The following is a 57,671-nucleotide window of genomic DNA, read 5'->3' on the forward strand; positions in this document are numbered from 1 at the left end:
CCGCCCGTCCTTCCGCCCGTCCTGCTGCGCGTCCTTCGGCGCGGAGCATGTCGCCGGTTGTCATGGTGGCCTCCTGGGCTGCGGGTCCGAGTAGGTCGATGATGGGTTTTATCTGGGTGAACGGGGTGTCGGCAACTTTAATTATGTAGGTCAGGACGGCGTGGAGGTCGTGGTTGCCGTGGGGGCCCTGGAACATTGTGGCCAGGGTGGGCAGCAAGGTCCAGAGTGTGTCGGTGAGGTGGGGGTTGCCGGGGGCGGCTTTCTGGAGGACGAGCATTGTGCGGATCACGGGGGTGAGTGGGCGGTGGAGCAGGGTCGGCAGGTCGACGGCGGTGAGGTCGTCGACCTGGTAGCGGAAATGGGGGAGGGAATCGCCCAGGGCGTCCGGGTCGGGGCCGGTATCCAGCAGGGCCGCGATGTCCAGGGGAGCATCCCAGCGCTCGTTGGTGCGGGACGCGTAGACGACCAGCGGGATCACCACGGGTAGGCGCTTGGACTTGGGATGGGTTCGGAGGTGGTGATTCCAGATGTTGATCGTGTACTCGAGCATTCGCAGGGCCATCAAGTCGTCCACTCCGCTCTGGTGTTCGACCAGGACGTAGATGTAGCCGTCGTGGCCGTCGATGCGGGCGTGGAAGAGGATGTCGCTGCGGCGGTCGCGCAGTTCGACGGAGACGAAACTGTCCTTGCAGACTCGCAGTGTGTTCCAATCCACCACTGCGACAACCTCTTTCGGCAGCACCGCGCGCAGCTCGGACGCGGCTTCGGCGGCGCGGGTGAAGACGTGCCGGAAGAAGGCGTCGTGTGGATTCGACGGAATGGTCCCCATGGGGCGCAAAGGTAGTCGGTGATTCGGCGGATGACGAACTTTGGTAAATATCGAAAAGAGTTGTGTAAGAAGGTATTTGGGGATTTTGAAGTATGACGAAAGCAGTCGCGGTCAGGGTGGTCCGTTTCAGAGTGATCTCGCCGGGAACGGGTGCGTCAGCAGGGGCGGTGGCTCAGGTGTGACGTTGCACATCCAGCAGGGCTGTGCGGGTCCGTGGCTGTTCGACCCGATGTCGCGGTCCGCCTACACTCGCCCGCATGACCGTGCACTTCATCGGGGCGGGACCCGGGGCCGCTGATCTGCTGACGCTGCGTGCGGTGCGGTTGATCCGGGAGTCGCCGGTCTGTCTGTACGCGGGGACGTATCTGGATCCGGAGGTGCTGGCGCAGTGCTCGCCGGAGGCCGAACTGGTGGATACGCAGGGGCTGGACCTGGATCAGATCATCGAGCACTGTGCTCGGGCCGATGCCGCGGGGCGGGATGTGGCGCGGCTGTGCTCGGGGGATCCGTCGTTGTATTCCGCGCTCACCGAGCAGACCCGGCGCTTGGATGCGCTCGGAATCGCCTGGGACGTGACGCCGGGAGTGCCCGCGTACGCCGCGGCGGCCGCGGTGCTGGGGGCCGAGTTGACCGTTCCGGAACTGGTGCAGTCGGTGGTGCTCACCCGGACGCAGGCGCGCTCGACCGCCATGCCCGAATCCGAGGCGCTGGCCGGTTTCGCGCGCACCCGCGCCACACTGGTGCTGCATCTGGCGATCACCCGGATCGGCCCGATCGCAGCGGAGTTGGTCGCCGAATACGGTGCGGACTGTCCGGTGGCGGTGATCTATCGCGCGAGTCAGCCCGAACAGCTGGTTCTGCGCGGCACTTTGGCCGATATCGCCGACCGGGTCGCCGCGGCGGGGCTGCGGCAGGCCGCGGTGATCCTGGTCGGCGGTGCGGTGGGTGTCCCCGCGGAGTGCGCGCGATCGCATCTGTACGACCCCGCCCGGGAGCGGAGTCGATCGTCGCAGGTCGCCTCGCACTCGAATGAGCCGATGGACAGTGCGGTGCGGTGGTGAATCATCGGCTGCGTCACAGACGGCCGAGTCCGGCGGCAGTGCTGCGGAATCGTGAGCGCTACCATCTTCCAACGGGAGTCGGCGTGGGGACGAACACCATGAGCTGATCTGATGTGTTGTTGCTATGAACCTTTTTGGTCCTACACGGGATACGGACGGTAGATTGGTTCGGTGTTCATCAGTGAGGTTCGACGGAGGGCCGTGCCGTGGCCGGCGAGCGTGGTCGGGTCCATGTAACAAGATCGGCCCGAGCGACGGATAACTCCTTTGAACACGTATGTCTGATTGAGATTCGAAGTGAGCCCCGACCGCTGGACGCCATGCTGGGACAGATGTGCGTTCGCGTCGGTGTGCCATTGGGGAGCACTGCAGGGTGTTCCGGAAGTGAGGTTGCGGGTTGGACCGGCGGGAATTCGGCGGGAACGGCGAAGCTGGCAGCGAGATCGCGGCCGCGCCGGACTCCGGGGAGGCGCTCTTCCCGTTGTCGCCGGCGCAGCTGGGTATCTGGTATGCCCAGCATCTGGACCCGCAGGTGCCGATCACCATCGCCCAGTACGTCGACCTGCACGGCGACCTGGACGTCGATGTGCTCGAGCGGGCCAGTATCGATGCCTCCCGCGAGCTCGGGTCGGGCTTCCTGCGCATCGTCGAGCGCGACGGTCAGCCCCTGCAGTGGATCGACCACGCCATCGCGGACACCGACAAGGTCACCTACGTCGACCTGCGCGATGAGGCCGATCCCGAGGCTGCCGCGCAGGCGTGGATGCGCGCGGAGTACAGCGGCCCGCTGAATCCGATCACCGATCGGCTCGTCGCCGTCGCGGCCCTGCGACTGGCCGACGACCATTGGTACTGGTACTCGCGCGCCCACCACATCGTGCTCGACGGCTTCGGCGCGATGACCAATCAGCGTCGCATCGCCGAGCTGTACACCGCGTACATCGCCGGGGCCGAGCCCAAGCCCGCCAAGGCCGCCGATCTGCCTTCGCTGGTCGAATCCGAATTCGCCTACCGGGACAGCACCCGCTTCCAGTCCGACAAGGAACACTGGGCGCAGCGGGTGGCCGGACTCGAGGAGGGTTCGAGCCTGACCGGCCGTTCGGCCCCGCCCGCACCGCTGAACGGCGTGGTGTCCGAGGCGTTGTCGGATGAGCGCAACGAGCTGCTGGACGCGGCGGTGCGCGGCTACGACTCCTCGCCCGCGGCGCTGCTCATCGCGGGATTCGCGGCCTATCTGGCGCAGTGGACCGGAGCCGAGGACGTCATCCTGAGCCTGCCGGTGACCGCCCGCACCACCGCGCTGATGCGCCGCTCGGGCGGTGTCACCTCGAATATCGTGCCGATGCGCCTGCACGTGGGACACGAGACCACGGTCGCGGATCTGCTGCGCGCGGTGACCGTCGAGGTCTCCGGCGCGCTGCGGCATCAGCGCTACCGGCACGAGGACATCCGGCGCGACAGCGCGGGCGAGGGCGCCGCGGTCACCAAGCAGTTCTTCGGGCCGTGGGTCAACATCATGTTGTTCCAGGACGAACTGGCGCTGGGTCCGCTGGTCGGCCAGCTGCATGTGCTCTCGACCGGATCCATCGAGGATCTGGGCGTCAACTTCTATCAGACCGAGGGCGGCGCGCGCTCGCGCATCGACTTCGAGACCAACCCGAACCTGTACTCCGAAGATCAAGCGCAACAGCATCATTCGCGTTTCCTGGAGTTCTTCGACCGGTTCCTCGCGGCCGAGGCCGGGCAACCGGTGTGGGCGCTGCCGATCACCACCGCCGCCGAGCTGGACCGGACCCTGGTCGAATGGAACGAGTCCACGCACGAGGTTCCCGAGACGACGCTCGCGGCGCTGCTGGACGCGCAGATGCGGCGCACCCCTTCGAGCGTCGCGCTCGAGTTCGAGGGTGACACGCTCACCTACGCCGAGTTCTCCGCCCGGGTCAACCGGCTCGCCCGGCATCTGATCGCCGACGGCGTGGGCCCGGAATCGCTTGTGGCCCTTGGCATGCGACGTTCGCTGGAACTGGTGATCGGCATGCACGCGGTACTGCAGGCCGGTGGCGCGTACGTGCCGATCGATCCCGATCACCCGGCCGAGCGCACCGCGTACATCCTGGACTCCGCGGCACCGGTCTGCGTGCTGACCGTCTCGGGTGACGGGGTGGAGCTGCCCGAGTCGGTGCGGCGGCTGCCGATCGACACCCTGGACCTGTCCGAGTACTCCGCCGATCCGATCGCCGACGCGGACCGGCTTGCGCCGCTGCGTGATTCGAATACCGCGTACGTCATCTACACCTCCGGTTCCACCGGTCGCCCCAAGGGCGTCGCGGTTACCCACCGGGCGATCGTCAACCAGCAGCTGTGGATGCTCGAGCAGTACGGTTTCACGGCCGACGACGTCTACCTGCAGAAGACCGCGACCACCTTCGACGTCTCGCTGTGGGGCTATTTCCTGCCGCTGCTGTCCGGCGCGAAACTGATCGTCGCCACACCGGACGGGCATCGGGACCCGGTCTACGTCGCGGAGATGATCCGCCGCCACGGGGTCACGATCACCGACTTCGTGCCCTCGATGCTGACCGTCTTCGTCGCCTCGGCCTCCCGCGACGACTGTGCCACGCTGCGTGCGGTTTTCGTCATCGGCGAGGCCCTGCCGCCGGAGACGGCCGCGGGTTTCCGGGCGATCAGCGACGCCGGTCTGCACAACCTGTACGGCCCCACCGAGGCCGCGGTCTCGGTCACCCACCGGACCGCGACCGAAGCCGACACCACGGTCGTGCCGATCGGCGTGCCCGAGTGGAATGTCGAAGTGTACGTGCTGGATTCGCGGCTGCGCCCGGTCGCGATCGATGCGCCGGGCGAGCTGTACCTGGGCGGCCGGCAGCTGGCGCGCGAGTACCGCGGCCGGGCCGATCTGACCTCGGACCGGTTCGTCGCGAATCCCTACGGCCTGCCCGGTGAGCGCATGTACCGCACCGGTGACCTGGTGCGCTGGGACGACGGCGGTGAGCTGGAGTACATCGGCCGCACCGACTTCCAGGTGAAGTTCCGCGGTCAGCGTATCGAGCTGGGTGAGATCGAGACCGATCTGCTCGCGCATCCGGCGGTGAGCCAGGCCGTGGTGCTGGTCGCCGATACCGCCACCGGTCAGCAGCTGGTGGCCTATGTCGTTGCCGCGCCGGGACTTTCGGTCGATCCGGTGGAACTGAGCCGATTCGCCGCCGAGCAGCTGCCCGCCTACATGGTGCCCGCGGCGATCATGGTGCTGGATGCCTTCCCGCTCAACACCTCCGGCAAGCTGGATCGAAAAGCGTTGCCGGAGCCGGTGTTCAGCGCCGACGCGGCCGGATACCGGGCCCCGCGCACGCAGGCCGAGGAGATCGTCGCGGGGATCTTCGCCGATGTGCTGAGCCAGGATCGGGTCGGCGCCGACGACGACTTCTTCGATCTGGGCGGCAACTCGCTGGTCGCCACCCAGGTGGTCTCGCGCATCTCCGCCGCGTTCGGCATCACCCTGGGCGTGCGCGCGCTGTTCGAGACGCCCACCGTGGCGGCCATCGCCGCGCGTGCCGAATCCGCAACGCCCGCACAGGTTTCCAGGCCGCCGCTGGTCGCCCAGCACACCGGGGAGAACGGCGAGCCGGTGCCGCTGTCGCTGGCCCAGCAGCGGATGTGGTTCATCAACCAGTTCGATCCGACCGTCCCGACCTACAACCTGCCGTTCGTGGTGCGGTTGCGCGGCGCGGTCGACATCGACGCGCTGACCGCGGCCCTGCTGGATGTCATGACGCGTCAGCAGTCGCTGCGCACGCTGTTCCCCGAATCTCCCGACGGCGGCGGCCACCAGCAGGTGCTGCCCGTAGAGGAGATCGATCTCGGTATCGCGGTGCTGCCGATCGCCGAGGCCCGATTGACCGCCGCCCTGGCCGAATTCGCGTCCACCGGTTTCGATGTGACGAGCGAGCTGCCGATCCGGGTGCGGGTCTACAAGGTTTCCGGCGGATCCAGCACGCCCGGTACCGATTACGCGATGGCCTTCGTGGTGCATCACATCGCCGCGGACGGTTTCTCGTTCGGTCCGCTGGCGCGCGATGTGACCGCCGCCTATCTGGCGCGCGCGGCGGGTGAGCCGCCCGCCTGGTCCCCGCTTCCGGTGCAGTACACCGACTTCAGCGTGTGGCAGCGCGAGGTGCTGGGCTCCGAGGACGATCCGGATTCGATGGCCGCCCGCGAGATCGCCTACTGGCAGGGCGCTCTGGCGGGCCTGCCCGATCAGCTGGATCTGCCGACCGATCGCCCGCGCCCGCCCGTGCAGAGCTTCCACGGCAGCCGCGTGACGTTCGACATCGATCGGGACCTGCACATTCTGTTGTCGAGATTGGCTCGGGCACAGGGTGTTTCGCTGTTCATGGTGTTGCACGGCGCGCTGGCGGTGCTGCTGGCGCGGCTGTCGGGCACCGAGGACATCGCGATCGGCACCCCGATCGCGGGTCGCGGCGAGCAGGCGCTGGACGATCTGATCGGCATGTTCGTCAACACCCTGGTGCTGCGCTCGCAGATCGACGCCGGTGAGACGTTCACCGAACTGCTCTCCCGCACAAGGGAAATCGACCTCGCCGGATTCGCGCACGCGGACGTCCCGTTCGAGCGGCTGGTCGAGGTGCTCAACCCGGCCCGCTCGCAGGCGCGGCATCCGCTGTTCCAGGTGATGCTCTCGTTCCAGGAGCTCTCGCACGCCACCATGGAGATGGCCGGGCTCACGGTGAGCGCCGACGAACTCGACGTCGACATAGCCAAATTCGATCTGCAGTGGACCCTGACCGAGCAGCGCGGCGCGGACGGCGCCCCCGCCGGGGTGTCCGCGGTGATCTCCTACGCCACGGATCTGTTCGACGCGAGCACCGTCGCCGCATTCGGTGATCGCTTCCTGCGGACGCTGCACGCGGTCGTCTCCGATCCGGCGCGCCCGATCGGCGATATCGAACTGCTCGACAACGCCGAGCGTGCCCTGGTGCTGCGTGAGTACAACGCCACCGCCAGCCCGGTTCCGGACACGGCCACGCTGGCTTCGCTGTTCATCCGGCAGGCCGAACGCACCCCCGAAGCACCCGCTCTGACCTTCGAGCGGACGACGCTGACCTACGGCGAGTTCGCCGCCCGGGTGTATCGCCTGGCCCGGCATCTGACCGACCTCGGTGTCGGCCCGGATTCCCTTGTGGCACTGGGCATGCGACGTTCGATCGACCTGGTCGTCGGCATGTACGCGGTGACCGTGGCCGGTGGCGCGTACGTCCCGCTGGATCCGGATCATCCGGCCGAGCGCACCCGCTACGTGCTGGACACCGCGCGTCCGGTGTGCGTGCTGAGCACAGCCGACGACGAATTCGAGACCGGAACCGACGTCCCGCTGCTGGAGATCGACCGGCTCGATCTGTCGGACTACTCCGGCACGCCGCTGACCGACGCCGATCGGCTCGCCCCGCTGCGCCCGACGAACACGGCTTACGTGATCTTCACCTCCGGTTCGACGGGTCGTCCGAAGGGTGTGGCGGTGCCGCACGGCGCGATCGTGAACCGCCTGCTGTGGATGCAGCACGAATACCACCTGGACGGCGCCGATGTCGTCGTGCAGAAGACCCCGGCCACCTTCGACGTGTCGGTGTGGGAGTTCTTCTGGCCCTTGCAGGTCGGCGCCAGGCTGGTGGTCGCCAAACCCGACGGGCACCGCGACCCGGCGTACCTGATGCGGTTGATCACCGGCGAGCGGGTCACCACGGCGCATTTCGTGCCGTCCATGCTCGCGACGTTCGTGACCGAGATCGGCGCGGCCTCACCCGACGAACTCGACGGACTGGGCCTGCGGCAGGTGTTCGCCTCGGGCGAAGCGCTGCCCGCGGTGACCGCGCGGCGGCTGATCGAGCTGACCGGCGCGCGCCTGCACAACCTGTACGGCCCGACCGAGGCCGCGGTCGACGTCACCTATCACGAGGTGAACGAGCTCGACACGGTCTCGGTGCCGATCGGCCGCCCGGTGTTCAATACCGCTGTCTACGTTCTGGATTCGCGGCTGCGGCCGGTTCCGGTGGGTGTCGCGGGTGAGCTGTATCTCGCGGGCACGCAGCTGGCGCGCGCGTACGTGGCCCGCCCGGATCTGACCGTGGACCGTTTCGTGGCCGACCCGTTCGCGGGCGCGGCCGGCGAGCGCATGTACCGCACCGGCGACCTGGTCAAGTGGACCGTCGCGGGTGAGCTGGAATATCTGGGCCGCACCGACTTCCAGGTGAAGCTGCGCGGCCTGCGCATCGAGCTCGGCGAGGTCGAATCCGCGCTGACGGCCATCGATTCGGTCGCGCAGGCCGTCGCGGTGGTGCGTTCGGACGGCCATCTGGGCGATCAACTGGTCGGCTATCTCGTCGCCGCGCCCGACCACGAGGTCGACACCGACGTCGTGCGCGCCGAACTGACCGAGGCCCTGCCCGGCTACATGGTTCCCTCGGCACTGGTGGTGCTGGATGCGCTGCCGCTCAACGCCTCCGGCAAACTGGACCGCCGCGCGTTGCCCGCGCCGGTGTTCGAGCTGCGCGAATTCCGCGCTCCCACAACGCCGATCGAGGAGATCGTCGCGCGGACCTTCGGCGAGGTGCTGGGCCTGGCCCGGGTCGGCGTCGACGACGACTTCTTCGATCTGGGCGGCAACTCGCTGATCGCCACGCAGGTCGCCTCCCGGCTGGGCATCGCGCTGGACACCCGGGTGCCGGTGCGCATGCTGTTCGACGCGAGCACCGTCGCCGCGCTGGCGATCCGGATCGAATCCCACGTCGGCGACGGCGGCCGTGAGGCGCTGGTCGCCCGCGAGCGGCCCGATCGGGTGCCGCTGTCGCTGGCGCAGCAGCGGATGTGGTTCCTGAACCGCTACGACACCGCCTCCTCGGTCAACAACATCCCGGTGGCCATCCGGCTGTCCGGTGAACTGGACGTCGCGGCGCTGCAGGTCGCGGTCATCGACGTGATCGACCGGCACGAGTCGCTGCGCACGGTGTTCCCGGAGACCGGCAGCGCGCCGGTTCAGGTGGTGCTGGACGCGGCGCAGATCGTGCCCGACCTGACCCCGATCCCGGTGACCGAGACCAATATCGTCGAGCACCTGATCGAGCTGGCCTCGATGGCATTCGACGTGACCAGCGAAGTGCCTTTGCACGCAAGGCTTTTCGAGATCAGCGAGACCGAGTACGTGCTCGGCATGGTGGTGCACCACATCTCCGCCGACGGCTGGTCGATGGGACCGCTGGCCCGCGACGTGATGGTCGCCTATGCCGCGCGCACCACCTGGGAACCCCCGGCCTGGGCGCACCTGCCGGTGCAGTACGCCGACTACGCGCTGTGGCAGCGCGAGGTGCTCGGCTCGGAGGACGACCAGAACTCGTTGATCTCCAACCAGATTCGCTACTGGACCCGCGAGCTGGCCGATCTGCCCGACGAGCTGACGCTGCCCTCGGATCGGCCGCGTCCGGCCGTGGCCACCTATCGCGGCGGCACACACACCTTCGTCATCTCGCCCGAGATCCAGTCCCGGCTCGTGGAATTGGGCCGGCGGCACAACGCCTCGCTGTTCATGGTGATGCACGGTGCGCTGGCCGTACTGCTGGCCCGGCTGTCCGGGACCACGGACATCGCCATCGGCACGCCGGTGGCCGGTCGTGGCGAGGCGGCGCTGGACGATCTGATCGGCATGTTCGTCAACACGCTGGTGCTGCGGACCGAGGTGCGCGACACCGCGAGCTTCGCCGATCTGCTCGGCCGGTCGCGCAATACCGACCTGCAGGCCTTCGCGCACGCCGACGTCCCGTTCGAGCGGCTGGTCGAGGTGCTCAACCCGGCCCGCTCGCAGGCGCGTCATCCGCTGTTCCAGGTCGCGCTGTCGTTCGAGAATCTGCCCGAGCGCAATTTCGAACTGCCTGGATTGCGGGTCAGCACGGTCGATTTCGATGTGGAGACCGCGAAATTCGACCTCGCGCTGACCCTGCGCGAGACCGGCGCCGACAACGCCGGGATGCTGGGCGAATTCTCCTTCGCCCGGGACCTGTTCGACGAGCCCACCATCGCGGTGTTCGCCGAACGTTTCATGCGCCTGCTCGAGCAGATCACCGAGCGCCCCGAGCTGGCGGTGGGGGATCTGGAGATCCTGGCCGAGGCCGAGCGCGCCGAACTGCTCACCCGCCGTGGGGATGTGGCGATCGAGCCGTCCACGCTGCCGGAGATCATGGCCGCCGCGGTGGCGGCCAATCCGGACGGCCAGGCCGTCGTCTTCCGCGGACGCTCGCTGACCTACGCCGAATTGGACGCGGCCGCCAACCGGCTGGCCCGGGTCCTGATCGAGCGCGGCGCGGGACCCGAAGTGCTTGTGGCCGTGGCAGTTCCGCGATCGGTCGAATCGGTGCTGGCGATCTGGGCGGTGACCCGTACGGGTGCGGCGTACCTGCCGGTCGATCCGGCCTACCCGGCCGACCGCATCGCGCACATGATCTCCGATTCCGGTGCGCGACTGGGCATCACGCTGCTCGACGAGGTCGACGCGCTGCCGCCGATGGCGGGCGCGGGCTGGCTCGCCCTGGACGATCCGGAGCTGACCGCGGCGGCCGAGGCCGTCTCGCCCGCGCCGGTCACCGATGCGGATCGCCGCAGCCCGCTGCGGCCGCGGAACATCGCCTACGTCATCTATACCTCCGGCTCCACCGGTCTGCCCAAGGGCGTCGTGGTCACCCATGCGGGTCTAGCCAACTTCAGTGCGCTGCAGGTGGAACGCTATGGCCTGGACCGTGATTCGCGGGCGCTGGCCTTCGCCTCGCCGTCCTTCGACGCCTCGGTGCTGGAGATGCTGCTGGCCGTGGGTTCTGCCGGCGCCCTGGTGGTCGTGCCGCCGGGCACCTACGGCGGTGAGGAACTCGGCGAGCTGATCGCGCGCGAGCGCGTCACGGTCGGGCTGATCACGCCCTCGGTGCTGGCCTCGCTGGATCCGGCCGCCCTGACCGGGATGGCGGTCATCATCGCGGGCGGTGAGGCCGTCTCGGCCGATCTGGTCGCGAAATGGTCTGCCGCGCCGAGTAATTCGGGCACCGACCGGCGGTTCCACAATGCCTACGGTCCGACCGAGGCGACCGTGGCCACCAACATCAGCGAGCGGCTGCGGCCCGGCGATCCGGTCACCATCGGCGGTCCGGTCCGGGGTATGCGCGCCCTGGTTCTGGACAGTCGCCTGCACCCGGTGCCCGAGGGGGTCGCGGGTGAGCTGTACGTCGGCGGAATCCAGTTGGCCCGAGGCTATTTCGCGCGCAGCGAACTGACCGCGGCGCGATTCGTGGCCGATCCGTACGGCGGTCCGGGCGAGCGGCTGTACCGCACCGGTGACGTGGTGCGCTGGCGGCGCACCGGCCGCGACGCGACTCCGGTCGTGGAATACGTGGGCCGCAACGACTTCCAGGTGAAGATCCGCGGCTTCCGCATCGAACTGGGCGAGATCGATGCCACGCTGACCAGCCACCCGGACGTCGATTTCGCGGTCACCCTCGGCCACACGGTGGACAACGGCTCGACCGTGCTGGTGTCCTATGTGCGCGCGGTGCCGGGGCACGCGGTCGACGTGGCCGCGGTCTCGACCCATGTCGCGGACCGGCTGCCGGGCTATATGGTCCCCACCTCGATCATGGTGCTGGACGAGATCCCGCTGACCCCGGTCGGCAAGCTCGATCGCCGCGCGCTGCCCGCGCCCGAGCTGAGCACCCGCGAATTCCGCGCACCCTCGACGCCGCTCGAGGAGCTGGTCGCGGGCATCTTCGTCGAGTTGCTGGGCACCGAGCAGATCGGCGCGGACGACGATTTCTTCGCCCTGGGCGGCAACTCGCTGATCGCCACCCAGGTCACCGCTCGTCTGAGCGCCGCGCTGGACGCGCAGGTCGGGGTGCGGACGCTGTTCGAGGCGCCGACCGTGGCCGGACTGGCCGCGCGGGTGAGCACCCAGACCGGATCCGGTGAGCGCCAGGCGCTCACAGCACGCCCGCGGCCGGAACGTCCGCCGTTGTCACCGGCGCAGCAGCGGATGTGGTTCCTGAACCGCTTCGACACCGATTCCGCGGCCAACAACATCGCGGTGGCGGTGCAGTTGCGCGGCGAGCTGGATCTGGCCGCGCTGCGCGGCGCGGTGGGCGATATCGTCGCCCGGCACGAATCGCTGCGCACGGTGTACCCCTCGCACGAGGGCGTCGGCTATCAGCAGGTGCTGCCCGCGGCCCAGGCGTTCCCGGGCATCGATCTGATCGACGTGATCGACGCCGGTGAATTGCACGCCGGGCTCGCCGAATTCGCCGGACGCGGCTTCGACGTCACGGCGCAGGCCCCGGTGCGGCTGCGGCTGTTCCGCAGCGGTCCGACCGATCACGTGCTCGCCGTCGTCGCGCATCACATCGCCGCGGACGGTTTCTCGATGCGCCCGCTGGTGCGCGACCTGATGGTCGCCTATGTCGCGCGGGGCGAGGGCCATGCTCCCGAGTGGGCTCCGCTGCCGATCCAGTACGTGGATTACGCACTGTGGCAACGGGATCAGCTCGGTTCCGAGGACGATCCGCGCTCGGTGGTGTCCACCCAGCTCGACTACTGGCGCACCACGCTGTCCGGACTGCCCGAGGAACTGCGGCTGTCCACCCGCCCGCGTCCGCCGATCGCGTCGTACGCGGCCGGGACGCACCGGTTCCAGGTGCCCGGCTACCTCGTCGACGCGCTCAACGATGTGGCTCGCACACACGGCAGCACACTGTTCATGGTGGTGCACAGCGCCTTCGCGGCTCTGCTGGCCCGCCTGAGCGGCACCGACGACATCGCGGTCGGCATCCCGGTCGCCGGTCGCGGCGAGCAGGCCCTGGACGATCTGGTCGGCATGGTCGTCAACACGCTGGTGTTGCGCACGCCGGTGGATTCCGGCGCGGCCTTCACCGAGCTGCTGGCCGATGTGCGCGAACGTGATCTGGGTGCGTTCGCGCATGCGGGCGTGCCGTTCGAGCGGCTGGTCGAGGTGGTCGATCCGGCTCGCTCGCAGGGCCGCCACCCGCTGTTCCAGGTCATGCTGACCTTCCAGAACATGGGCCCGACCATGCTCGAGCTGCCCGGGTTGAGCGTCTCCGAGCTGCGTGCCGACGCGCCGATGGCCAAGTTCGATCTGCAGCTGACCCTGTCCGAGACCGTTGCCGGCGAGGGCCCGGACACCGCGATGGACGCCGAACTCGTCTATGCCGCAGATCTTTTCGACTCCGCGTTCGCCCGGACGTTCGGTGCGCGGTTCGTGCGCGTGCTCGAGGCCGTCGTGGCCGACCCGTCCGCCGCGGTGGGTGATCTGGAACTGCTCGACCCCACCGAGCGGGTCCGGGTGCTGCGCCGCTGGAACGAGACCGACTTCGAGATCGCCGCGGCGCTGCCGAGCAGCTCGGACGACGCCGCGGACACGCTGATCTCCCTGTTCGAGGCGCAGGCTGCGCGGACGCCGGACGCGCCCGCGCTGAGCTTCGAGGGGACAACCCTGTCCTACGGCGAGTTCGCCGACCGCGTCCGGCGGCTCGCGCGCTGGCTCGTCACGCAGGGCGTCGGCCCCGAATCCGTTGTCGCACTGGGCATGCGGCGTTCGATCGAGCTGGTGGTGGGCATCTACGCGGTGAGCGCCGCGGGCGGTGCGTATCTGCCGCTGGACCCGGACCATCCGATCGAGCGCAACGAGTACATCCTCGACACCGCCCGTCCGGCCTGTGTACTGACCAGCGATACCGATTTCGTCGATCTGCCCGGCGGGCGTGCCGGTGCGGACGCGCCGACGGTGGTCGAGGATCTGGATCTGTCGGTGTTCTCCGGCGCTCCGCTCACCGACGCCGATCGTGTCGCGCCACTGGATTCTTCGAATATCGCGTACGTGATCTTCACCTCCGGTTCGACGGGTCGCCCGAAGGGCGTGGCGGTGCCGCACGGTGCGATCGTGAACCGCCTGGTGTGGATGCACGCGCAGTACGGCCTGGCCGCGGATGACGTGGTGTTGCAGAAGACGCCCTCGACGTTCGACGTGTCGGTGTGGGAGTTCTTCTGGCCCTTGCAGATCGGTGCGCGACTGGTCGTCGCCAAGCCGGACGGTCATCGTGATCCGGCCTACCTGGCGGAGTTGATCGCGGCCGAGGGCGTGACGGTGGCGCACTTCGTTCCGTCCATGCTGGCGGTGTTCGTCGCCGCGCTGGCGAACGAGCGTGGGGTCGTGGCGATCGCGGGCGGCGTCCCGGCGGTGCGGCTGCGCAACGTCTTCGCCTCCGGTGAGGCGCTGCCCGGCCCGATCGCGCAGCAGTTGCGCGCGTTGACCGGTGCGCGCCTGCACAACCTGTACGGCCCGACCGAGGCCGCGGTCGACGTCACCTATCACGAGGTGACCGCTGCCGACAGCATCGCCGTGCCGATCGGCGCTCCGGTGTTCAACACCCGTGTGTACGTGCTGGATTCGCGGCTGCGGCCGGTTCCGGTGGGTGTCGCGGGTGAGCTGTATCTGGCGGGCGCGCAGCTCGCGCGCGGCTATGTGGCGCGGGCGGATCTGTCCGCGGATCGGTTCGTGGCCAACCCGTTCGGTGACGGCGAGCGCATGTACCGCACGGGCGACCTGGTCGTCTGGACGCCCAGCGGTGAGCTGGAATACCTGGGCCGCACCGACTTCCAGGTGAAGTTGCGCGGTCTGCGCATCGAACTGGGTGAGATCGAGTCCGCGCTGACCGCCATCGACGCGGTCGCGCAGTCGGTCGTGCTGGTGCGCGCCGACGAGCGCCTGGGCGATCAGCTGGTCGCCTACCTGGTCGCCGCGCCCGGTGCGCAGATCTCCGTCGACGTGGTGAAATCCGAACTGGGACAGCATGTTCCGGGTTACATGGTACCGACTGCCTTCGTGGTGCTGGACGAGTTCCCGCTCAACGCCTCGGGCAAGCTGGACCGCCGGGCGCTGCCCGAGCCGACTTTCGAGGCCCGGGTGTTCCGGGCCCCGGGCACCTCGGTCGAGCAGGCCGTGGCCGATACCCTCGCCGAGGTCCTCGGAGTGGAGCGGGTCGGTCTGGACGACGACTTCTTCGCCCTCGGCGGCAACTCGCTGCTGGCCACGCAGGTCGCCGCGCGCCTGGGCGCGGCGCTGGACACCGAGGTGCCGGTGCGTGTGCTGTTCGAGGCGTCCAGCGTCGCGGCGCTGGCCGCGCGCGTGGAATCGCATGCGGGACAGGGCGGTCGCACGCCGCTGACCCCGCGGCCGCGGCCCGAGCTGGTGCCGCTCTCGCCCGCGCAGCAGCGGATGTGGTTCCTGAACCGCTTCGATCACCGCACCGCGGTCAACAACATCCCGGTCGCCATCCGGTTGACCGGCGAGCTGGACCGGGACGCCTTCGCCGCCGCCGTGCGCGATGTGCAGATCCGGCACGAGGCGCTGCGAACCATCTACCCCGAGACCGAGGGCGTCGGCTATCAGCAGGTCCTGCCCGCGCCGTCGGTGGAGTTCGAACTCACCGCCGAACCGGTGACCGAGGCGGAATTGCCCGCGCGCATCCTGGAACTGGCCAGTGTGCACTTCGACGTCACCGCCGAGATCCCCTTCCGCGCAAGCCTTCTGGAGGTGACCCGCGCGGCGGCTCCGGGCCGTAATGGCGACCGTCGGCAGTTGCCCGACGAACACGTCGTGGTGCTGGTGATGCACCACATCAGCGGTGACGGCTTCTCGCTGCGGCCGCTGCTGCGCGATGTGGTGGCCGCCTACTCCGAGCGCTCGCGCGGTGAGGCCCCCGCCTGGACGCCCCTGCCGGTGCAGTACGCGGACTACGCGCTGTGGCAGCACGAGGTGCTCGGCACGCCGGACGACTCCGCCTCGGCGACCGCGCGGCAGATCGCCTACTGGGCCGAGCAGCTGCGCGACCTGCCCGAGCAGATCGATCTGCCGGCGGATCGGCCGCGTCCGGAGGCCGCCACCAATTCCGGTGGTACGCACAACTTCTCGATCGACGCCGAACTGCACGGCGCGCTGACCGAATTGGCCCGCGCGCACGGTGTCACGCTGTTCATGCTGATGCACGCGGTGCTGGCCACCTGGGCGGCGCGGCTGTCCGGCAGCCGCGACATCGCCATCGGCACGCCGATCGCGGGCCGCGGCGAGCGCGCGCTCGACGACATGGTCGGCATGTTCGTCAACACGCTCGTGCTGCGGACCGAGGTCCGCCCGGACGTTCGGTTCGCCGAACTGCTGGACGAGGTGCGCCGCACCGATCTGGCCGCGTTCGGCCATGCCGACGTGCCGTTCGAAACTCTGGTGGACGTGCTGAGCCCGGTCCGCTCGCAGGCGCACCACCCGCTGTTCCAGGTCGTGCTGACCTTCGAGGCGACCGGTCAGCGTGACGCGGCCTCGGTGAGCCTGCCCGGCCTGGACCTCGAGGTCGTCGAATTCGACTCGGCCACTGCGAAGTTCGACATCCAGCTGACCGTCGGCGAGGCCGTCCCGGAGGATCCGGCCACGGCCGCCGGTGGGCTGTCGCTGTCCTGGAACTACGCCACCGATCTGTTCGATCCCGCGACCGTCGCGGCCTTCTCGGACCGGTTGCTGCGCATCCTGCACGCCGTGGTCGAGGATCCGGCGGCGGTGCTCGGCGATATCGATCTGCTCGGTGAGGCCGAGCGGCTCGATGTCACCAACCGCTGGGTGAGTTCGGGAATCGACACCCTCGACGCGGCGGACACCGCCGCACAGCATCCCGTGACGGCGCGTTTCGCCGATGCCGACCGGACCCTGTCGGATCTGTTCGACGAGATGGTCGTGGCGAATCCGGACCGGATCGCGGTGAAGTTCGGCGATGACCGGCTCACCTACACCTCCCTGGATCAGCGCGCGAACCAGTTGGCGCGCAGGCTGATCGACCAGGGCGCGGGGCCGGGCTCGCTGGTCGCGGTGATCCTGCCGCGCTCGGCGGATCTGGTGGTCGCCCTGCTCGCGGTGGTCAAGTCCGGCGCGGGTTACGTGCCGGTCGATCCGAGCTATCCGGCCGAGCGGATCTCCTATGTGCTGGGCGATTCGGATCCGGCGGTGGCGATCATCGACAGCACCGTCGAGATCGATCTGGGCGTGCGCGCGGACGGGACCGCGCTGCCGGTCGTGCTGATGGACCACTACGGCATCGATGTGCCCGATCTGCTGGACTCCGGGGAGCATCCGGTCACCGACGCCGACCGTCTCGCGCCGCTGCGCGCCCATGACGTCGCGTACGTCATCTACACCTCCGGTTCGACCGGCCGCCCCAAGGGCGTCGCGGTCGAGCACCGCAACGTGGTGCGGCTGTTCGCCAATACCGATCGGGACTTCGGTTTCGGCTCCGAGGACGTGTGGACGCTGTTCCACTCCTTCGCCTTCGACTTCTCGGTGTGGGAGCTGTGGGGTCCGCTGCTGTTCGGCGGCACCCTGATCGTGGTCGACTACTACACCTCGCGCTCGCCCGAACAGTTCCTGGAACTGCTGCGGCGCGAACGGGTCACGGTGCTCAACCAGACGCCGTCGGCGTTCTATCAGCTCGCCGAGGCGGACCGCAACGCCGTCTCCGATCCGCGGACCGCCGCGCGCCCGCTGTCGTTGCGGTACATCGTCTTCGGTGGCGAAGCGCTGGAGCTGCGCCGCCTCGCGGACTGGGTCGCGCGGTACGGTGCGGGCGCCGACGGCAGCACGCCGGGCAATCCGCAACTGGTCAACATGTACGGCATCACCGAGACGACCGTGCACGTGTCGTATCGGCCGATCGATGCCGAAACCGTTTCCGCTGCAACGGGTTCGGTCGTCGGCCGCGCCATCGCCGGACTGCGCGTGCGGGTGCTGGACGACCGCCTGCACCCGGTGCCGGTCGGGGTGGCCGGCGAGATGTACGTCTCGGGGCGTCAGCTCTCGCGCGGCTATCTGGGCCGCCCGGATCTGACCGCGACGCGGTTCGTTCCGGATATCTCGGGAGACAACGGTTCCCGGATGTACCGCACCGGTGACGTGGCGCGCTGGAACCGGCACGGTGAGCTGGAGTACCTGGGCCGCGCCGACGATCAGGTCAAGGTGCGCGGTTTCCGCATCGAACTCGGCGAGATCGAGGCCGCGGTGCTGGCCCAGCCGGGTATCGCCCAGACCGCCGTCATCGTGCGCGAGGACCAGCCCGGCGACCAGCGCATCGTCGCCTACGTGGTGCCCGAACCGGATTCCGCGCCGGCGCTGGACGTCGTGCGCGACGGCGCGGCCGAGCGGCTGCCCTCCTACATGGTGCCCACGGCCTTCGTGGTGCTGGATCGAATCCCGTTGACCGTCAACGGGAAACTGGATCGCCGGGCGCTGCCCGCACCCGCGGTGCAGGCCCGCGCCTACCGCGCGCCGGAGACGCCGGTGCAGGAGGCGGTGGCCGCGGTCTTCGCCGAGGTGCTCGGCATCGAGCGGTCCGCCGGACGCGGCGTCGGCCTGGACGACGACTTCTTCGAACTGGGCGGCAACTCGCTGATCGCGACCCGCGTGGTCGCGCGAATCGGCGCGGCGCTGGGTACCACGGTGGCGGTGCGCGCGCTGTTCGAGGCGCCCACCGTGGAGGCGCTGGCCGCGCGGGTGGAATCGCACACCGGTGACGACGCCGGGCCGCGGCTGGCCCCGCGCCCGCGCAACAGCGCCGATCTGGTGCCGCTGTCGTTCGCGCAGCAGCGGATGTGGTTCCTGAACCAGTACGACAAGTCCTCGGCGGCCTACAACCTGCCGCTGGCGATCCGGCTGTCCGGCGAACTCGACACCGCCGCACTGCAATTGGCGATCTTCGACGTGGTGCGGCGGCACGAGTCGCTGCGCACCCGCTATCCCGAGCACGGCGGCGCGCCGACCCAGCTGGTGGTGGCGGCCGAGCAGATCGCGCTGGACCTGCGCGCCTATCCGATCGGCGCGGACGAGCTGGCCGCCGCGCTCGCGGAGTTCGCGTCCATCGGATTCGATGTGGCCGAACAGGTTCCGTTGCGCGCCCGGCTGTTCCGGGTGCAGCCGGATGAGCACGTGCTGGTCGTGGTGGTGCATCACATCGCCGGTGACGCGATCTCGATGACGCCGCTGGCCCGCGACCTGATGACCGCGTACACCGCGCGCACCCAGGGCAGCGCTCCCGGCTGGACTCCGCTGCCGGTGCAGTACGCCGATTTCGCGATCTGGCAGCGCGAGGCGCTGGGCACCGAGGACGATCCGGACTCGCTGCTGTCGCGCCAGCTCGGCTACTGGCAGCAGGCGCTGGCCGGTATTCCGGACGAGCTGACCCTGCCCGCGGATCGCCCGCGGCCCGCGGTCGCCTCGCATCGCGGCGCCACGCTGTGGCGCACGTTGCCTCCGGAGCTGGTCTCGAAGCTGGAAGAGGTTGCGCGCCAGCGCGGTTCGTCGCTGTTCATGGTGATGCACGGTGCGCTGTCGGTGCTGCTTGCCCGGCTGTCCGGCGGCGACGACATCGCCGTGGGCACCCCGGTCGCCGGACGCGGTGAGGCCGCGCTCGACGATCTGGTCGGCATGTTCGTCAACACCCTGGTGCTGCGCACCGAGATCGATCGGTCCGAATCGTTCGGCGCGCTGCTGGATCGGGTGCGGCATACCGACCTGGACGCGTTCGGCAATGCCGACGTGCCGTTCGAGCGGCTGGTGGAGTTGCTCGCGCCCGAGCGGTCCCAGGCGCGCAATCCGCTGTTCCAGGTGGCGCTGTCGTTCCAGAACATGGAACGCGCCGGACTCGAGCTGCCGGGCCTGACGGTCTCGGCGCTGGATCTGGACGAGAACATCGCCCGCTTCGACCTGCAGTTCACCCTGTCCGAGCGGGACGCGGCCGGGATGTCCCTGGCGCTGACCTACGCGACCGAACTGTTCGACGAGGCCACCGCCGCGGAGTTCGTCACCCGCTGGCAGTGGGTGCTCGAGGCGATCGCCGCCGACCCGGAGGTGGTCGTCGGGACCATCGAGATCCTGGAACCCGCCGAACGTGCCGAGATCGTCTCTCGCACAGGCGGTCCCGCGCTCGCGCCGGGTACGCTGCCCGAGCTGCTGGCCGCGGCCGTCTCGCGCGATCCGGCCGCGCCGGCGGTGGTGTTCCGCGACATCCGGCTCAGCTACGGCGAACTCGACGAACGTTCGAATCGCCTGGCCCGCTTGCTGATCGATCGCGGCCTGGGCACCGAGGACCTGATCGCGATCGCGATTCCGCGTTCGGCGGACTCGTATTTCGCCGAATGGGGCGTGACCAAGTCGGGTGCGGCCTTCGTGCCGATCGACCCGTCCTATCCGGCCGACCGCATCGAGCACATGATCACCGATTCGGGCACCCCGATCGGCCTGACCGTGGCCTCGGTGCGCGCGGACCTGCCGGATTCGGTGCAGTGGCTGGTCCTGGACGAGCTGGACCTCGACGCGTTCGACGCGGCGGCGGTGACCGACGCGGACCGGGTGCGCCCGCTGCGGCCGTACAACCTCGCGTACGTCATCTACACCTCCGGTTCCACCGGTGTGCCCAAGGGCGTGGTGGTGCCGCACGCGGGTCTGGCCAACTTCAGCGCCGAGCAGGTCGCGCGCTACCGGCTCGACTCCGATTCGCGCACACTGCATTTCTCCTCGCCGAGCTTCGACGCCTCGCTGATGGAACTGCTGTTCGCGGTCGGCCCCGGCGGCACGCTGGTGATCGTGCCCACGGGCGTATTCGGCGGTGAGGAGCTGTACGAGCTGATCCGGCGCGAGCAGGTCAGCCATCTGTTCATCACCCCGGCCGCCCTGGCGACGCTGGATCCGGCCGGACTGGACAGCCTGCGGGTGCTGGCGGTCGGCGGTGAGGCGTATTCGCCGGAGCTGCTGGCCAAGTGGGCGATTCCGCTGGGCGGCCCGGACGGCCCGATCCGGTCCTTCCACAACATCTACGGCCCGACCGAGACTCAGATCGTGGTCAACATCGGCGAGCCGCTGCTGCCCGGCGACGCGCTGACCATGGGCGGGCCGAACCGCGGCGTGGGTTCGCTGGTGCTGGACAACCGGTTGCAGCCGGTGCCCGACGGTGTGGCCGGTGAGCTGTACGTCTCGGGTATCCAGGTCACCCGCGGATACCACGCGCGAGCGAGCCTGACCGCGGACAAGTTCGTGGCCAACCCGTTCGCACCGGGTGAGCGGATGTACCGCACCGGTGACGTGGTGCGCTGGACCTCGCGGCAACTGCGGGACGGCGCGCTCGAGCACCGCCTGGAGTATGTCGGCCGCTCGGACTTCCAGGTGAAGGTCCGCGGTTTCCGCATCGAGCTCGGCGAGATCGACACCGCGCTGACCTCGCACGAGGCCGTCGACTTCGCCGCGACGATCGGGCACCGCAGCGCCGCGGGCGCGACCTCGCTGGTGTCGTATGTCGTTGCGGCGCAGGGACATACGATCGACATCGCGGCCCTCACCGAACACATCGGCAAGCGGCTGCCCGCCTATATGGTGCCCGCGTCGGTGATGGTGCTGGACCACATCCCGCTGACCCCGGTCGGCAAGCTGGACCGCCGGGCGCTGCCCGAACCGGTCTTCGCCTCCGAGGCCGCCTTCACCGCGCCGCGCACTCCGCTCGAGCACACTCTCGCCGAGGTCTTCGCCGAGGTGCTGGGCATCGAGCGGGTCGGCATCGAGGATTCGTTCTTCGCGCTGGGCGGCGACAGTATCGTGTCCATCCAGCTGGTCGCGCGGGCCAAAGCGCGCGGCGTGGTGTTCTCCCCGCGCGACGTGTTCGAACAGCGCACCGTGGCCGCCCTCGCCGAGGTCGCCACCACGACCGACGCCCAGGGTGACGCGATGGCGCGGCTGCCCGAACTGCCCGGCGGCGGTGTCGGCACGATGCCGCTGACCCCGGTGGTGCGGTTCATGGTGGAGCGCCCCGGCGGTATCGGTCGCTTCAATCAGACTCTGGCACTGGAACTTCCGATCGGCATCGACCGCGCGGGTATCGCCGCGACGGTGGGCGCGGTCATCGACCGGCACGACATGCTGCGCGCGCGACTGCGTCGGCACGCGGGCGCGGAATGGATCATCGAGACGGCCGAACCGGGCACGGTCGACGCGGACGCGCTGATCGACCGGGTCGAATTCGACGCCTCGGCCGACGAGGACGCGGTCTTCGAAATCGCCAGCGCCGCACTGGATGCCACGCTGGACCGGCTGGATCCCGAAGCGGGCGTGGTGATCCGGTTCGTCTGGCTGCAGCCGGTCTCCGGCACGGGCGCCGAGCGCGCCGGACGACTCGTCGTCGCCGCGCACCACATGATCATCGACGGTGTGTCCTGGCGAATCCTGGTGCCGGACTTCGTGACCGCCTGGGGACAGCTGTCCTCCGGGCAGACACCGGAGCTCGCCGAACCGGGTACCAGCATGCGTACCTGGTCCCACGCGCTCGAGCAGGTCGCGTCCGAGCGCACCGGTGAACTGGAGCGGTGGCGTGCGGCGGTCGAGGGTCCGGACCCGCTGCTGACCGCGCGTCCCATGGATCCGGCCATCGACGTGTCGGGAGTCATCGCCCGCCATCGCGTCGAGGTGTCGGCCGAGGTCACCCGGGCACTGCTGACCACGGTTCCCGCCCTGTTCCACGGCGGCGTCAACGATGCCCTGGTGACCGCGCTGGTCCTGGCGACCGCGGCCTGGCGCGCCGAGCGTCTCGGCGAGGCCGACCAGGAGGGTTCGGATTCGCTGCTCATCCGGCTGGAAGGCCATGGGCGCGAAGAGGATCTGGTTCCGGGCGCGGATCTGTCCCGGACCGTCGGCTGGTTCACCGCGATCTATCCGGTTCGGGTGGATCTGTCCGGGATCGATGTCGCGGACGCGCTGACCGGCGGTCCCGCCATGGGCCGCGCGGTCAAGGCGATCAAGGAACAGTTGCGTGCCGTCCCGGACAAGGGCGTGGGCTACGGCCTGCTGCGTTACCTGAACCCGGACACCGCCGAGCAGCTTCCGGCGCAGTTGCCGGGCCAGGTCAGCTTCAACTACCTGGGCCGGGTCTCCGAGGGCGGCGTGCCCGAGTCGCTGCGCGGCTTCGGCTGGATTCCCGCACCCGAACTGGGTGCGCTCGGCGGCGACTACGACGCCGATATGCCCGCGATGGCCCCGCTGGACATCAACGCCATCGTGGTCGGTGATCAGCTCACCGCCAATATCGGCTACCCGACCACGCTGCTCGGCGACGAGGCGGTCGAGGGATTCGGCCGGTTGTGGATCGAGGCCGTGGAAGCGGTTGCGCGCCACGCGGATTCGGCGCAGGCGGGCGGGCACACCCCGTCGGACTTCGCCCTCGTGCGCAGCACCCAGCAGGATGTGGACGACTGGGAGCGCCGCTTCCCGGCGCTGACCGAGGTGTGGCCGCTGTCGGCCCTGCAGGCCGGTCTGCTGTTCCACGCTCAGCTGGCCGCCACCTCGGTGGACGTGTACACCGCACAGGCCGTGCTCACGCTGACCGGCCGAGTCGACGCGGACCGCCTGCGCGCGGCCGCGCAGGCGCTGGTGGATCGCTACGAGAATCTGCGCACCGCCTTCGTCACCGACGCCCAGGGCAATCCGGTGCAGTTGGTTCTGGACGGTGTGCGGGTGGCCTGGGCCGAACACGACTGCCGCCCGACGGTCGCGCGCGGCGGCGCGCGGGCGAGCGAGATCATCGAAGCCGACCGGACACAGCGGTTCGATCTCACCGAGCCGCCGCTGATCCGGTTCACGCTGATCCGGGTGGGCGAGCGCGAATGGCAGCTCGCGGTGTCCAACCACCACATCCTGCTGGACGGCTGGTCGATGCCGCTGCTCATGCGGGATCTGCTGGTGCTGTACGCGACCCGCGCCGACACCGCCGCGATGCCCCCGGTGCGCTCGTACCGGCACTTCCTGGAATGGGTTGCGCAGCAGGATCATTCGGCCTCGGTCGCGGCCTGGGCCGCGGCGCTGTCCGGTGTCTCCGAGCCGACCCTGCTGACCCGCCCGGATTCGGGCCGCGAGATCACCTCGCTGTCCGATGAATACCTGTTCGGCCTCGACGAGGCCGCCACCGCGCGACTCACCGAACTGGCGACCGGGCTCGGCGTCACGCCGAATACGGTGTTGCAGGTCGCGTGGGGAATTCTGCTGGGCCGCACCACCGGCCGCGACGACGTGCTGTTCGGCACCACGGTCTCGGGACGTCCGGCGCAGCTGCCGGGCGTGGAATCCATGGTCGGCCTGTTCATCAATACCGTTCCGGTGCGGGTGGACATCGATCCGGCCGAATCGGTGCGCGCGCTGCTCACCCGGACCCAGGGCGAACAGGCGGACCTGCTCGATCACCACTACGTCGGCCTGGCCGACATCCAGCAGGCCGCCGGAATGGGCGGACTGTTCGACACCCTGGTCGTGTTCGAGTCCTACCCGGTCGACTCCGAGGGCATCCGGGCGCAGGCCGCCGACATCGACGGTATGGCCGTCACCGGGCTCGAGGCCGCCGACGCCACGCACTATCCGCTGACCCTGATCGCGCAGCTCGACACCCGTCCGGGCGATACCGGGCAGAGCCTGCGGATCCGCGCCGGATATCTGCGAGATCTGTTCTCCGAGAGCTCGATCCGCCGCATCGCGGGCCGGTTGGTCCGGGTGCTGACCGCGATCACGGCCGATCCGGAGGCGCCGGTGGGCGATATCGCCCTGCTGGACGCCGCCGAACGCGATCTGGTGGTCACGCGTTGGAACGACACCGCGCACCCGCTGCCCGACCAGGCCGCGACCCTGGTGTCGATGTTCGAGGCGCAGGCCGCCCGCACGCCGGAAGAACCCGCGCTCACGTTCGAGGGGACAACTCTGGCCCACCCGTCGCCCGACCACCGCCCCTCATCGAGTCCCTCCGGGACGCTGTCGTATTCCGAGTTCGCCGCCCGCGTGCACCGCTTGGCGCGCTGGCTGGTGGATCGCGGTGTGGGCGCGGAATCCTTCGTCGCCCTGGGCATGCGCCGTTCGATCGATCTGGTGGTCGGCATGTACGCCGTCTCCGTGGCCGGTGGCGCGTACGTGCCGCTGGATCCCGATCACCCCGCCGAGCGCACCGAGTACATCCTGCGCACCGCGGACCCGGTCTGCGTGCTCACCTCCGGTGACGACCTGGAGATCGACACCGCGCAGGTGCGGATCGATCTGCTGGACCTGTCCGGATATTCGATCGAGCCGCTCACCGACGACGACCGCCGGTACCCGCTGCGTCCGGCCGACACCGCGTATGTCATCTTCACCTCGGGCTCGACCGGTCGCCCGAAGGGTGTGGCGGTGCCGCATTCGGCGATCGTGAACCGCCTGGTCTGGATGCAGTCCGAGTACGGCCTCACCTCCGACGATGTGGTGTTGCAGAAGACGCCCTCGACGTTCGACGTCTCGGTGTGGGAGTTCTTCTGGCCGTTGCAGATCGGCGCGCGACTGGTCGTCGCGAAGCCGGACGGTCATCGTGATCCGGCCTACCTGGCGGAGTTGATCGCGGCCGAGGGCGTGACGGTGACGCACTTCGTGCCGTCCATGCTGTCCGTCTTCGTCGCCGAATCCGCTGTGGCGCAGTGTCGTTCGCTGCGCATGGTGTTCGCCTCCGGTGAGGCGCTGGCACCCCGGTCGGCGCACCGGCTGCGGGAGCTGACCGGTTCGGCGGTGCACAACCTGTACGGCCCGACCGAGGCCGCGGTCGACGTGACGTACCACCAGGTCACCGCGTCCGATCAGGAAACGGTGCCGATCGGCCGCCCGGTGTTCAACACCCGTGTCTACGTGCTGGATTCGCGATTGCAGCCGACTCCGGTGGGTGTCGCGGGTGAGCTGTATCTGGCGGGCGCGCAGCTCGCGCACGGTTACGTGCGTCGGCCCGATCTGTCCGCGGATCGGTTCGTGGCCAACCCGTTCGGTGACGGTGAGCGCATGTACCGCACCGGCGACCTGGTCTACTGGACCGGCGACGGTGAGCTGGAATACCTGGGCCGCACCGACTTCCAGGTCAAGCTGCGCGGTCTGCGCATCGAACTGGGCGAGATCGAGTCGGCGCTGACCGCCCTGCCCGAGATCGGCCAGGCCGTGGCCGTGGTCCGCCACGACGTGCACACCGGCGATCAGTTGGTGGCGTATGTCGTTGCGGCCGGGTCGATCCTGGACACCGACGAGGTGCGCGAGGAACTCGGCCGCCGCCTGCCCGCCTATATGGTCCCCGCGCTGGTGATGGTGCTGGACGAACTGCCGCTCAACGCCTCGGGCAAGCTGGACCGCAAGGCGCTGCCCGCGCCGGTGTTCGAGGCGGCGGTGTTCCGCGCGCCGACCACGCCGGTGGAGGAGATCGTCGCGGAGATCTTCGCCGAGACACTGGGTGTCGCACGCGTCGGCCTGGACGACGACTTCTTCGCCCTGGGCGGCAACTCGCTGATCGCGACCCAGGTCGCGGCCCGCCTGTCGGCCGCGCTCGACACCGATCTGAGCGTCCGGGAGATCTTCGAGGCGTCCACGGTGTCCGCACTGGCCGCGCGCGCCGAGTCCGGAACCGTCGGCTCGACTCGCAAACCGCTTGTGCCGCAAGCACGTCCGGAGCGGATTCCGCTGTCGCTGGCACAGCAGCGGATGTGGTTCCTGAACCGCTTCGATCCGGAGTCCGCGGTCGACAACATCCCGGTCGTGGTCCGGATGTCCGGTCTGCTGGACCGCCAAGCCCTGCACATCGCGGTCGCCGACGTGCTGGCGCGGCACGAATCGCTGCGCACCCGGTATCCCGAGGCGGCGCTGGACTCCCGCGAGCCCGCGCTGGCGGCATACCAGGAGATCGTGCCGACCAGCCGGGTGATCCCGGATCTGACGCCGATCGACATCACCGAGGCCGAGCTGCCGGGGCAGCTGTCCGAGCTGGTGCTGACCGGCTTCGACGTGACAGCGGAGGTCCCGCTGCGGGCCCGGCTGTTCGAGATCAGCCCCACCGAACACGTGCTGGCCGTGGTGGTGCACCACATCTCCGGCGACGGTTTCTCCATGGGCCCGTTCGCCCGCGACGTGATGACCGCCTACGGCGCCCGCGTCGAGGGCGGCGAGCCCGCCTGGCAGCCGCTGACGGTGCAGTACGCGGACTACGCGCTGTGGCAGCGCGAGGTGCTCGGTTCGGAAAGCGATCCGGAATCGCTGATCTCCCAGCAGATCTCGTACTGGACCGAGACGTTGCGCGGGCTGCCCGAGCAGCTGGATCTGCCGTCCGACCGGCCGCGTCCGGCGGTGGCCTCGGGCCGCGGCACGATCCACACCTTCGAGATCGATGCCGAAACCCAGTCCCGCCTGGCCGAATTGGGCCGTCCGCACGGCGCGACCATGTTCATGGTCGTGCACGCGGCGCTGGCGGTGCTGCTGTCCCGGTTGAGCGGTGAAACCGATATCGCGATCGGAACGCCGGTCGCGGGCCGCGGTGAACGCGCGCTCGACGACATGATCGGCATGTTCGTCAACACGCTGGTGCTGCGCACGGAGGTCGAGGCGCAGTCGAGCTTCGCCGATGTGCTGCGCGCGGTCCGGGGCGGCGACATCGCCGCCTTCGGACATGCGGACCTGCCGTTCGAGCGGCTGGTGGAGATCCTCAATCCGACCCGTTCGCAGGCCCGGCATCCGCTGTTCCAGGTGATGCTGTCGTTGCAGAACACCGGCCGGACCACGCTGGAGCTGCCCGGCCTGACCATCCACGGCGTCGAATTGCCCATCGAGACGGCCAAATTCGATCTCCAGCTCGAACTGACCGAGCGGATGCAGGTCCCCGAGGGCGCCGAGGGCGGCCTGCCCGTGCCCGCGGGGATGAGCGCCAAGTTCATCTACGCCACCGACCTGTTCGACACCGGCACCATCGCGCAGTTCGCGCGGCGGTTCGTGCGGCTGCTCAAGGCCGTCGCGGTGACCCCGGACCGGCCGGTCGGCGATCTGCCGCTGCTGGATGCGCGGGAGGCCGAACTCGAACTGCGCGTGTGGAACGACACGCGATTCGATCTGGACGCCGCGCTCGCGGGCCGTGCCGCCACGCTGCCGTCGATGTTCGCCGCGCAGGCGGCGAGCACGCCGGAGGGGCCCGCGCTCACGTTCGAGGGGACAACTCTGGCCCACCCGTCGCCCGACCACCACCCCTCATCGAGTCCCTCCGGGACGCTGTCGTATTCCGAATTCGCCGCTCGCGTGCGCCGCCTGGCCCGCCGGTTGATCGAGGCGGGTGTCGGTCCCGACGTGCCGGTGGCCCTGGGCCTGCGTCGTTCGCTCGAACTGGTCATCGCCATCCACGCGGTGGTCGAGGCCGGGGGCGCATACGTTCCGCTCGACCTCGAGCAGCCCGCCGAGCGCATCGCCCATGTGCTCGAGACCGCGCGGCCCGCGTGCGTACTCACCACCGCCGCAGACGAATTCGCGCCCGAGGGCGCGCCGGTGCTGCTGCTCGACGAGCTGGATCTGTCCGGCTACTCCGACGCGCCGGTCACCGATGCGGAGCGGGTCGGTCCGCTGCTGCCGCAGCACACCGCGTATGTCATCTTCACCTCGGGCTCGACCGGTCGCCCGAAGGGTGTGGCGGTCTCGCACCGGGCGATCGTGAACCGCCTGGTCTGGATGCAGTCCGAGTACGGGCTGACCTCGGACGATGTGGTGTTGCAGAAGACGCCCTCGACGTTCGACGTGTCGGTGTGGGAGTTCTTCTGGCCGTTGCAGATCGGCGCGCGACTGGTCGTCGCGAAGCCGGATGGTCATCGTGATCCGGTGTATCTGGCGGAGTTGATCGCGGCCGAGGGTGTGTCGGTGGCGCACTTCGTGCCGTCCATGCTGTCGGTGTTCGTCGCGGAATCGGCTGTGGCGCAGTGTCGTTCGCTGCGGATGGTGTTCTCCTCGGGTGAGGCGCTCGGCCCGGAGGCCGCGCATCGGCTGCGCGAGTTGACCGGTTCGGCGGTGCACAACCTGTACGGCCCGACCGAGGCCGCGGTCGACGTCACCTATCACGAGGTGACCGACGCGGACATCGATCTCGTGCCGATCGGCCGCCCGGTTTTCAATACCCGTGCGTACGTGCTGGATTCGCGGTTGCGGCCGGTTCCGGTGGGTGTCGCGGGCGAGCTGTATCTGTCGGGCGAGCAGCTGGCGCGCGGTTATGTGGGCCGCACCGACCTGACCTCGGATCGGTTCGTGGCCGATCCGTTCGGTGAGGGCGGGCGCATGTACCGCACCGGTGACCTGGTCGCCCGTGCCGCCGACGGTGAGCTGATCTACCGCGGCCGCACCGATTTCCAGGTCAAGCTGCGCGGTCTGCGCATCGAACTCGGCGAGATCGAATACGCGCTGCGGGCGCACGAGACCGTCGCGCAGGCGGTGGCCATGGTGCGGTCCGACGATCGCACCGGAGCCCGGCTCGTCGCGTACGTCGTGCGCGCCGAGCAGTCCGAAGCCGAATTCGATTCCGCCGCTTACGATCTGGCGCTGCGGACGCATCTGACCGGCCTGCTGCCGTCCTATATGGTGCCCTCGGCGATCATCGTGCTCGACGCGCTGCCGCTGAGCCCCAACGGCAAACTCGACCGTCGCGCGCTGCCCGCGCCGTCGTTCGAGGTGCGCGAATTCCGCGCGCCCGCGACGCCGATCGAGGAGATCGTCGCGCACACCTACGCCGACGTGCTCGGTCTGGACACGATGGTCGGCGTCGACGACGACTTCTTCGAACTCGGCGGCAACTCGCTGATCGCGACGCAGGTCGCGGCCCGCCTGTCCGCCGCGCTCGACACTCGCGTTCCGGTCCGGCTGCTGTTCGAGGCGTCCACGGTGGGCGTGCTGGCCGCGCGCGTGGAACGTCAGGCCGGATCCGGTCACCGCGCGCTGGTGGCGGGCCCACGGCCCGAACGGATTCCGCTGTCGCTGGCGCAGCAGCGGATGTGGTTCCTGAACCGGTTCGATCAGTCCTCGCCCGCGTACAACGTGCCGATGGCGGTGCGGTTGCGCGGCTCGGTGGACGTCGAGGCGCTGCGGGCGGCCGTCGGTGATCTGGTGGCCCGCCACGAGGTCCTGCGCACGGTGTACCCGGAGGTCACGGCGAGCGAGTCGAAGCCCGGCGGCCCCGTGCAGGTGATCCTGCCCGTCGGGCAGGCCGTGCCGGAGCTGGAGATCATCGCGGTCGCCGCGGACGAGATCGAGGCGGCCATGGCCGGGCTCATCTCGACGAGTTTCGATGTCACGAGCCAGGTTCCGCTGCGCGTCACGCTGTTCGAGATCACCGGCGCGGATCGCGTCGAGTACGTGCTGGCGATGGTGATACACCACATCGCCGGTGACGGTTCCTCGCTCGGCCCGCTGACGCGGGATCTGATGTCGGCGTACGCCGCTCGCGCGATGGGCGAGGCGCCGGGCTGGGCTCCGCTGGCCGTGCAGTACGCGGACTACAGCATCTGGCAGCGCGAGCTGCTCGGCTCGGAGGACGATCCGGAATCGTTGGCGGCCAGGCAGATCGCGTACTGGCGTGCGGCCCTGGCCGAGCTGCCCGATCAGCTGGACCTGCCCTCGGATCGCCCGCGGCCACCGGCGCAGACCTTCGCCGGAAGCCGGGTCGAGGTGCGGATCGACGCCGAAATCCACCGTGCGCTGGCCGATCTGGCGCGCACCGAGGGCGCGACGCTGTTCATGGTCGTGCACACCGCGTTCGCGGTGCTGCTGGCGCGACTGTCCGGCACCGACGACATCGCCATCGGCACGCCGATGGCCGGTCGCGGCGAGGCGGCGCTGGACGACATGATCGGCATGTTCGTCAATACGCTGGTGTTCCGGACGCGGATCGATCTCGGTGAATCGTTCAGCGATCTGCTCGCGCGGCAACGGGAAACCGATATCGCGGCCTTCGCGCACGCCGATGTGCCGTTCGAGCGGCTGGTCGAGGTGCTCAACCCGGTCCGCTCGACCGCGCGGCATCCGCTGTTCCAGGTCGGCCTGTCGTTCCAGAACCTGGCCCAGACCGGACTGGAACTGCCCGGCCTGACCGTGTCGGCGCTCGAACTCGACACCCGGCAGTCGCAGTTCGACCTGAACCTGATCGTCTCGGACGCCTACGGCGAATCCGGCGCCTCCCAGGGCATCAGCGGTTATCTGACCTATTCCACCGATCTGTTCGACCACGCCACGGTGCAGGGCTTCGTCGATCGCTTCGTGCGGATGCTGGCGGAGATCACCGCCGATCCGAGTACGGCGGTCGGCGATCTCGATCTGCTCGACAGTGCCGAGCGCAGCCGGATTCTGGTGCAGCGCAACGCAACCGACCATGCGGTCGATACCTCCGCGACGCTGGCGTCGCTGCTCGCCGCGACCCTGAGCGCCCGCTCGGACGCGGTGGCCCTGATCGGCCCGGACGGCAGCCGGATCACCTTCGACGAGCTGGATCGTCGCGTGAACCGCCTTGCGCGGCACCTGATCTCGCTCGGCGTCGGGCCGGAGTCGCGCGTCGCGCTGGCCTTCGACCGGTCCGTGGATCTGGTCGTGGCCATGTACGCGGTGGTGACCGCCGGTGGCGCCTACGTGCCGCTGGGCCCGGATCAGCCCGCCGAGCGCACCGGCTACATCCTCGAGACCGCGGCGCCGGTGTGTGTGCTGACCAACGCGGAGACCGCGTTCGGCACCGAGGTCGCGCCGGTGGTCCGCATCGATGAACTGGATCTGTCGGACGTCTCGGACGGGCCGGTCGCGGCAGCCGAGCGGCTCGGCGTGCTGCGTCCGGAGAACACCGCGTACGTGATCTTCACCTCCGGTTCGACCGGCCGCCCCAAGGGCGTGGCCGTCTCGCACGGCGCGATCGTGAACCAGATGCTCTGGGAGGTCGCCGAATTCGGCATCGACGACGGCGATGTGATGCTGCTGCAGACCGCGGCCACCTTCGACGTCTCGACCTGGGAGTTCTGGGCCGGCGCGCTGACCGGCGGCCGCCTGGTGATCGCCGCGCCCGACGGGCACCGCGACGCGGCCTACATGAACGACCTGATGGCCCGCGAGGGTGTCACGACCCTGGGCACCGTGCCCTCGATGCTGGACGGTCTGCTGACCGAATCGGCCGACGCGCTGTCGAGTTCGCTGCGGCGGGTGCTGGCGATCGGCGAGGCGCTGCCCGGTTCGGTGGCGCAGCGGTTCCTGCGGGCCAACGCGTCCGGACTGTTCAACGTGTACGGCCCGACCGAGGCCGCGGTCTCGATCACCAACCACGAGGTCACCGCGGCCGAGGCGATATCGGTGTCGATCGGTGTGCCGGAGTGGAATTCCCGCGTCTACGTGCTGGATTCGCGGTTGCGTCCGGTGCCGGACGGGGTGGCCGGTGAACTGTATCTGGCCGGTGTGCAGCTCGCGCGCGGTTATCTGGGCCGCGCCGACCTGACCTCGGACCGGTTCGTGGCCAACCCGTTCGCCGATGGTGAGCGGATGTACCGCACCGGTGACCTCGTGGTGTGGAATGCCGATGGCGAGCTGGATTACCGAGGTCGCACCGACTTCCAGGTGAAGATTCGTGGTTTCCGGATCGAGCTGGGAGAGATCGAGGCGGCGCTACTGGCGCTGCCGCAGGTCGCCCGCGCCGCGGTGGTGGCGCGTGCGGATCAGCGCCTCGGCGACACCCTGGTCGCCTACCTGATCCCGGCGGACGGCGCGCTGGACGTCGCGGAGGTGAAGTCCGCGATCGCGGGGAGCCTGCCCTCGTACATGGTGCCCGCGGCGTTCGTGGTGCTGGCCGAGTTCCCGTTGAACGTCAGCGGCAAGCTGGATCGAAAAGCGTTGCCGGAACCCGAATTCGAGGCCACCGAGTTCCGCGCCCCGACGACGCCGATCGAACAGATCGTGGCGGGCGTGTTCGCCGATGTGCTCGGCGTCGAGCGGATCGGCCTGGACGACGACTTCTTCGGCCTCGGCGGCAACTCGCTGCTGGCCACCCAGGTGGCCGCGCGTCTGGGCAGCGCACTCGACGCCCGGGTGCCGGTGCGCACGGTCTTCGAGAATTCGACGGTCGAGGGACTGGCGACCCGGGTCGAGCAGCACACCGGCGGCCGTCCGGCACTGTGTGCGGCGCAGCGTCCGGAACGGATCCCGCTGTCGCTGGCGCAGCAGCGGATGTGGTTCCTGAACCGGTTCGACCAGCGGTCCGCGGCCTACAACGTGCCGATCGCGGTGCGGCTGACCGGCGAACTCGACGTGTCCGCACTGGGTGCGGCCGTCGCCGACGTGGTGGCGCGGCACGAGGTGCTGCGCACGGTCTACCCCGAGACCGAGACCGGTCCCGTGCAGGTCGTCCTGCCGGTCGGACAGTCGGTGCCCGAGCTGGTGGTCCGCCAGGCCGATGCCGAGGGTATCGAGGCGCTCCTGCTCGAATTCTTCTCCGCCACATTCGATGTGACGGCCGAGGTGCCGTTGCGGGTGACGTTGTTCGAGGTCGGTCCGGACGAGTACGTGCTGGCGATGGTGGTGCACCACATCTCCGGCGACGGCTCCTCGATGGCCCCGATGACGCGCGATCTGATGACCGCCTACGCGGCCCGTTCCACCGGAAACGCCCCGGGCTGGGCCCCGCTGGAGGTCCAGTACGCGGACTTCAGCATCTGGCAGCGGGCGCTGCTGGGCAGCGAGGACGATCCGGAATCGTTGCTGGCCAAGCAGACCGCCTACTGGACGACGGCATTGGCGGATCTACCCGATCAGCTGGATCTGCCGGCGGACCGGCCGCGTCCGGCGGTGCAGTCCTTCGCCGGTCGAAAGGCCGCGCTGCGGATCGACGCCGAATTGCACAGTGCGCTGGTCGATCTCGCTCGGGAGCAGGGCGCGACATTGTTCATGGTCGTGCACACCGCGCTGGCGGTGCTGCTGGCGCGGCTGTCGGGGACCGAGGACATCGCGATCGGCACCCCGATGGCGGGTCGCGGTGAGGCCGCGCTGGACGACATGATCGGCATGTTCGTGAACACGCTGGTGTTCCGCACGCAGGTCGATGCCGCGGCGACGTTCACCGATCTGCTGGAAACCCAGCGTGAGACCGACATTCAGGCGTTCGCCAACGCGGACGTGCCGTTCGAGCGTCTGGTCGAGGTGCTCAACCCGGTCCGCTCGACCGCGCGGCATCCGCTGTTCCAGGTGGGTCTGTCCTTCCAGAACATGGGCGTGACGAATCTGGAGCTGCCTGGTCTGACGCTGTCCGGGATCGAGGTCGACACCGAGATCTCGCAGTTCGATCTGCACCTGTTCCTGGCCGACGGCTACGACGACACCGGCCGGCCGAACGGCATGGACGGCTACTTCACCTACGCGACGGATCTGTTCGACGCCGCGACGGTCGAGGGCTTCGCGGCCCGGTTCCTGCGTCTGCTCGGCGAGATCGCCGCCGCTCCGACCACTGCCGCCGGTGAACTGGCGATCGTCGAGGAGGCCGAGCGCGCGCTGATTCTGCGCGACTGGAACGACACCGGACATCGGGTCGAGGACACCTCCCTGCTGGACGGGTATCGCCGTGCGGTAGCCGCGTATCCGGATCGGGTGGCGGTGTCCTTCGAGGGTGCGGAGTTGACCTATCGGGAGTTCGATGAGCGGGTGAATCTGCTTGCGCGTCGGTTGATCTGGGCGGGTGTGGGTCCGGAGTCGCTTGTGGCGTTGTCGATTCGTCGTTCGATCGATCTGGTCGTGAGTATGTACGCGGTGATCACTGCCGGTGGTGCTTACGTTCCGTTGGATCCGGATCATCCGGCCGAGCGGATCGCGCATGTGCTGGAGACCGCGCAGCCGGTGTGTGTGCTGACTCGCACCGCGGACGCGGTCGAGGTGCCTGCGGGTATCGAGGTGTTGGATCTGGAGACCGTTGATCTGGATGGTTTCGAGGTCACGCCTCTGGAGCCGGACGAGCTGGAAGGGCTTGTGCGCCCGGATAATCCGGCGTACGTGATCTTCACCTCGGGTTCGACGGGCCGCCCGAAGGGCGTCGCGGTGCCCGCATCCGCCGTGCTGAACCAGATCGCCTGGATCACCGGCGAATACGGCATCGGCTCGGACGATGTGGTGCTGTTCAAGACCCCTGCGACGTTCGACGTGTCGGTGTGGGAGTTGTTCGCCCCCTTGGCCGTCGGCGCGCGCATGGTGATCGCGAGCCCGGACGGTCACCGCGATCCGCGGTACCTGGCCGAGCTGATCGAGGCCGAGCGGGTCACCATGACCTCGTTCGTGCCGTCGATGCTGCGGGTGTTCGCGGACAGCGTGTCGGCGCGGGAGCTGGAAGCGCTGCGCATCCTGTTCGTCGCCGGTGAGGCGCTCACGCCCGACACCGTGGCGGCGTTCGGCCGCCTGGGCGTGTCCGCGCGACTGCACAACCTCTACGGACCGACGGAATTCACGGTGCACGCCACCTACGCGCCGGTCGCGCAGGACGTGAGCACCGCGGTGCCGATCGGCTCGCCGGTGTGGAACGCCCAGGCGTACGTGCTGGACTCGCGGCTGCACCCGGTGCCCGTGGGTGTCGCGGGTGAGCTGTATCTGGCGGGCGCGCAGACCGCGCGCGGCTATCTGGGCCGCGCCGACCTCACCGCGGACCGGTTCGTGGCGAATCCGTTCGGGGACGACGGCTCCCGGATGTACCGCACCGGTGACCTGGTCCGGCACACGAGTGACGGCGCGATCGTCTACATGGGCCGCACCGACTTCCAGGTCAAGCTGCGCGGTCAGCGCATCGAACTCGGTGAGATCGAATCCGCCCTCACCGCGGCCGATTCCGTCGCGCAGGCGGTCGCGATCGTGCACTCCGACGAGCGCGCAGGCGATCGGCTGGTCGCCTACGCGGTGCCCGCGGACGGGAGCATCGATATCGAGGCGCTGCGTGCCCACCTGGTCGCGCAACTGCCCTCGTACATGGTGCCCTCGGCGTTCGTCGTCCTGGATGTGCTGCCGCTCAACGCGAACGGCAAACTTGACCGCAGGGCGCTGCCGGAGCCGGAGTTCGAGGCGGCGGCCTTCCGCGCGCCGTCCACGCCGATCGAGGAGATCGTCGCGGGCGTATTCGCCGACGTGCTCGGCGTCGAGCGGATCGGCGTCGACGACGACTTCTTCGCCCTCGGCGGCAACTCGCTGCTGGCGACCCAGGTGACCGCGCGCATCGGCGCGGCACTGGACGTGCAGGTCCCGGTGCGCGCGATCTTCGAGTCCTCGACGGTCGCGGGTCTGGCAGTGAAGGTCGAGCAGGGCTCCGAGGCCGCCGACCGTCCGGCGCTGGTCGCCCGGCCGCGGCCGGAGCTGGTGCCGTTGTCGCTGGCCCAGCAGCGGATGTGGTTCCTGAACCGGTTCGATCAGCAGTCCGCGGCCTATCACGTGCCCGTCGCGGTGCGGTTGACCGGCGAGCTGGACACCTCGGCGCTGCAAGCCGCGGTACGGGACGTCATCGAGCGGCACGAGGTGCTGCGCACGATCTACCCGGAGCGCGACGGCCTGCCGCATCAGGTGATTCTGCCTGTGGCACAGGCGGTTCCGGATCTGGAGCCGATCGCGGTGCGGCCGGATGCGTTGCCGGAGACCGTCACCGGACTGGTCACCGCGGGCTTCGACGCGAGCGCCGAAGTGCCGCTGCGGGTCCGGTTGCTGCGCGTGGAGACCGCGGAGGCGATCGAACACGTGCTGGTCGTCGTGGCGCACCACATCACCGCGGACGGCTGGTCGATGGGCCCGTTGACCCGCGACGTGATGCTCGCCTACGCGGCCCGCCGGACCGGCGAGGCTCCGGCGTGGACGCCGCTGCCGGTGCAGTACGCGGACTTCAGCCTGTGGCAGCGCGAGGCGCTGGGGGCTGAGGACGATCCGAACAGTGTGCTGGCCGCACAGGCCGACTACTGGCGCGGCGCGCTGGCGGGCCTGCCCGACGAGCTGAATCTTCCCGTCGACCGGCCGCGGCCGGGTGTGCCCACCTATCGCGGCGGACGGGTGCCGTTCACCATCGAGGCCGACCTGCACGCCGCACTACAGCGCCTGGCGCGCGAGCGGCACACGACGTTGTTCATGGTCGTGCACGCCGCGCTCGCGACGTTCCTGGCGAAGCTGTCCGGAACCGAGGACATCGCGGTCGGCACACCGGTCGCCGGGCGCGGCCGGGCCGAACTGGACGACGTGGTCGGCATGTTCGTCAACACCCTGGTCCTGCGGACCGAGGTGCGGCCGGAGGCGAGCTTCGACGAGTTGCTCGCACAGGCCAGGGAGACCGATCTGCAGGCGTTCGCGCACGCGGACATCCCGTTCGAGCGTCTGGTGGAGATGCTCTCGCCGGAGCGGTCCACCGTGCGCAATCCGCTGTTCCAGGTCGGGTTGTCGTTCGAGAACATGCCCGAGACCGCATTCGAACTGCCCGGTCTGCGGGTCGGCGCGGTCGAATTCGAGTCCGGTATCGAGAAGTTCGACCTGTCGCTGACCCTGCGCGAGTCGCTCGACGACTCCGGTATGCAGGCCGAATTCTCCTTCGCGCGTGATCTTTTCGACGATGACACGGTCGAGGTGCTGGCCCGCCGGTTCGTGCGCCTGCTGAGCGTGCTGGCCGCCGATCCGCATGCCTCGGTCGGTGACGTGTCGCTGCTGACCGCGCCGGAATTCGAGCTGCTCACACACGTGCACGGCGACGACGTCATGGCGACGGGCGTGCTGCCGGATCTGATGAGCCGCGGCGTGGAGCTGGGCCGCGACCGGATCGCGGTGCGCTACGACGGGCGTTCGATCACCTACGGCGAACTCGACGAACGGTCCTCGCGCCTGGCGCGCGTGCTGATCGAGCGCGGCGTCGGACCGGAAAAGCTTGTGGCCGTGTCCTTCCCGCGTTCCTACGAGATGGTGCTGGCCGTGCTGGCGGTCACCAAGGCCGGTGGCGCGCACGTGCCGGTGGACCCGACCTATCCCGCGGACCGGGTCGCGCACATGCTCACCGATTCCGGTGCGGTACTGGGCATTACGGGTTCGGCGCAGGTGGCGAGCCTGTCCGGCGAGGTGGACTGGCTGGTCCTGGACGATCCGTCGACGGAACGGCTGTGCGCGGCGCAGTCCGCCGAGCCGATCACCGATGCGGACCGGCTCACGCCGCTGCGGATGCGGCATCCGGCGTACGTCATCTACACCTCGGGTTCTACCGGACGGCCCAAGGGCGTCACCGTGACCCATGCGGGTCTGGGTGGCCTGGTCGACGTCGCGGTGGGGCACTACGAACTCGAATCGCGGCATCGCATGCTGCATATTTGTTCGCCGAGTTTCGACCCGTCGGTGCTGGAATGGCTGTGCGCCTTCTACACCGGCGCGACGCTGGTGATCGCGCCCGCGAACATCATCGGCGGCCCGGATCTGGCCGAGCTGATGCACACCGAGCGGGTGACGCACGTCATCATCACCCCGGCCGTGCTGGGCACCGTGGATCCGGCGGAACAGGATCAGCTGCTGGTCGCCTCGGTCGGCGGCGACGTCACCACGCCGGAACTGCTCGCCAAGTGGCAGCCCGGCCGCAAGTACTTCAACGCCTACGGTCCGACCGAGACCACGATCATCTCCTCGTACGCGCGGCTGTTCCCGGGACGGCACGTCACCATCGGCGAGCCGGTGCACGGCATGTCGGCCCTGGTGCTGGACGCGCGGTTGCATCCGGTGCCGCCGGGTGTCGCGGGTGAGCTGTATCTGGCGGGCGCGGGCGTGGCTCGCGGATACCGGAACCGGCCGGATCTGACCGCGGATCGCTTCGTGCCCAACCCGTTCGGCGCGCCGGGCGCGCGGATGTACCGCACCGGCGACGTGGTGCGCTGGTTCGCCGAACCGGGCGAGCGGGCCGGTAACGAGGCGCTGCCGTCGGTGGCCTGGCAGCTGGACTACGTGGGACGCTCGGACTTCCAGGTGAAGATCCGCGGCTTCCGCATCGAACTGGGTGAGATCGACGCCGTCCTCGGCACCCACCCGGACGTCGAGTTCGCCTTCACCATGGGACGCGAAACCGGCGCTGGCGCAACGATTCTGGTGGCGTACGTGTTGGGCGTCGCGGGTCGCGCGGTCGATCCGGCCGACGTGAGCGCCCATGTCGCGCGGACCCTGCCGCCGCATATGGTCCCCTCGGCGATCGTGGTGCTCGACGAGATCCCGCTGACGCCGGTGGGCAAGCTGGATCGCAAGGCGCTGCCCGAACCCGAACTCGCGCCGCGGGAATTCCGCGCACCGGTCGGCGAGGTCGAGACGATCATCGCCGAGGTGTTCGCCGAGGTGCTCGGCGTCGACCAGGTGGGCGTGGACGATTCGTTCTTCTCCTTGGGCGGCGATTCGATCCTGTCCATTCAGCTGGTGTCGCGGACCAAGGCGCGCGGCGTGGTGTTCTCCCCGCGCGACGTGTTCGAACGGCGTACTGTGGCCTCGCTGGCCGAAATCGCCACGCGCGGTGACGCTTCCGAGCGGCAGCGGCTGGCGGAGCTGCCCGGCGCCGGGGTCGGCGAGATCCCGCTGACGCCGATCATGACGCAGTTGCTGTCGAGCGGCTCGTCGTACGAGCGTTTCTCGCAGTCGATGACGGTTCGCCTGCCCGAGGGCATCGACCGGCAGACGCTGGTCGCGACGATCGGCGCGGTCTTCGAGCACCACGACGTGCTGCGTTCGCGGCTGCGCGGCGACGCCGACACCGGCTGGGTCTTCGAGGCACTCGAGCCCGGCGCGGTCGACGTGGACGCCCTGCTGCATCGCGTCGAGGTGCCCGGCGATATCGACGCCGAGGCGTTGAACCGGCTGGCGACCGCGGAACTCGATGCGGCACTGGGACGTCTGGATCCGGCGAACGCGGCGATGATGCAGTTCGTGTGGTTCGCCGCCGAGGCGGGCAGCGCGCGCCGCGACGCGATGCTGATCGTCGGCCATCACTTCGTGGTCGACGGCGTGTCCTGGCGCATCCTGCTGCCGGACTTCGCGATGGCCTGGTCGCAGCTGGCGGCCGGGCAGCCGGTGGCCCTGCCCGCCAACGGCACATCGATGCGGCGGTGGGCGCACGCCCTGGCCGAAGCCGCGTCCGATTCCGAACGTCTGGCGGAACTGCCGTTCTGGCAACGGGTTTCGGCGACCCCGGACCCGCAGCTGGGTTCGCGGCCGTTCGATCCGGCGGTGGACACCAATGCGACCGTGGATCAGGTGCGCGTCAGCGTGCCCGCCGACGTCACCGAAGCCGTGCTCACCACCCTGCCGGGCCTGTACCACGGCGGGGTCAACGACGGACTGCTCTCGGCGCTGGCGCTGGCCGTGGCGCGGTGGCGTCCGCGCACCGGTGACGCCTCGCTGATCCGGGTCGAGGGACACGGCCGCGAAGAGGACGTCGTGCCCGGTGCGGACCTCTCGCGCACCGTCGGCTGGTTCACCACCGCCTATCCGGTGCGGCTGGATCCGGCCGGCGCCGATCTGGCCGACGCGTTCGCCGGTGGACCGGCGCTGGGCACGGTGGTCAAGGCGATCAAGGAGCAGCTGCTTGCCGTGCCCGACAAGGGCCTGGGCTACGGCCTGCTGCGTCGGCTGAACCCCGAAACCGCTTCGCAGCTGGGCGATCCCGGACAGATCAGCTTCAACTACCTGGGCCGGATCTCCGCCGGTGAGGTGCCCGAGGAGCTCGCCGAGCTCGGCTGGGTGCCGGTCGACGACCTGGGTGATCTTTCGGTGGGCCAGGACGCGGATATGCCCGCCAACGGCGCGGTCGACATCAACGCGATCGTCACCGACGGCGAGCAGGGCCTGCGCCTGGGCGCGTCGTTCACCTACCCGACCGGTCTGCTGGACCGCGAGCAGGTGCAGGAGTTCGCCGATCTGTGGGTCGAGGCGCTGACCGCGCTGGCGCGGCACGCCCGCCGCCCGGACGCCGGTGGCCTGACCCCGTCGGATCTGCCGCTGGTGCCCGCCACCCAGGCCGATATCGCGGTGTGGGAGCGGAACTATCCGGCGCTGATCGACGTGTGGCCCTTGTCGACGTTGCAGTCGGGTCTGCTGTTCCACGCGCTGCTCGCGCAGAGCGGCGTCGACGTCTACACCGTGCAGTCCACCGTCGGGCTGCGCGGCGCGGTCGACATCACCCGGCTGCGCACGGCCGCACAGGGCATCCTCGTGCGGTACCCGAACCTGCGCACCGCCTTCGTCACCGATGCCGACGGCCGCTCGGTACAGGTCGTGCTGGACAAGGTCGAAGCGCCGTGGCGCGAGGTGGATCTCACGGATCTGCCCGAGGCACAACGGGATAGCGAGCTGAAGCGGCTGATGGCCGCGGACCGGGCCGAGCACTTCGACATGTCCGCGCCGCCCCTGCTGCGGTTCACGCTCTACCGCACGGCCGCGCACGACTGGCAGATCGTCATCACCACGCACCACATCCTGCTGGACGGCTGGTCGATGCCGCCGCTGCTGCGGGATCTGCTGATGCTGTACGCGGTGCGCGGCGATGCGAGCGTGCTGCCGCGCGTCGCGCCCTACCGGAACTACCTGGCCTGGCTGGCCGGTCGCGACCGGGACGCCTCGCTGCGCGCCTGGCAGACCGCGCTGTCCGGGGTTCAGGAGCCGACGCTGCTCGCACCGCGGATCGCGGTCGAGGAGCAGACCTACGAGATCGGCCGCCAGGTCACCGAGATCGATGCCGAGCGCACCGAGCGGATCAAGCGGTACTGCGCCGAGCTGGGCATCACCGTCAACACGCTGATCCAAGCGGCGTGGGGTGTGCTGCTGAGCCGGATGACCGGCCAGGACGACGTGGTGTTCGGCGCGACGGTGTCGGGTCGTCCGGCGGAACTGCCGGGCGTCGAATCGATGGTCGGCCTGTTCATCAACACCCTGCCGGTGCGGGTGCGTGTGGACGACGCAACGTCGGTGGGGCAGTTGCTGTCCGGTCTGCAGGCGGATCAGGCCGATCTGCTCGATCACCACTATGTGGGCCTGACCGACATCCAGCGGGTGGCCGGTACCGGTGTCGGGTTCGACTCGCTCGTGGTGTTCGAGTCGTATCCGGTGGACAAGGACGCGATCGAGGCGACCAGTTCCATCGACGGCATGTCGGTGACCGGCGCGGGCATGTACGACGACACGCATTACCCGATGACGGTGATGGTGAGCGCCGAGGCGACCGTCGTGCTGGCGATGAAGTACCTGGTCAGCCACTTCACCGACGAGCAGGTCGAGGAACTGTCCGCACGCCTGCTGCGCGTGCTGGACGTCCTGGTGGACCGGCCGGATCGGCGCGTGGGCGAGATCGAACTGCTCGACGACGCCGAACGCGATCGAATCCTGGTGCGCTGGAACGATACTCGGCACGAGGTCGCGCCGGAGCTGCTGCTGGACGGGTATCGCCGTACGGTGGCCGCGCATCCGGATCGGGTTGCGGTGAGCTACGAGGGTGCGGAGCTGACCTATCGCGAGTTCGACGAGCGCGTCAATCTGCTTGCGCGCCGGTTGATCTGGGCGGGTGTGGGTCCGGAGTCGCTTGTCGCGCTGTCGATTCGTCGTTCGATCGATCTGGTCGTGAGCATGTACGCGGTGATCACTGCCGGTGGTGCTTACGTTCCTTTGGATCCGGATCATCCGGCCGAGCGGATCGCGCACGTGCTCGAGACCGCGCAGCCGGTGTGTGTGCTGACTCGTACCGCGGACGCGGTCGAGGTGCCTGCGGGTATCGAGGTGTTGGATCTGGAGACCGTTGATCTGGATGGTTTCGAGGTCACGCCTCTGGAGCCGGACGAGCTGGAAGGTCCGGTGCTGCCGGACAATCCGGCGTACGTGATCTTCACGTCCGGTTCGACCGGCCGCCCGAAGGGCGTCGCGGTCTCGCACGCCGCGATCCACAACCAGATCACCTGGATGCTCGCCGAGTACCCGATGGGCGCGGGCGACGTCTACTTCCAGAAGACCGCGACGACGTTCGACGTCTCGCTCTGGGGCTATTTCATGCCGCTGCGGGCCGGGGCGAAATTGGTCGTCGCCACGCACGACGGGCATCGCGATCCGGAATATCTCGCCGAAACCATTGCCGCGCAGGGTGTTACGGTCACCGACTTCGTGCCGTCGATGCTGACGGTGTTCGCCGCGCACACCCCGGCCGGTGCGGTGCCGACGTTGCGCGACGTATTCGTCATCGGTGAGGCGCTGCCGCCGCAGACCGTGGCGGCGATGCGTTCGATCTCCGCCGCGACGGTGCACAACCTGTACGGTCCGACCGAGGCCGCGGTCTCGATCACCTACTGGCCCGCTACGCAGGACGACCGGCTGAGTGTGCCGATCGGTGCGCCGCAGTGGAATTCCCTTGTTTACGTGTTGGATTCGCGGCTGCGGCCGGTTCCGGCCGGGGTGCCCGGTGAGCTGTATCTCGCCGGTGACCAGCTCGCGCGCGGCTATGTGGCGCGTCCGGATCTGACCTCGGACCGGTTCGTCGCCGATCCCTTCAGCACGACCGGCGCGCGGATGTACCGCACGGGTGACCTGGTGTCCTGGCGTGTCACCGATGGCGAGCCGGTGCTGGATTACATCGGCCGCACCGACTTCCAGGTGAAGTTCCGCGGTCAGCGCATCGAACTGGGCGAGATCGAATCGGCGCTGCTGGCGCATCCGTCGGTCAGTCAGGCCGTGGTGCTGGTGCTGCCCTCGGATCTGGGCGATCAGCTGGTGGCCTACACGGTGCCCGCGCCCGGACAGGCGATCGATCAGCGCGAGTTGCTGGCCGCCGCCGCGGAATCGTTGCCCGCCTACATGATTCCCGCCGCGGTGGTCGAACTGGCCGAATTCCCGCTGAACACCAGCGGCAAGCTGGACCGGAAGGCGTTGCCGGAGCCGGAGTTCGCCCATCGCGAGTTCCGCGCGCCGTCCACGCCGATCGAGGAGATCGTGGCGAGCGTGTTCGCCGAGGTGCTCGGTGTGGACCGGGTCGGCGCGGACGACGACTTCTTCTCCCTCGGCGGCAACTCGCTGATCGCGACGCAGGTGACCGCGCGGCTGGGTACGGCCCTGCGGACGCGGGTGTCGGTGCGGGAGCTGTTCGAACGCTCCAGTGTGGCCGAACTGGCCGCGCGGGTGGCGCAGTACGCCGGTTCCGATGTCGCCCGGCCCGCGCTGGCGGCGACCGTGCGGCCCGAGCAGGTGCCGCTGTCGCTGGCGCAGCAGCGGATGTGGTTCCTGAACCGGTTCGATCCGAACTCCACCGCCTACCACGTGCCCGCCGCGGTGCGGTTGTCCGGGAACGTCGACCTGGACGCTCTGCAGGCCGCGGTGCGCGACCTGGTGGAGCGGCACGAGGTGCTGCGCACCGTCTACCCGGAGCGCGAGGGCTTCGCGCAGCAGGTGATTCTGCCTGTCGCGCAGGCGGTTCCGGATCTGACGCCGGTGCCGGTGCGGCCGGATGCGGTGCAGGACACGGTCCTCGAACTGGTCACCGCCGCATTCGACGTCACCACCGAGATCCCGCTGCGGGCTCGCCTGCTGCGCATCGACGCACCTGGTGGCGCGGCCGGGTCAGGACCGGAGGCGGAGCCTGACCACGTTGGCCCTGCGGTCGTGCCCGATGGACACGGCACCACCGGGGCGGAGTCGGCAGCCGAGCGTGATCATGCGGGCCTCGCGGTTGCGTCCGATGGGCAAAACGCGGAGTACGTCCTGGTGTTCGTCGCGCACCACATCACCGCGGACGGCTGGTCGATGGGCCCGCTGACCCGGGATCTGATGCTGGCCTACGCGGCCCGCGCGGCCGGTGACGCCCCGGCCTGGACTCCGCTGCCGGTGCAGTACGCGGACTTCAGCGTCTGGCAGCGCGAGGTGCTGGGTTCGGAGGACGATCCGGACAGCGTGATCTCCGCACAGGCCGAGTACTGGCGGACCACGCTGGCCGATCTGCCCGACGAGCTGAACCTGCCGGTCGATCGGCTGCGCCCGGCGGTGCCGTCGTATCGCGGCGGGCACGTGCTGTTCCCGATCGACGCCGAGGTGCACGAGGCGCTGCGGGAGATCGCCCGCGAGCGGAACACCACGCTGTTCATGGTCGTGCACGCCGCACTGGCGGTACTGCTGGCCAAGCTCAGCGGCACCGAGGACATCGCCGTCGGCACGCCGATCGCGGGTCGCGGCGAGGCCGAACTCGACGACCTGATCGGCATGTTCGTCAACACCCTGGTGTTGCGGACCGAGGTCGGCGGGCAGCGCAGCTTCCTGGAGTTGCTGGCCGATGCCCGCGAGGTGGATCTGCAGGCGTTCGCGCACGCGGACATCCCGTTCGAGCGCTTGGTGGAGTTGCTCGCGCCGGAGCGGTCCACCGCGCGCAATCCGCTGTTCCAGGTGGCATTGTCGTTCGAGAACATGCCCGAGACGACGTTCGAGCTGCCCGGCCTGCGGGTCGGCGGGGTCGAATTCGATTCCGGCATAGAGAAATTCGACCTGTCGCTGACTTTGCGCGAGTCGGGTGACGGCTCGGGCATCTCGGCCCAGTTCTCCTTCGCCCGTGACCTTTTCGATCAGGCATCGGTCGAGGTGATCGCGGCCCGGTTCGTCCGATTGCTGCGCCAGATCGTGCGGCGCCCGGACGCGGCGGTCGACGATTTCGAGCTGATCGAGGACAGCGAGCGCGCGGACCTGATCTCGCGCACCGGCCTCCCGGCCAGCGCGCCGCGCACGCTGCCGGAGCTGCTGGCCGAGGCCGTGGCTCGCGATCCGCAGGCGACCGCCGCGGTGGAGGGGCACGCGCCCGTGGCGGGTTCGTCGTGGGGCCGGAGTCTGTCCTACGCCGAACTCGACGAGCGGTCGAACCGGTTGGCGCGCTTGCTGATCGAGCGCGGCCTCGGGGCCGAGGACCTGGTGGCCGTCGCGGTGCCGCGGTCGCTGGACTCATATCTGGCGGAGTGGTCGGTGACCAAGTCGGGCGCGGCGTTCGTGCCGATCGATCCGACGTATCCGGCCGACCGCATCGCGCACATGCTCACCGATTCCGGTGCGCGGGTCGGCCTGACCGTCGCGTCGGTGCGCGTTCAGCTGCCCGATTCGCTGGAGTGGCTCGTGCTGGACGAGTTGGACACCGCGGCGTTCGACTCGGCCGCGGTGAGCGACGCCGATCGGGTGCGGCCGCTGGTTCCGGCGCATCCGGCCTACGTCATCTACACCTCCGGTTCCACCGGCGTCCCCAAGGGCGTCATGGTCACGCACGCGGGTGTGGCCAACTTCCGCGACGAGCAGGTGGAGCTCTACGGGCTCGATTCCACAACGCGGGCACTGCATTTCGCCTCGCCGAGCTTCGACGCGTCGATCCTGGAACTGTTGCTCGCCGTCGGTGCGGGCGGGCGGTTGGTCATCGTGCCGCCGGGCGTCTACGGCGGTGCGGAACTGGCCGACCTGATCCGCGCGGAGGGCGTCACCCACGCGTTCATCACCCCGGCCGCGCTGTCCACGGTCGATCCGACCGGGCTGGACAGCCTGCGGGTGCTGACCGCCGGTGGTGAGGCGGTGCCCGCGGACCTGGTCGCCAAGTGGGTCGTTCCGCTGGCCGACGGGACGTTGCGCCGGATGCACAACGTCTACGGGCCCACCGAGACCACGATCGCGACGACCCTCGGTGCGCTCGCGCCGCAGGAGCCGGTCGCCCTCGGCGGTCCGATCCGCGGTATGCGCCTGCTGGTCCTGGACGAGCGGCTGCGGCCGGTGCCGGTGGGCGTCGCGGGCGAGCTGTACCTGTCGGGCATCCAGCTCGCGCGGGGCTACCACGCGCGCAACGGCCTGACCGCGCAGCGGTTCGTGGCCGATCCGTACGTGCCGGGCGGGCGCCTGTACCGCACCGGTGACGTGGTCCGGTGGACCGCGGCCGGTTCGGTGGAGTACGTCGGGCGGTCCGACTTCCAGGTCAAGGTGCGTGGTTTCCGCATCGAGCTGGGTGAGATCGACGCCGCCCTCACCGCGCACGAGACGGTCGGCTTCGCGGTCACCCTCGGCCACCGCGGTGCGGCCGGATCGACCGCGCTGGTGTCGTATGTCGTTCCCGCGCAGGATCATTCGATCGACGTCGGCGCGCTGACCGCACACCTGCAGGAACGCCTGCCCGCCTACATGGTGCCCGCGTCGATCATGGTGCTCGACCGCATCCCGCTGACCCCGGTGGGCAAGCTGGACCGGCGCGCCCTGCCCGAGCCGGTATTCGAGGCCGAGACGCTGTTCCGCGCGCCGCGCACCCCGATCGAGGAGGTCGTGGCGGGCGTGTTCGCCGCGGTGCTCGGCGTGGACCGGGTCGGCGCGGACGACGATTTCTTCGCCCTGGGCGGTAACTCGCTGATCGCGACCCAGGTGACCGCGCGCATCGGCGCGGCACTGGACACTACGGTCACGGTGCGTTCGCTGTTCGAGTCGCCGACGGTGGCCGGGCTCGCGGAGGCGGTGGCGGCGCAGAGCCGCGGTGACCGGGTCGAGATCGGCAGTCTGGAACGGCCGGAACGAATTCCGCTGTCGCTCGCGCAGCAGCGGATGTGGTTCCTGAACCGGTTCGATCCGGAGTCCACCGCGTACAACGTGCCGATGGCGGTGCGGTTGACCGGTGCGCTGGACATCCCCGCGCTGCGGGCCGCGATCGGCGATCTGGTGTCCCGGCACGAGGTGCTGCGGACGGTGTATCCGGAGACCGATCAGGGGCCGGTGCAGGTGATTCTGCCTGCGGTGCAGGCGATTCCGGCGCTGGATGTGCGGGTGACCGAGGCGGATTCGGTCGAATCGGCGGTGCTCGAGTTCTTCTCGGCCTCGTTCGACGTGACCGCCGAGGTGCCGTTGCGGGTGGCCGTGTTCGAGGTGTCGGCGGCGGGAGCCGACGGCACGGGCGAGTACGTGCTGGCGATGGTGGTGCATCACATCTCCGGCGACGGTTCGTCGATGGGTCCGTTGACGCGGGACCTGATGACCGCCTATGCCGCTCGCTCCGCGGGCGCGGCCCCGGAATGGGAGCCGCTGGCGGCGCAGTACGCGGACTACAGCATCTGGCAGCGCGCGGTGCTCGGCTCGGAGGACGATCCGGAATCGCTGGCGGCCAAGCAGATCGGCTACTGGCGCAGGGCGCTGGCCGATCTGCCCGATCAGCTGGACCTGCCCGCGGACCGGCCGCGCCCGGCGGTGCAGTCCTTCGCCGGCGGCACGGTGAGTCTGCGGATCGACGCCGACACCCACGCCGCGCTGGTGGCCGTTGCCCGCGAGCAGGGCGCGACGCTGTTCATGGTCGTGCACACCGCGCTGGCGGTGCTGCTCGCGCGGCTGTCGGGGACCGAGGACATCGCGATCGGCACCCCGATCGCGGGTCGTGGTGAGGCCGCGCTGGACGACATGATCGGCATGTTCGTGAACACCCTGGTGTTCCGGACACAGGTCGAGTCCGGCGCGTCGTTCACCGATCTGCTGGCGACCCAGCGGGAGTCGGACATCCAGGCGTTCGCGCACGCGGACGTGCCGTTCGAGCGTCTGGTCGAGGTGCTCAACCCGGAGCGTTCCACCGCGCGGCATCCGCTGTTCCAGGTCGGCATGTCGTTCCAGAACCTGGCCCGGATCAGTCTGGAACTGCCCGGAATGACCGTGTCCGGACTCGACGTGGACGTCGAGATCTCGCAGTTCGACCTGCATCTGATCGTGGGCGACGGATACGACGAGTCGGGCGCGCCGCTCGGCATCGCCGGTGACCTCACCTATGCGACGGATCTGTTCGACCGCGAGACGGCGCAGATCTTCGCGGACCGGTTCGTGCGGTTGCTCGGCGAGATCGTCGCCGCGCCGGACCGGGCCGTGGGCGATCTGGACTACCTGGACGCGGGCGAGGTCACCGAGCTGGTGTCCGACCGCAACGCGACCGCGCACGAGACCGATCGCTCGGCGACCCTGGTGTCGCTGCTCGAACGGACCGTCTCGCGCACGCCCGATGCGACGGCGCTGATCGCACCCGACGGCGCCGCGATCAGCTACGCCGAACTCAGTGCTCGGGTGAATCGCCTTGCGCGCCAGCTGATCTCGCTGGGTGTCGGGCCGGAGGCGCGGGTCGCGCTGGCGCTGCGCCGGTCGGTGGATCTGGTCGTGGCGATGTACGCGGTCGCCACCGCCGGTGGCGCGTACGTGCCGGTGGATCCGGATCAGGCCGCCGAGCGCACCGATTACATCCTCGACACCGCGGCCCCGGTCTGTGTGCTGACCAACGCCGAGACCGCGTTCGAGACCACGATCGCGCCGGTCGTGCGGATCGATGCGGACCAGGGTGGCGAGGATTCGCCGATCGCCGATGCCGAGCGGCTCGGCGTGCTGCGTCCGGAGAACACCGCGTACGTCATCTTCACCTCCGGTTCGACGGGGCGCCCGAAGGGCGTGGCCGTGCCACACGCGGCGATCGTGAACCAGTTGCTGTGGGAGACCGCGGAATTCGGGCTCGGGGCGGACGATTCGGTGCTGCTGAAGACCGCCGCCACCTTCGACCTGTCGGTCTGGGAGTTCTGGACCGCCGCGGTCTGCGGTGGCCGGTTGGTCGTCGCCACCGCCGAAGGTCATCAGGATCCGGAGTACCTGAACGGTCTGATGGCGCGCGAGTCGGTGACGACGCTGCACGTGGTGCCCTCGATGCTCGACGCGCTGCTGACCGAATCCGATGGGGCGCTGCCGGATTCGCTGCGGCAGGTGCTGGCGATCGGTGAGGCGCTGCCGGGTTCGGTGGCGCAGCGCTTCCGCACGGGCAATGCGGCCGGGCTGTTCAACCTGTACGGGCCCACCGAGGCGGCCGTCTCGATCACCAGTCACCAGGTCGGCGAGGCCGATGTGACGTCGGTGCCGATCGGTGTGCCGGAGTGGAATTCCCAGGTGTACGTGCTGGATTCGCGGTTGCGTCCGGTGCCCGCCGGGGTGCCCGGCGAGCTGTATCTGGCCGGTGCGCAGCTGGCGCGCGGATATTTCGGCCGCGCGGAGCTGACCTCGGATCGGTTCGTGGCCGACCCGTTCGCCGATGGTGAGCGGATGTACCGGACCGGAGATCTGGCGGTGTGGAATGCCGCCGGTGAGCTGGATTACCGGGGCCGCACCGACTTCCAGGTGAAGATTCGCGGATTCCGGATCGAGCTGGGTGAGATCGAGGCCGCGCTGCTGGCGTTGCCGCAGGTCACGCAGACCGCCGTACTGGCCAAGTCGGATCCGCGCCTGGGTGATCGGCTCGTCGCCTATCTGGTGACCTCGGAGGTGGATCTCGATGTGGCGCAGGTGCGTTCGGAGCTGTCCGCGAACCTGCCCTCGTACATGGTGCCCGCCGCGTTCGTGGTGCTCGACGCGCTGCCGTTGAACGTGAACGGCAAGCTGGATCGAAAGGCGTTGCCGGAGCCAGAATTCGAGTCCACTCCCTACCGCGCGCCGTCGACGCCGACCGAGCAGGTGGTGGCCGAGGTGTTCGCCGACGTGCTCGGGCGCGACGGTATCGGTGTCGATGACGACTTCTTCGGCATCGGCGGTAACAGCATCCTGTCGATTCAGCTGGTGTCGCGGTCCAAGGCGCGCGGTGTGATGTTCAGCGCGCGTGCGGTGTTCGAGCGGCGCACCATCGCCGGAATCGCCGCCGGTGCGGTGCTCGGCGGCTCCGAGCCGGAACTGCCGACCGGTCCGCTGGTCGAGGTCGATCCGGCCGATCAGACGGTGTGGGAGCGGAAGTACCCCGCGATGCGCGAGGTGTGGCCGCTCTCGCCGTTGCAGTCGGGTCTGTTCTTCCACGCGATGATGTCCGAGGCCACCATGGACGTCTACAGCCAGCAGGCACGCCTGGACTTCACCGGAACTCTGGACGCCGACCGGTTGCACGCGGCGGCGCAGGCCCTGGTGGATCGCTATGACAACATCCGGGTCGCCTTCACCACCGACGCGGACGGCAAAGCGGTGCAGATCGTCCAGGATCGGGTCGAAGTGCCTTGGCGCGAAACGGATCTCACCGATCTGCCCGCCGATCGGCGGGAGGCCGAGCTGGCGCGGCAACTCGCCGAGGATCGTGCCGTGCAGTTCGACATGGCGACGCCGCCGCTGATCCGGTTCGGCCTGTACAAGCTCGATGCGGACGGCGACGCGCAGCAGTGGCGGCTGGCGATCACCGCGCACCACATCCTGTTCGACGGCTGGTCCATGCCGTTGCTGATGCGGGATCTGCTGGTGCTGTACGCGGTGCACGGCGACGCGAGCGTGCTGCCGCACGTGGCGTCCTACCGGGACTTCCTGGCCTGGCTGTCGGTACGCGACCGCGAGGAGTCGCTGCAGGCGTGGGCGCGGGCGCTCGCAGGTGTGGACGAGCCGACTCTGATCGCGCCGCAACCGAAGTCGGTCGACGGTGTCGAGATCGAGCACGTGGGCATCGAACTCGACGCCGAGCGGACCCAGCGGCTGAGCAAGTTCTGCGCCGATCTCGGGATCACCGTGAACACGCTGGTGCAGGCGTCCTGGGGTCTGCTGGTCGGTCGCCTGACCGGCCGCGGCGACGTGGTGTTCGGCGCGACCGTGTCCGGGCGTCCCGCGGAGCTGACCGGCATCGAATCGATGGTCGGCCTGTTCATCAACACCCTGCCCGTGCGGGTGCGGGTCGACGATCATCGCACGGTCGCCGATCTGCTGACCGGACTGCAGGGCGAGCAGGCGGCGCTGATGGACCACCACTACGTCGGCCTGCCCGACATCCTGCGGGTGGCCGGACTCGGCGCGCAGTTCGACTCGCTGATCGTCTTCGAGTCCTATCCGGTGGATCGGGAGGCGATCGCCGCCGCCAGCTCCATCGACGGCGTCTCGGTGACCGGTATCGATTTCAAGGGCGGCACGCACTATCCGCTGACCATCACGGTGACCGCCGACACCACGATCGTGGCGAACCTGGAGTATCTGACCAGCCGGTACAGCGAGGACGCGGTGCGAACCCTGGCCGCGCGGCTGGAGCGGGTGCTCGAGGCGCTGGTTGGCGATCCGGACGCGCTGGTGGCCGACATCGATATCCTCGATGCCGACGAACGCGCCCGGATCCTGGTCGAATCCGGCGGTGCGGCAACCGAACCCGCGTCCGCGCGGGTCGGCGCGCGCACCGTGGCCACGACGCTGGGCGCGGTCGTCGAGGAGGATCCGCAGGCTCCCGCGCTACTGGTCGGCGAGTCCGAAATCGGTTATCAGGTGGTCGATTCGCGGTCCTCGCAGCTGGCGCGGGTGCTGATCGGACGCGGTGTCGGCCCCGGCGATATCGTCGCGGTGGCGCTGCCGCGTTCGGTCGAGGCGGTGGTCGCCCTGTGGGCGGTGCAGAAGGCCGGTGCCGCGGCGTTGTTCGCGGACGGGTTGTCCTTCGGTGAGATCGTCTCGGCCGGAGCGGGATTCGGCATCACGCTGGAACCGGCGGCGAAGTCGGTGCGCTGGCTGGTGCCGACCGACCCGAAGGTGCAGGCCGAACTCGCGGCGGCCCCGGCGCATCCGGTGTCCTACGCCGATCGCCTGCGCCCGCTGCACGAGGACCACCCGGCCCTCATCGCCCGCCACACCGACGGCTCCTGGTTCACCCTGACCCAGGAACAGGCCCTCGACCACGCCGAGGCCCTCCGCGAGGACAACGGCATCGATTACGAGTCGACGACCTTCACCGCCGCCACCGCGGGCCCCGCGGCCCTGGCCGAATTCCTGGCCTCGGCCACCGCTGGCGCCCTGTCGGTCCTCCCGACCGGCGCGGACATCGCCGACGACCTCGCCGACGCCGAGGTCACCCACTGGTTCGCCACGTCCCGGGACTCCACCGATGCGGCGACCGACGAGGTTCGGGTGGTGATCACCGACTAGCCCGCCCGGGTGAAGAGTGCCGCACATCCGGCACTCTTCACCGGCGGAGCCTGTCGGGGATTGCCTGCCGCGCAGGTTGTCCTAGCCGTCGAGGTTGTCTCGACCTCGACGACGATGCAGGACCGCATGGTCAAACCGCTCATGTATGCGGAGGCCGGAATCCCGAACTACTGGGGTATCGAGATCAACTCGTTCAAAGGCCGCCTCCCCGGTGAGGGATTGCCGGTCCTGTTCGCGTACATTCGCGGCGACGACGGCGAGTACCAGCTCACCCACCGCGTGGCCGCCGGGACGGCGGCAACTCTGCACTCGCCGTTCGAATTCACCGTGGATCCGGCAACGCTCATGCGCTGACTTCTCACGGGTGTCCGCGCGGTGACGTCGACGTCCGGACACGGAGCATCCGGTGTCGTGATCGAGCGTCGGATATGTCCTGGATGCTCGACTGCGGGCAAGCGGCAGAGTGCGCCGCAACCGGCCGTGCGATCGGCCGTTCGGGGGATCCGGGCTCGAATGTCGCGGTATTCGTTGTTTGGCGGTGGGTTCCGGTTCGAATCATGATCAACGGGTACTCGGGTTGGGATGCGGTGTAGCTCGGGGATACAGGTAGTGCGGTACTGCGGATTTCCGCGGGGGATCGGCGGATCGTGGGATGGGACGGATCGTCCGTCGGGTCGCGACAGTGCATGCGGGCCTGTGCTGCGGCCAGCGAAATAGGGAAACAGACGGTGGATCAGATCCTGTACTGGAACGATCAGGTGCTCGGGATGGACGAGCCGGAGCACGTCGATGTCGGAGGGATGGCCCGTGCGCTCGCGATGACTCATCTGGCCATGTACGAGGCGTATCGCAGTATCGCCTCGGTCCCGTATCGCAGCTATCTGGCCGAACCGCCGGTTCCGGAGCCGGAGGCTGCGCCCGAGACGGCCATGGCGGTCGCCGCGCACACGGTCCTGACCGCGTTGTATCCGCAGTGGACCGCCCGGCTGGACAATGCCCTGTGCCGAAGCGGCCTGAACGGTCCGGGCCGCACCGGCGGCGCGGCGCACGGCCTGGCGGTCGCCCACGCGGTGCTCGCCGTCGGCGGGTCGGATCGGTGATCTCGGCAGTGCCAGACAATTTCTAGCAAACGAGCCGTAAACTGAGGCTTCCACTGTTGTCGAACGACGGCGGGAGCGGCGCATGACGGACACCGAGGTCGGATCGGAACCGCTACGTGGCAGGACGCGCTGGATTGCGCTCGGGGTGCTCGCGCTGGCGGCGGGCACCCTGGTCTTCGATGCCACCATCGTCGGGGTGTCGCTGCCCGCGGTCATCGCCGCCACCGGACTCGGGTTCGCCGCGGCGCAGTGGATACTGAGCGCCTATTCGGTGGTCTTCGCGGCACTGCTGATCACCGCCGGGCGAGTGGGCGACCGGGTGGGGATGCGCACACTCATGGCTATCGGTGTGGTGCTGGTCGTCGCGGGCAGTCTGCTCGCCGCGGCCGCCCATCATCCGGACCTGCTGATCTGGGGCCGAATCGTGCAGGGCGCGGGGGCGGCGTGTATTCCGGCGGGGGTGTTCAGCGCCATCGACGCGGTGTTCCGCGGCCGCGACCGGACCCTCGCGCATACCGCCGGCGGCGTGGCGCTCGGTGTCGTCGCGGTGCTCGGGGCGCTGCTGGGCGGCTGGCTGACCACCTCGTTCACCTGGCCGTGGATCTTTCTGCTGAACGTGCCGATCGGCGCGGTGCTGCTGGCGGGCATCCTCGCCGTGGTTCCCGAGGTCCGCACCGCGGAACGCGGCCTGGACGTGGACGGATTCCTGCTCGGCGCAGCGGGTTTCGCGGTAGTCGTCTTCGCGCTGATCGAGGGGGCCGCCTACGGCTGGGGGCGGCCGCTGCGGACGTTCGAGGTGTTCGGACTGCACTGGTCGGCGCGTGCGTCGGCCTCGCCCGGCCCGGTGCTGCTGGTGCTCGGACTCGTGCTGCTGGCGCTGTTCCTGCTCTGGGAGCATCATCGTGGTCAGGTGAATCGGCCTGCGCTGCTGGATCTTTCGCTGTTCGTTGCACCGGCGTTCCGGTGGGGTGCGGCGGCCTCGTTCGCGAGCGCGCTCACCGTCTTCGGTCTGCTGTTCGTACTGCCGCTGTATCTGGTCGACGTGCTGGGCTTGTCCACGCTGCGCAGCGGCCTGGTCATCGCGCTGGCCGCGCTGGGGACGCTGCTGGGCGCTCTCGTCGCCCGAGGTCCGGTGGCCGAACTGGGGCGGGTGCGGATCGTGCGCCTGGGCCTGGCGATTCAGACTGTCGCCATCGCGCTGACCGCGCTGTGCATCACTGCCGACATCTCGCCCTGGTGGGTCGCGGTCCTGCTGGTCTGCTACGGCGTCGGCCTGGGCCTGACCTGCGCACATCTCACCGCGGTCACCCTCGCCGGAACCCCGCGTGCAGCCGCCGGACGCGCCCGCGCCAGCCAGGCCACGCTGGGCGGTTTCGGCGCTTCCCTGGGCGTGGCGATCCTCGGCGGCGCGTTGTCCCTCTCGATCGGGCACGCGCTGCCCGATCGCCTCTCCGCGATCCACGGCCTGCCGCCTCGTACGGCCCGTGAGGTCACCATCGCCACGCACGACTCGGCCGGTGGCGCGATCGCCGCCCTGCGCGCCCACCACGCCGACACCGCCGTCGTCGACGCTCTCGCCCGCGGTTTCACCGACGCCACCCGAGCCGCCCTGCTGGTCGCCGCGGTGATCCTGCTGCTGGGCTTGTTCGCCGCCACCCGCCTCCCGGGAAGTGCGGGAATGCCCAGGCGCACAGTTCCGACCACTGGAGTCCCGGGCGATGCCGCCGATGTCGAGCGGGCCTCGGGGAGTGCGTCGGAAGCCGGAGGGAGTTCGGGAGCTGTCGCGGGGCCATCGGACGGTGCGGCCGACAGCGGAGCGAGTCCGGATGGTGCCGAAGTGGCGTCGAGCAGGCCGGCCGGAACGCCGTCCGATGGGACCGATGGCGAGGACGCGGGTGAGGCACCCGGTGAGCCCCGGGGCGATGCTTCCGGCAGCACGGGATGATCGCGTGATACGGGCGTTGGCCTCGACAGCCCTACGGCCGCAACGCAATTCCCGCATCTGTGAGTAGCGGTATCACCAGTCGACGAGTCCCAGTTCGTGTAGATGGCGGAAGATCAGCATCGAGCCCGGGGCGACGTGTGGCATGGCGGCGTATTCCCCGACGGTGAAATAGCGGAGTTCGGCGATTTCGCTGGTGGGCTGGGGGTTGCCGCCGAGGTCGGCGGTGAAGCAGGTCATGTGCAGGGCGGTGCCGGGTGCGTGCCCGTAAGCCTCGCATTCGAAGACGCCGAGTTCGGCATATTCGGTGACCTCGACGCCGAGTTCCTCGCGGACCTCGCGGTGCAGGGCCTGGACCGGGGTCTCGCCGGGATCGATCTTGCCGCCCGCCATGTAGAACACGTCCTTGCCCGCCGAACGTGCCTGCAGCAGACGGCGGTCGCGGACGTACGCCAGTGCCGCGGTGCGAATCATGGTGTCCACCTTCGTGTTCGGTCCGTCAGCGGGTGGTGGGCGGCGCGAGCTTCCAGTGTTCGTGCAGGGCGTTCGCGATCTCGGGCAGCACGGTCACCGGAACATTCTTGTGCCGCAGCATTTTCCGGATCTGCGCGACCTGTTCGCGTTTGCGGTGCTCATAGGCGTTGGATATCGGCCGCACCACCGGCGGGATGGACAGCAGGACCAGCTCGCCGTGCCGCTCGTCGCCGCCGGACAGGTCCAGCGCCAGCGCCCAGCGCGCCCGCTCGTCGAGAGTGAACCGCCCGGCCACCACCCGATCCCAGGCGATATCGCTCTCGCGCAGCGGGGTGCGCCGGGAGATCGTCCGATCGCTGAGCACCACCACATCGCGCCCGAACAGCGCGACCAACACCGCGATCCCGACGGCGATGCCCGCGAACAGTCCGGTGAACACCCGGTTCAACCCGAACGCGGCCACGATCCCCCCGCAGACCAGCGCCGTCGCCAGAACACCCAGCGTGCCGTAGATCAGCGCCCGCTGTCCGGGCACCACACCCGCACGTACCATCGCCCTCGGTCCTTCCTGCCTACCGACAGCACCGTACCGGGCATCGCGTAGCCGGGGTACCGAGGTCGGGCCCACCGGATCGTGGACCGCGAGCTCGGAGCCCGCGGCGCCGGGATCGTGGATCGGGACCGTGGTCCGGGGAACCGCTGTTCCGGGGCTGTGGTACGGGGCCGCTGCTCGGGAACCGCGGCTCAGGGACGCAGCGCGACCGCGGCCTCGGCGGTGTACACCAGGAAGGTCAGGCTCTCCTGGAAGTACAGCTGCACCGTCTCCGCGTCGTGCGACAGGTAGCCGATCGAAAGATCTTGTCCCAGTTGCAGATCGAAGTCTCCGCCGCGCGTGGTCAGCACGAACGCACCGTCGATGGCCGGGGCCCAGATGATGTCGCCCTCCGGGATGAGGCGTTCGATGTGGGTGCGGATCGGATAGCCGTGATCGGAGGTCTCGCTGACCGCCGTGTACAGATCGGCGTTCAGCAGCACCGAGTACGGCCCGTCCACACCGGCCAGCCGCAGCGCCGTGACGGCCTGCGCGATCGCCTCCGGAGCCTGCCGCGCATCGGCGGGCGGGGCGATCGGATCATTGGAGGAGGCCGCCCGGATCCCGGTGATGCCCGCGGCCGCGTATCCCTCGAAGATGGCGCGATCCTCGGCGTAGGCGATCTTGCGCGCGGCATCCTTGACCGCGTCCAGATCGGTGTCCTTCCCGCCGCGCTCGACATTGTCGAGTTCCTCGCGCGCGAGCGTGAACGGCACCCGCAGCTCCACCACCGGCGCGACCTGCCGCTGCCGCGCCACGATGCCGGCGTCCGGCGGGTCGATGACGGTGGTGCGGCCCAGTCCGACCGCGGAGAACTCG

At 69.4% G+C, this 57,671-nt stretch carries 9 protein-coding genes (1 of these 9 running past the window's edge); 5 read left to right on the forward strand and 4 right to left on the reverse strand.

The genetic code is table 11. From position 1 onward, the window contains the following. A partial coding sequence (locus NM2_RS22225; protein WP_067672108.1) for an Rpn family recombination-promoting nuclease/putative transposase occupies positions 1-829 on the reverse strand: 829 nt, incomplete at its 3' end. A 257-nt stretch (positions 830-1,086) separates the two neighbouring features. Here NM2_RS22225 and cobM point away from each other — a divergent pair. From cobM to NM2_RS22250, 5 genes are all read left to right on the forward strand, one after another. Continuing rightward, a complete protein-coding gene (gene cobM / locus NM2_RS22230) occupies positions 1,087-1,890 on the forward strand; it encodes a precorrin-4 C(11)-methyltransferase (protein WP_067672111.1) in 804 nt (267 codons plus the stop codon). Positions 1,891-2,287: 397 nt separating this feature from the next. Continuing rightward, complete coding sequence (locus NM2_RS22235) at positions 2,288-52,744, forward strand: non-ribosomal peptide synthetase (protein ID WP_067672114.1); 50,457 nt, start codon at positions 2,288-2,290, stop codon at positions 52,742-52,744. A 9-nt stretch (positions 52,745-52,753) separates the two neighbouring features. Next, positions 52,754-53,098, forward strand: a complete 345-nt coding sequence (locus NM2_RS22240; protein ID WP_067672117.1) for a Uma2 family endonuclease — start codon at positions 52,754-52,756, stop codon at positions 53,096-53,098. A 374-nt stretch (positions 53,099-53,472) separates the two neighbouring features. Continuing rightward, entirely contained in the window at positions 53,473-53,844 is a 372-nt protein-coding gene (locus NM2_RS22245) for a hypothetical protein (RefSeq protein WP_157121240.1), read from the forward strand. Positions 53,845-53,926: 82 nt separating this feature from the next. After that, the gene (locus NM2_RS22250; protein ID WP_067672123.1) at positions 53,927-55,789 is read left to right on the forward strand and encodes an MFS transporter; all 1,863 of its coding nucleotides are present in this window, start codon (positions 53,927-53,929) and stop codon (positions 55,787-55,789) included. 72 nt (positions 55,790-55,861) lie between these two features. Here the strand turns inward: NM2_RS22250 and NM2_RS22255 are convergent, their stop codons facing one another. The 3 genes from NM2_RS22255 to NM2_RS22265 form a co-directional block, all read right to left on the reverse strand. Continuing rightward, positions 55,862-56,260, reverse strand: coding sequence for an NUDIX hydrolase (locus NM2_RS22255; protein ID WP_067672291.1), 399 nt, complete (start codon positions 56,258-56,260; stop codon positions 55,862-55,864). Between the two features lie 25 nt (positions 56,261-56,285). Then, positions 56,286-56,813, reverse strand: coding sequence for a hypothetical protein (locus NM2_RS22260; protein WP_067672126.1), 528 nt, complete (start codon positions 56,811-56,813; stop codon positions 56,286-56,288). A gap of 191 nt (positions 56,814-57,004) precedes the next feature. Beyond that, positions 57,005-57,671, reverse strand: the 3' portion of a protein-coding gene (locus tag NM2_RS22265; RefSeq protein ID WP_067672129.1) for a family 1 encapsulin nanocompartment shell protein. 134 nt of this gene lie beyond the right edge of the window; the window shows 667 of its 801 coding nt (coding positions 135-801); the start codon falls outside the window, past its right edge — the gene reads right to left on this strand; the stop codon is at positions 57,005-57,007.

The sequence above is a fragment of the Nocardia miyunensis NBRC 108239 genome, from assembly GCF_001613065.1.
Lineage (GTDB): Bacteria > Actinomycetota > Actinomycetes > Mycobacteriales > Mycobacteriaceae > Nocardia > Nocardia miyunensis.

Coding starts and splice junctions, on each gene's coding strand:
- cobM (WP_067672111.1), top strand. CDS start 1,087: ATGACCGTGCACTTCATCGGGGCGGGACCCGGGGCCGCTGATCTGCTG.
- NM2_RS22250 (WP_067672123.1), top strand. CDS start 53,927: ATGACGGACACCGAGGTCGGATCGGAACCGCTACGTGGCAGGACGCGC.
- NM2_RS22255 (WP_067672291.1), bottom strand. CDS start 56,260: ATGATTCGCACCGCGGCACTGGCGTACGTCCGCGACCGCCGTCTGCTG.
- NM2_RS22260 (WP_067672126.1), bottom strand. CDS start 56,813: ATGGTACGTGCGGGTGTGGTGCCCGGACAGCGGGCGCTGATCTACGGC.